Origin of the sequence: Azospirillum sp. B510 (assembly GCF_000010725.1) — a bacterium.
Classification (GTDB): Bacteria; Pseudomonadota; Alphaproteobacteria; order Azospirillales; family Azospirillaceae; genus Azospirillum; species Azospirillum lipoferum_B.
This window is the reverse complement of sequence record NC_013855.1, coordinates 1-57,671: the sequence shown is the minus strand read 5'-3', so window position 1 is coordinate 57,671 and position 57,671 is coordinate 1. Positions and strand designations below refer to the sequence as shown.

General features: G+C 67.3%; 44 protein-coding genes (1 of these 44 running past the window's edge). 8 read left to right on the top strand and 36 right to left on the bottom strand.

Translation table 11 applies throughout. The features are described from left to right. From malQ to treS, 6 genes are all read right to left on the bottom strand, one after another. Positions 1-164: the start of a 4-alpha-glucanotransferase gene (gene malQ, locus AZL_RS15660; protein WP_012975477.1), read on the bottom strand. The gene continues 2,047 nt to the left of window position 1, outside the view; 164 of the gene's 2,211 nt are visible here — the first part of the coding sequence; its start codon is at positions 162-164; the stop codon falls past the left edge of the window. Between the two features lie 102 nt (positions 165-266). Continuing rightward, positions 267-1,328 carry a response regulator gene (locus tag AZL_RS15655; RefSeq protein ID WP_012975476.1) on the bottom strand — a complete coding sequence of 354 codons (1,062 nt, stop codon included), beginning with the start codon at positions 1,326-1,328 and terminating at the stop codon, positions 267-269. A gap of 168 nt (positions 1,329-1,496) precedes the next feature. Then, positions 1,497-3,635, bottom strand: a complete 2,139-nt coding sequence (gene glgX / locus AZL_RS15650; protein WP_042444438.1) for a glycogen debranching protein GlgX — start codon at positions 3,633-3,635, stop codon at positions 1,497-1,499. Then, a complete protein-coding gene (locus AZL_RS35580; RefSeq protein WP_148219430.1) occupies positions 3,635-3,856 on the bottom strand; it encodes a hypothetical protein in 222 nt (73 codons plus the stop codon). The genes glgX and AZL_RS35580 overlap by 1 nt, the downstream gene beginning before the upstream one ends. Positions 3,857-3,994: 138 nt before the next feature. Then, positions 3,995-6,307 carry a 1,4-alpha-glucan branching protein GlgB gene (gene glgB / locus AZL_RS15645; protein WP_247894377.1) on the bottom strand — a complete coding sequence of 771 codons (2,313 nt, stop codon included), beginning with the start codon at positions 6,305-6,307 and terminating at the stop codon, positions 3,995-3,997. 122 nt (positions 6,308-6,429) lie between these two features. Further along, positions 6,430-9,777, bottom strand: coding sequence for a maltose alpha-D-glucosyltransferase (gene treS, locus AZL_RS15640; RefSeq protein WP_012975473.1), 3,348 nt, complete (start codon positions 9,775-9,777; stop codon positions 6,430-6,432). A gap of 240 nt (positions 9,778-10,017) precedes the next feature. Here treS and AZL_RS15635 point away from each other — a divergent pair, with 240 nt between their 5' ends. Continuing rightward, a complete protein-coding gene (locus AZL_RS15635; protein ID WP_042444027.1) occupies positions 10,018-10,947 on the top strand; it encodes a glycosyltransferase in 930 nt (309 codons plus the stop codon). A gap of 12 nt (positions 10,948-10,959) precedes the next feature. Here AZL_RS15635 and AZL_RS15630 read toward each other — a convergent pair whose 3' ends face one another. Then, a complete protein-coding gene (locus tag AZL_RS15630; RefSeq protein ID WP_148219428.1) occupies positions 10,960-12,438 on the bottom strand; it encodes a PLP-dependent aminotransferase family protein in 1,479 nt (492 codons plus the stop codon). Between the two features lie 136 nt (positions 12,439-12,574). Between AZL_RS15630 and AZL_RS15625 the strand changes: the two genes are divergently transcribed. Beyond that, the gene (locus tag AZL_RS15625) at positions 12,575-13,234 is read left to right on the top strand and encodes a pyridoxamine 5'-phosphate oxidase family protein (RefSeq protein WP_042444434.1); all 660 of its coding nucleotides are present in this window, start codon (positions 12,575-12,577) and stop codon (positions 13,232-13,234) included. 166 nt (positions 13,235-13,400) lie between these two features. Here the strand turns inward: AZL_RS15625 and AZL_RS15620 are convergent, their stop codons facing one another. From AZL_RS15620 to urtA, 14 genes are all read right to left on the bottom strand, one after another. Further along, the gene (locus tag AZL_RS15620; protein ID WP_012975469.1) at positions 13,401-14,012 is read right to left on the bottom strand and encodes an OmpA family protein; all 612 of its coding nucleotides are present in this window, start codon (positions 14,010-14,012) and stop codon (positions 13,401-13,403) included. Between the two features lie 170 nt (positions 14,013-14,182). Beyond that, the gene (locus AZL_RS15615; protein WP_012975468.1) at positions 14,183-14,719 is read right to left on the bottom strand and encodes a gamma carbonic anhydrase family protein; all 537 of its coding nucleotides are present in this window, start codon (positions 14,717-14,719) and stop codon (positions 14,183-14,185) included. A 176-nt stretch (positions 14,720-14,895) separates the two neighbouring features. Further along, the gene (gene argC / locus AZL_RS15610; RefSeq protein WP_012975467.1) at positions 14,896-15,960 is read right to left on the bottom strand and encodes an N-acetyl-gamma-glutamyl-phosphate reductase; all 1,065 of its coding nucleotides are present in this window, start codon (positions 15,958-15,960) and stop codon (positions 14,896-14,898) included. 163 nt (positions 15,961-16,123) lie between these two features. After that, positions 16,124-16,609 carry a 30S ribosomal protein S9 gene (rpsI, locus tag AZL_RS15605; protein ID WP_012975466.1) on the bottom strand — a complete coding sequence of 162 codons (486 nt, stop codon included), beginning with the start codon at positions 16,607-16,609 and terminating at the stop codon, positions 16,124-16,126. Between the two features lie 4 nt (positions 16,610-16,613). Next, entirely contained in the window at positions 16,614-17,078 is a 465-nt protein-coding gene (gene rplM / locus AZL_RS15600) for a 50S ribosomal protein L13 (RefSeq protein ID WP_042444023.1), read from the bottom strand. A 181-nt stretch (positions 17,079-17,259) separates the two neighbouring features. Next, a complete protein-coding gene (locus AZL_RS15595; RefSeq protein WP_042444021.1) occupies positions 17,260-17,760 on the bottom strand; it encodes a PaaI family thioesterase in 501 nt (166 codons plus the stop codon). Between the two features lie 71 nt (positions 17,761-17,831). Further along, positions 17,832-18,725: a membrane protein gene (locus AZL_RS15590; RefSeq protein WP_042444019.1), complete on the bottom strand. Its 894-nt coding sequence runs from the start codon at positions 18,723-18,725 to the stop codon at positions 17,832-17,834. Between the two features lie 267 nt (positions 18,726-18,992). Next, positions 18,993-19,769 (bottom strand): transporter substrate-binding domain-containing protein, encoded by a 777-nt coding sequence (locus tag AZL_RS15585; RefSeq protein ID WP_042444017.1) that lies wholly within the window; start codon positions 19,767-19,769, stop codon positions 18,993-18,995. Positions 19,770-19,879: 110 nt separating this feature from the next. Continuing rightward, a complete protein-coding gene (locus tag AZL_RS36600; RefSeq protein ID WP_012975461.1) occupies positions 19,880-20,032 on the bottom strand; it encodes a hypothetical protein in 153 nt (50 codons plus the stop codon). 172 nt (positions 20,033-20,204) lie between these two features. Next, complete coding sequence (gene urtE / locus AZL_RS15580; RefSeq protein ID WP_012975460.1) at positions 20,205-20,900, bottom strand: urea ABC transporter ATP-binding subunit UrtE; 696 nt, start codon at positions 20,898-20,900, stop codon at positions 20,205-20,207. A 14-nt stretch (positions 20,901-20,914) separates the two neighbouring features. After that, complete coding sequence (gene urtD, locus AZL_RS15575; RefSeq protein ID WP_012975459.1) at positions 20,915-21,661, bottom strand: urea ABC transporter ATP-binding protein UrtD; 747 nt, start codon at positions 21,659-21,661, stop codon at positions 20,915-20,917. Positions 21,662-21,664: 3 nt separating this feature from the next. Beyond that, positions 21,665-22,837, bottom strand: coding sequence for an urea ABC transporter permease subunit UrtC (gene urtC, locus AZL_RS15570; RefSeq protein WP_012975458.1), 1,173 nt, complete (start codon positions 22,835-22,837; stop codon positions 21,665-21,667). Between the two features lie 4 nt (positions 22,838-22,841). Then, complete coding sequence (gene urtB / locus AZL_RS15565; RefSeq protein WP_012975457.1) at positions 22,842-24,479, bottom strand: urea ABC transporter permease subunit UrtB; 1,638 nt, start codon at positions 24,477-24,479, stop codon at positions 22,842-22,844. Positions 24,480-24,638: 159 nt separating this feature from the next. Then, positions 24,639-25,892 (bottom strand): urea ABC transporter substrate-binding protein, encoded by a 1,254-nt coding sequence (gene urtA / locus AZL_RS15560; RefSeq protein WP_042444432.1) that lies wholly within the window; start codon positions 25,890-25,892, stop codon positions 24,639-24,641. A 425-nt stretch (positions 25,893-26,317) separates the two neighbouring features. On the opposite strand from urtA, the gene AZL_RS15555 reads away from it, so the two are divergent. Together AZL_RS15555 and AZL_RS15550 are read left to right on the top strand one after the other, a co-directional pair. Continuing rightward, complete coding sequence (locus AZL_RS15555) at positions 26,318-27,832, top strand: L,D-transpeptidase family protein (RefSeq protein ID WP_042444016.1); 1,515 nt, start codon at positions 26,318-26,320, stop codon at positions 27,830-27,832. Between the two features lie 39 nt (positions 27,833-27,871). Beyond that, positions 27,872-28,633: a class I SAM-dependent methyltransferase gene (locus AZL_RS15550; protein ID WP_012975454.1), complete on the top strand. Its 762-nt coding sequence runs from the start codon at positions 27,872-27,874 to the stop codon at positions 28,631-28,633. A 27-nt stretch (positions 28,634-28,660) separates the two neighbouring features. Here AZL_RS15550 and AZL_RS15545 read toward each other — a convergent pair whose 3' ends face one another. The 5 genes from AZL_RS15545 to AZL_RS15525 are packed head-to-tail and all read right to left on the bottom strand — an operon-like array spanning position 28,661 to position 34,782. Continuing rightward, entirely contained in the window at positions 28,661-28,888 is a 228-nt protein-coding gene (locus AZL_RS15545; protein ID WP_012975453.1) for a formate dehydrogenase subunit delta, read from the bottom strand. A gap of 31 nt (positions 28,889-28,919) precedes the next feature. Beyond that, complete coding sequence (fdhD, locus tag AZL_RS15540; protein ID WP_012975452.1) at positions 28,920-29,747, bottom strand: formate dehydrogenase accessory sulfurtransferase FdhD; 828 nt, start codon at positions 29,745-29,747, stop codon at positions 28,920-28,922. Positions 29,748-29,776: 29 nt separating this feature from the next. Next, on the bottom strand, positions 29,777-32,632 hold the full coding sequence (fdhF, locus tag AZL_RS15535; RefSeq protein WP_012975451.1) for a formate dehydrogenase subunit alpha: 2,856 nt from the start codon (positions 32,630-32,632) through the stop codon (positions 29,777-29,779). A gap of 24 nt (positions 32,633-32,656) precedes the next feature. Beyond that, on the bottom strand, positions 32,657-34,237 hold the full coding sequence (locus AZL_RS15530; protein ID WP_012975450.1) for a formate dehydrogenase beta subunit: 1,581 nt from the start codon (positions 34,235-34,237) through the stop codon (positions 32,657-32,659). Next, on the bottom strand, positions 34,234-34,782 hold the full coding sequence (locus AZL_RS15525) for a formate dehydrogenase subunit gamma (protein WP_012975449.1): 549 nt from the start codon (positions 34,780-34,782) through the stop codon (positions 34,234-34,236). Before AZL_RS15525 ends, AZL_RS15530 begins: the two co-directional genes overlap by 4 nt. A gap of 403 nt (positions 34,783-35,185) precedes the next feature. Here AZL_RS15525 and AZL_RS15520 point away from each other — a divergent pair, with 403 nt between their 5' ends. Continuing rightward, positions 35,186-36,877, top strand: a complete 1,692-nt coding sequence (locus tag AZL_RS15520; RefSeq protein ID WP_012975448.1) for a methyl-accepting chemotaxis protein — start codon at positions 35,186-35,188, stop codon at positions 36,875-36,877. 47 nt (positions 36,878-36,924) lie between these two features. Here AZL_RS15520 and AZL_RS15515 read toward each other — a convergent pair whose 3' ends face one another. The 5 genes from AZL_RS15515 to AZL_RS15495 all read right to left on the bottom strand — a co-directional run bounded on the left by AZL_RS15515 (position 36,925) and on the right by AZL_RS15495 (position 47,501). Next, positions 36,925-37,905, bottom strand: a complete 981-nt coding sequence (locus tag AZL_RS15515) for a dienelactone hydrolase family protein (RefSeq protein WP_012975447.1) — start codon at positions 37,903-37,905, stop codon at positions 36,925-36,927. A 224-nt stretch (positions 37,906-38,129) separates the two neighbouring features. Then, the gene (locus AZL_RS15510; protein WP_012975446.1) at positions 38,130-39,080 is read right to left on the bottom strand and encodes a LysR family transcriptional regulator; all 951 of its coding nucleotides are present in this window, start codon (positions 39,078-39,080) and stop codon (positions 38,130-38,132) included. 29 nt (positions 39,081-39,109) lie between these two features. Beyond that, positions 39,110-40,027, bottom strand: coding sequence for an SMP-30/gluconolactonase/LRE family protein (locus AZL_RS15505; protein ID WP_012975445.1), 918 nt, complete (start codon positions 40,025-40,027; stop codon positions 39,110-39,112). Positions 40,028-40,161: 134 nt separating this feature from the next. Further along, the gene (locus AZL_RS15500; protein WP_012975444.1) at positions 40,162-44,307 is read right to left on the bottom strand and encodes a hypothetical protein; all 4,146 of its coding nucleotides are present in this window, start codon (positions 44,305-44,307) and stop codon (positions 40,162-40,164) included. Between the two features lie 56 nt (positions 44,308-44,363). Further along, positions 44,364-47,501, bottom strand: a complete 3,138-nt coding sequence (locus tag AZL_RS15495) for a response regulator (RefSeq protein WP_042444011.1) — start codon at positions 47,499-47,501, stop codon at positions 44,364-44,366. A 245-nt stretch (positions 47,502-47,746) separates the two neighbouring features. Here AZL_RS15495 and AZL_RS15490 point away from each other — a divergent pair, with 245 nt between their 5' ends. After that, complete coding sequence (locus tag AZL_RS15490) at positions 47,747-49,681, top strand: hybrid sensor histidine kinase/response regulator (protein ID WP_042444427.1); 1,935 nt, start codon at positions 47,747-47,749, stop codon at positions 49,679-49,681. Positions 49,682-49,849: 168 nt separating this feature from the next. Then, positions 49,850-50,323 carry a hypothetical protein gene (locus tag AZL_RS15485; protein WP_193760106.1) on the top strand — a complete coding sequence of 158 codons (474 nt, stop codon included), beginning with the start codon at positions 49,850-49,852 and terminating at the stop codon, positions 50,321-50,323. A 59-nt stretch (positions 50,324-50,382) separates the two neighbouring features. Here the strand turns inward: AZL_RS15485 and AZL_RS15480 are convergent, their stop codons facing one another. The 5 genes from AZL_RS15480 to AZL_RS15460 all read right to left on the bottom strand — a co-directional run bounded on the left by AZL_RS15480 (position 50,383) and on the right by AZL_RS15460 (position 55,545). Then, the gene (locus tag AZL_RS15480; RefSeq protein WP_012975440.1) at positions 50,383-50,862 is read right to left on the bottom strand and encodes a hypothetical protein; all 480 of its coding nucleotides are present in this window, start codon (positions 50,860-50,862) and stop codon (positions 50,383-50,385) included. A gap of 48 nt (positions 50,863-50,910) precedes the next feature. Next, entirely contained in the window at positions 50,911-52,455 is a 1,545-nt protein-coding gene (locus tag AZL_RS15475; protein ID WP_012975439.1) for an ABC transporter substrate-binding protein, read from the bottom strand. A 171-nt stretch (positions 52,456-52,626) separates the two neighbouring features. Then, entirely contained in the window at positions 52,627-53,481 is an 855-nt protein-coding gene (locus AZL_RS15470; RefSeq protein ID WP_012975438.1) for a ParB/RepB/Spo0J family partition protein, read from the bottom strand. After that, positions 53,471-54,493 (bottom strand): AAA family ATPase, encoded by a 1,023-nt coding sequence (locus AZL_RS15465; protein WP_012975437.1) that lies wholly within the window; start codon positions 54,491-54,493, stop codon positions 53,471-53,473. Before AZL_RS15465 ends, AZL_RS15470 begins: the two co-directional genes overlap by 11 nt. A gap of 104 nt (positions 54,494-54,597) precedes the next feature. After that, positions 54,598-55,545 (bottom strand): replication initiator protein A, encoded by a 948-nt coding sequence (locus AZL_RS15460; protein WP_042444009.1) that lies wholly within the window; start codon positions 55,543-55,545, stop codon positions 54,598-54,600. A 1,062-nt stretch (positions 55,546-56,607) separates the two neighbouring features. Here AZL_RS15460 and AZL_RS15455 point away from each other — a divergent pair. After that, positions 56,608-57,432, top strand: coding sequence for a MarR family transcriptional regulator (locus tag AZL_RS15455; protein ID WP_012975435.1), 825 nt, complete (start codon positions 56,608-56,610; stop codon positions 57,430-57,432). Positions 57,433-57,671 lie beyond the last annotated feature (239 nt).

The window sequence follows — 57,671 nt, the reverse complement described above, 5'->3', positions numbered from 1 at the left end:
GCGCGCAGGCTGGCGGCGACCTCCTCGTCCGTAGCGGCCGGCAGCCCCATCGCCGCGATCAACGCCCGCTTGGTGGCGGAAGAGGTCTCCCGCCGGTTGCCCCAGATGTCGTGATAGTGGGGTTCAAGTCCAAGCAGATCGGCCAGCCGGTCGAGATCACTCATGCAGGGTCCCCGCGGGTTTTCGGAAGGAAGGATGGAGCCTAGGAAGTGGAGAGGTCGCGGCGTCAATGCCGCAGGCGGCCTATGCCATCGGCGCCGCTCCCCTCAGCCGGCTGGAAGGGTGGCAGGCGCCGGTCCCGCAGCGGCAGGCGGGGCGGACGGGGCTCCGGTGTTGTCCGTGCCGTTGCCAGCCGCGCCGGCCGCCTTGGCCTGGGCGATCTGCTCCAGCCGGCTGCGATAGCCGGCGACGGCGGACGACACCTCGCGCACCATAGCCTCCAGCGGACGGTCGGGATCGACCGCCCGCATGAGGGCGCGGGACAGCGATTGCAACTGATCACGGTCGTCGGCGGAGACCGGGCCGGACTCGGCGGCGGCGCGCACCGTGCCGGCCAGCGCCTTGAGGGCGTGGGCGACCGCCTCGATGGGAGCATGGTCGCCCTCCTGGTCCAGCCGGCGCAACAGGTCGTCGACGAAGCCGCCGATGCGGCCGACATGGTCGATCGACATGCGGTCGGGCGCCGGCCGTGCCAGCCCCGGCAGGGCGAATTCGACCAGAAAGGCGACCTGGATGCCGGCACGCAGACGCTTCTGGGTGGTGACGGCGGCGATCGCATCGTTCAGCAACAGGCGCGCGCCCGACTGGGTCCATTGGCCGGTCGCCTTCAGCCGCAACGTGTTGGGGGCGTCCAGCACCGGGACCAGAGCCCCCTCGCGCGGCGATTTGCGGCGGTCGGGACCGGTATAGTCGGCGGTGACGACGAAGCCCTTGCGCGATTCGATCAGGCTGACGACGCGGTCGCGCACCTGCTTGGGGGACGCCGGCTTCAGCAGCAGATCGTCGCCGCCGACATTGGTGACGCGGGTCAGCAGCGCCGGGGTCGGCGTCCAGGTGGTGACGATGATGCCGGCAAAGGGGTTGGGAACCGACGGCTCGTTGCGCAGGGCGCGGATGAACTGGAAGGCCTCCGCCGGTTCGCCATCGGCGTCGACCAGAACCAGATCGGGCATCGCGGCGGTCAGCAGGCCGGCGGCGGCCTTCACCTGATCGAACAGCTCGACCCGGCGAAAGCCCAGCCGGATCAGCACATCGCGGAACACGCGTCCGGCGTTGGCCTGGCCATCGATGATCGCGGCGTCGACCTGCGAGAAATCGTAGTCCGGCATGGTCCTACCCGAAGCTCCGCTGAGGCTGTGACGGGAACACGCGCGGCAGCGTAACACGCTTTGGCTCCGCCCGTCGCGGTAGCATCTCCGCCCGGTGCGGGAAGGGTGGCAAAGGATCGCAGGGGACCGCGTCCCACCCTGCCCGGCTGCCCATCGTCTCTCCGTCGGTCACATGCCCGGCTGCTCCACCAGGGTGAAGACCAGCACCGTCCGGCCATCGACCAGCACCGCCCGACCGGCCAGATGCATGCGCTCGTCCCCCGCCCCGTCGGCGACGCGGGTGTCGAGCACGCAGCGCCAGCCGCGGCCCCCCGGCACGTCGGGCAGGGTGACGGTCAGGGTGTCGGCATGGGCGTTCAGCACGATCAGCAGGACACCGTCGGACAGCGGCTGTCCGTCCGGTCCGACATGGCCGCCGGCGCGCCCGTTCAGCAGCAGGACGATGCAGCGCGCCTGGGTGTTGCGCCAATGCTCCGCCGTCTTCTCCACCCCCTGGGCATTATACCAGACGATGTCCTTCAGCCCGTTGGCCGCGGTTTCCCGCCCATGCAGGAAGATGGGACGGCGCAGCACCGGATGGACACGGCGCAGCGCGACCAGCCGGCGGACGAAGGACACCAGCGACCCGTCGCGCTTGCCCCAGTCCAGCCAGGTGATGTCGTTGTCCTGGCAATAGGCGTTGTTGTTGCCGCTCTGGCTGTGACCCAGCTCGTCGCCGGCCAGCATCATCGGCGTGCCCTGTGACAGCATCAGCGTCGCCAGCAGGTTGCGCTTCTGCCGCGCCCGCAGCTCGTTGATGCCGGCGTCGGCGGTCTCGCCCTCCGCCCCATGGTTCCAGGAGCAGTTGGAGGAATGGCCGTCGCGGTTCTCCTCGCCATTCGCCCAATTGTGCTTGTCGTTGTAGGAGACGAGATCATGCAGGGTGAAGCCGTCATGAGCGGTGATGAAGTTGACGCTGGCCCAGGGGCGGCGCCCGCGCTTCTCGAACAGGTCGGCGGAGCCGGCGATGCGGCCGGCGAGTTCCGGAAGCATGCCGTCGTCGCCGCGCCAGTAACGTCGGACGGTGTCGCGGTAGCGGTCGTTCCACTCGGCCCAGCCCGGCGGGAAGTTGCCGACCTGATAGCCGCCGGGACCGACATCCCACGGTTCGGCGATCAGCTTGACGTCAGCCAGCACCGGGTCCTGGCGCACGGCGTCGAGGAAGCCCGATCCCGGATCATAGCCGTAGGGCTCGCGCGCCAGCACGGTGGCGAGGTCGAAGCGGAAGCCGTCGACATGCATCTCCGTCACCCAGTAGCGCAGGCTGTCCATCACCAGCTGGACCACGCGCGGATGGCTGAAATCCAGCGTGTTGCCGGTGCCGGTGTCGTTGATGTAGTGGCGCGGGTCGTCCGGCATCAGCCGGTAATAGCTGAGATTGTCGATGCCCTTGAAGGACAGGGTCGGCCCCAGATGGTTGCCCTCGGCGGTGTGGTTGTAGACGACGTCGAGGATGACCTCGATCCCCGCCTCGTGCAGGCGGGCGACCATCGTCTTGAACTCCGACAGGACGCCGGTGTTCATGTAGCGCGGTTCCGGCGCGAAGAAGCCTATGGTGTTGTAGCCCCAGTAATTGGTCAGGCCGCGGGTGACGAGATGCTGTTCGTCGGCGACGGCCTGGACCGGCAGGAACTCCACCGAGGTGATGCCGAGCGCCCGCAGATACTCGACGACGGCCTGGGTCGACATGCCGGCGAAGGTGCCGCGCAGATGGGTCGGCACGTCGGGGTGGCGCATGGTGAAGCCGCGGACATGGGTCTCGTACAGCACCGTCTCGGTCCAGGGCACCCGGCGGTGGCGGTCGTGACCCCAGGTGAAGGCGCCGTCCACCACCCGGCATTTCGGCATGCCGCGGGCGTTGTCGCGCCGGTCGAAGGACAGATCCTCCTTGGTCGAGCCGACCCGGTAGCCGTAATGGGCGTCCGACCATTTGAAGCCGCCGAACAGCGCCCGGGCATAGGGGTCGAGCAGCAGCTTGTTCGGGTTGAAGCGGTGCCCCTCCTCCGGTTCGTACGGCCCATGGACACGATAGCCGTAGAGCAGGCCGGGCCGGGCGTCGGGGAGATAGCCGTGCCAGACCTCGTCGGTGTGTTCCGGCAGGGTGATGCGCTCCACTTCGCGCTGGCCGGTCTTGTCGAACAGGCAGAGCTCCACCCGTTCGGCATTGGCGGAGAAGATCGCGAAATTGACGCCGAACCCGTCCCAGGTGGCGCCGAGCGGATGGGGCTTGCCGGGCCAGACCGGGGTGCGGGCGGAAATGGGGGGCATCAGCGGGCGGCCTGTGTGGTGGAGGTCGTGGAGATGATCGTCAGGGCCAGCGATGCGGCGGGGCGGCGAATGGAACGTTTGAAACAGCATGAAACAGATTTCGCGGGGCGTTCCACTGTTCCACGCCCGTGGCGGCAGGGCGCCGCGCGGTCCGCCAGCCGGGTGCGCCGCGCCTCATCGATGGAGGGGAAAGTGATCCTGTCGACCATCAGCCAGCGCACGCCTCACCGGTTCCCCGAAAAGACACAAGGGATCCAATAAGAAAGCCTCCCCCCGGCGGCGTCAAGGGAGGTTGGCAACGGGAAGAGGAGGCTATTGCGCGCGTCTCCCTCTCCCCAGGCGGGAGAGGGTTGAATTTCCTACTCCGCCTTCCGCTCCAGAATCAGCGTCGACAGCGGCGGGATGGTCAGGTCCAGCGAGTGGGTGCGGCCATGCCAGGGCATCTCCTCGGCATAGACGCCGCCGCCCGGATTGCCGACGCCGCTGCCGCCGTATGTCGCGTCGTCGGTGTTCAGCCGCTCGACATAGCGGCCGGGCAGCGGCACGCCGACGCGGTAGCCCTGGCGCGGCACCGGGGTGAAGTTGCAGACGGCGATGACGATGTGCCCGGACTGGTCGGCCTTGCGCAGGAAGGTGAAGACCGAATTCTCGTTGTCGTTCGATTCGATCCACTCGAAGCCGGACGGGTCGCAGTCGGTCCTGTGCAGCGGCGCCAACTCGCGGTAGAGGTGGTTGAGGTCGCGCACCAGATCGCGCATGCCCCGGTGCGGCGGCTGCTCCAGCAGATGCCAGTCCAGGCTGCGCGCCTCGCTCCACTCGTTCCACTGGGCGAACTCGCCGCCCATGAACAACAGCTTCTTGCCGGGATGGGCGAACATGAAGCCGTAATAGGCGCGCAGATTGGCGAATTTCTGCCACTCGTCGCCCGGCATCTTGTTGATCAGCGAACCCTTGCCATGCACCACCTCGTCATGGCTGAGCGGCAGCACGAAATTTTCGGAGAACTGATAGATCAGCCCGAAGGTCATCTGGTGGTGATGGTAGCGGCGATGGATCGGGTCGTTCTGCATGTAATGCAGCGTGTCATGCATCCAGCCCATGTTCCATTTGTAGCCGAAACCGAGACCACCGAGATATGTGGGCTTCGACACCATCGGCCATGAGGTGGACTCCTCCGCCACCGTCATCGCCCCCGGCTGCTGGCCATAGACCAGCTCGTTCATGCGCTTGAGGAAGGCGATGGATTCGAGGTTCTCCCGGCCGCCGAACCGGTTGGGGACCCATTCGCCCTCCTTGCGGCTGTAGTCGAGATAGAGCATCGAGGCGACGGCATCGACGCGCAGCCCGTCCAGCCTGTACTGGTCGAGCCAGAACAGCGCGTTGCCCAGCAGGAAGTTCTGCACCTCCGTCCGGCCGAAATTGTAGATCAGGGTGTTCCAGTCCTGGTGGAAGCCCTGGCGCGGGTCGGCATGCTCGTACAGGTGCGTACCGTCGAAATCGCCCAGCCCGTGCGGGTCGGTCGGGAAATGGCCGGGCACCCAGTCGAGCAGCACGCCGAGACCGGCGCGGTGGCAGGCGTTGACGAAGTCCTTGAAATCCTCGGGCGAGCCGTGGCGGGCGGTCGGCGCATAGAGGCCGATGGGCTGGTAGCCCCAGGACCCGTCGAACGGATGCTCGGTGACCGGCAGAAGCTCGATATGGGTGAAGCCCATGTCCTTGGCGTAGGGGATCAGCCGCTCCGCCAGCTCCTGATAGGTCAGGAAGCGGTTGTCCTCCTCCGGCACACGCGCCCAGGAGCCGAGATGGACCTCGTAGATCGAGATGGGGGCGGTGCGGTCCGACGACGACGGCTTATGGCTCTGCCAGTCCTGGTCGCGCCATTCATAGGGCGGCAGGCCATGGACGACCGAGGCGGTGGCCGGGCGCATCTCCGCCTGGAAGGCGTAGGGATCGGCCTTGGCCGGCATCAGGGTGCCGTCGGGTCCCCGGATCTCGAATTTGTAGCGCTGGCCGGCATGGGCGCCGGGGACGAAGATCTCCCAGACGCCGACCTCGACGCGCCGGCGCATCGGCAGGCGGCGGCCGTCCCAATTGTTGAAGTCGCCGACGACGCTGACGCTGCGGGCGCTGGGCGCCCAGACGGCGAAGGAGACACCGGCGACGCCGTCGACCTCGCGCGGATGGGCGCCCAGCTTCTCGTAGGCGCGCAGATGGGTGCCCTCGGCCAGCAGATGGACGTCCAGCTCGCCCAGCATGTTGCCGAAGCGGTAGGCGTCCTCGAACTCCTGGGTCGCCAGCGGGTATTGGACGCGCAGGCGGTAGCGGAAACGCTCGGTCCGGCCGGACAGCACGGCACGGTGGAAGCCGTCGGGATGGATGCGCTCGGCCTCGCCCGCCGGCTCGCCGGTGGCGCTGTCGATCACCCACAGCTTTTCGGCGCCGGGCACGAAGGCGCGGACCTCGACCGGGCGGCCGGGGGCCTCCTGCTGCATGCCCAGCACGGCGAAGGGGTCGCCATGGCCGGCCCGCGCGATGGCGTCCGCCGCCGCGCGCAGGGCTTCCTCCCAAGGGTCGGCCCAATGGTCGGCAGGGGGAACGGGGGGCCGCTGATCGGGGGAACGGCTCCCGGAGACGCCGGTCTGCGCCTGGTCCTTGCGGGTGTCCGTCGTCATGTCGCTCGCCATTGGCCAAGTGCCCTTCTTCGTGGAGGCCCTATCGTCTTCATGGACCGTTGATCGTTCACCGTCCAGCCGGAACGCCGTCTCCCGACAAGAACATACCCGCGGCGGTTTCGTCACACCATGCCCGCCTCCTTGGCGTCATCGAGCAACCCCAGCACGCCCTTCACCGGGATGCCGATCCAGTTCGGCCGGTTCGCCGCCTCGTAGCCGATCTCGTAGAAGGCCTTCTCCAGCAGGAACAGGGTCAGCAGGCCGCGGGCGGCGTCTTCCCCCAAAGGCCAGGCCGGGCAGCCCTCGATCGCCTTGCGGTAGCCGTCGAGGAAGGAGTCGATGCTGCGGCGTTCCCAGTCGCGGGCGGCGGCCAGCGCCGGGCTGTCGCCGCTGTTGGCCCCCTCGCCGGCGCTGTCCAGCCGGAACAGCGCCGCCCAGGCGGCATAGTTGAAGGAGCGCAGCATGCCGGCCACGTCGCGCAACGGGCTGGATTTGGCGCGGCGTTCCTCCAGCGTCTTGGCCGGCTCACCCTCGAAATCGAGGATATACCAGTCATTCTGGGCGCGGACGACCTGACCCAGATGATAGTCGCCGTGGATGCGGGTCTTGACGCCGCCGGGCGGCATCGACGCCAGTGCCGAAATGCGGTCCATCGCCTCGGCCCGGCGGGCCAACACCTGTTCGGCGTCGGTCCGCACCTCGGCCGGCAGACGCTCCAGCGCCCCGGGCAGGGCGGCGAAGGCGGCCTCGGCCTGGATACGGACGGCGTCGCCCCAGCGCGCCAGATCCGCAGGCGTGATCGGCTCCGGATCGAAGGCCGCGTTGCCGGTGCTCCGCGCCAGCGCCCGGTGCAGTTCGGCGGTGCGTTGGCCCAGCGTGGTCATCATCACCAGATGCATGCCGAAGGGTTCCCCCGATTCGGCGGCGTCCTCGGTGGTGCCGGCGACGCCCAGGCGGATGTCCTCCAGCTGGCGCTCCAGCTCCTCCACCGTGCTGGCCCAGCCGTCGCCCTGGTTGCGGACGAAGGCCTGGGCCACCGCCAGCGCGGTCGGCGTGCCGTCGGCGGCGACCTGCTCCACCGTGCCCAGCAGGGCCGGGGTGTTGGCGAAGCCGACCCCGGTGAGGAAACGGCCCATCTCGACCTCGGGATGCTCGCCCTCGACCAGACGGCGCAGCACCTTCACCACGATCTGGCTGTCGACCAGGACGGAGGTGTTGCTCTGCTCGACCCCCAGGCGCCGAACCTCGGCCTCGGGCGGCAACTCGATGGCGGTCAGCGCCTCGGTCGGGGAGAAGCGGATGGCCCCCTCGCCGGCGGTTGGTTTCAGCGTGTCGCCGCGCCGCAGCGCCTCGATCAGCGCCAGGGCGAAGCCGTCGGCCTGCACCGCGTCATAGATGGCGCCGGTGCGCGGGCCACGCCGCACCTTGCCCAGCGTGTAGGGCAGCAGCGGCCAGCCGGGGCCGCCGGCCCCCTCCTCCCAGCTCATCGCCATCGGCAGGAAATAGCTCTGGTCGGCGGCATCGCCATCCAGCCAACTCCCACTCAGCCCCACCCGCGTCCGCACCAGCATGAAGCCCTCGCCCTGTCCCGGAAGCTGGGCGGCGAGCGTGACGTGCGAGCGGGTGATGCGGCGGTCCTTGGCGGAGAACCAGCGCTGCTTGGGCAGGAAGGCCTGGAGGATGTCACGGCCGAGATCGTCCGCCGCCCTGCCGGTGGTCAGGCTGTGCCAGCCGTCACGCACCACGATGGTCAGCAGATCCGGCACCGGCTCCGGCGGAGTCTCGTGCCAGGTCGGCAGTTCTGCCTCGGCGGTGAGCGCGAACCAGTAGAAGCCGTAGGCCGGCAGCGTCAGCAGATAGGGAAGGTCGCCGATCGGCGGGAAGACGGTGCGGCCGAGCAGCTCGACCGGGATACGGCCCTTCCAGGCCTTCAGGTCGAGCTCCACCGCCTGGGCCGAACGCGACAAATTGGCGACGCACAGCGCGATCTCCGACCCGCCTTCCGTTTCCAGGGAGCGGATGTAGGCCAGGACCTTGCGGTTGCCGGGATAGAGCAGTGAGAAGCCGCCACGGCCGAAGCTCTGCCGCTGCTTGCGCACCGCCACCAGCCGCTTCATCCAGTTCAGCAGCGAGGAGGGGTTGCGGGCCTGCGCCTCGACATTGAGCGCCATGAAGCCGTAGATCGGGTCGAGCACCGCCGGCAGATAGAGCCGGGCCGGGTCGGCGCGCGAGAAGCCGCCGTTGCGGTCGATCGACCATTGCATCGGCGTGCGCACGCCGTCGCGGTCGCCGAGATAGATGTTGTCGCCCATGCCGATCTCGTCGCCGTAATAGAGCACCGGCGTGCCGGGCATCGACAGCAGCAGGCTGTTCAGCAGCTCGATCTTGCGGCGGTCATTCTCCAGCAGCGGGGCGAGGCGGCGGCGGATGCCGAGGTTGATCCGCATGCGCCGGTCGGCGGCGTAGAAGTTCCAGAGATAGTCGCGCTCGCTGTCGGTGACCATCTCCAGCGTCAGCTCGTCATGGTTGCGCAGGAAGATCGCCCACTGGCAGTCGGCCGGGATGTCGGGGGTCTGGCGCATGATGTCGGCGATGGGATGCCGGTCCTCCATCGCCACCGCCATGTAGATGCGCGGCATCAGCGGGAAGTGGAAGGACATGTGGCATTCGTCGCCGCCCTTTTCCGGATCGCCGAAATAGGGCAGCACATCCTCCGGCCACTGGTTGGCCTCGGCCAGCAGCATGCGGTCGGGATATTCGGCGTCGAGCGCCGCGCGGATCGCCTTCAGGACGTCGTGGGTCTCCGGCAGATTCTCGTTGTTGGTGCCCTCGCGCTCCTTCAGGTAGGGGATGGCGTCGAGCCGCAGCCCGTCCACCCCCATGTCCAGCCAGAAGCGCATCACCTTCAGCACCTCCTCCAGCACTTCGGGATTGTCGAAGTTCAGGTCGGGCTGGTGCGAATAGAAGCGGTGCCAGTAATAGGCGTTGGCGACCGGATCCCAGGTCCAGTTGGATTTCTCGGTGTCGCAGAAGATGATCCGCGTGCCCTGGTATTTCTGGTCGCTGTCGGACCAGACATAATAGTCGCGGTGGTTGGAGCCGGCCGGCGCCTCCCGCGCGCGCTGGAACCAGGGATGCTGGTCGGAGGTGTGGTTGATGACCAGCTCGGTGATCACCCGGATGCCGCGGTTGTGGCATTCCTCCATGAAGCGCCGGAAATCCTCCAGGGTCCCGTAGGTCGGGTTGACCGAGGTGTAGTCGGCGATGTCATAGCCGTCGTCACGCAGCGGCGATGGGTAGAAGGGCAGCAGCCACACCGCCGTGACGCCGAGATCCTGGATATAGTCCAGCTTCTGGGTCAGGCCGGCGAAATCGCCGATGCCGTCATTGTCGGCGTCGAAGAACGCCTTGATGTGCAGCTGATAGATGACGGCGTCCTTGTACCAGAGCCGGTCCTGCCGATCGATCATGGGTCCAGCACTCTCGAAAAGCGATTGACGGAACAGGTGTCACGCGAACACCGGACGGAAACACGCCAACGGCCCGAAGGTTTCATCCGGACGGAACGCCAATGCGGGACATCGCCGGTCGGCATTGGGGGTTTGAACCCGCGGCTTGGCCCTGCGCTTGGACGTCGATTGACGCCAACGGATTAAGCGGGCAGGGTGGGCGAACCCACAACCTTACGCCTAAGGCTGACCGGATACATCATGCTGGGTTCCTTCATCGTCGTCACCGGCGGCGACTCCCGCTATTGTCCGCTGATCCGCGAGCTGATCGCCTCGCTGCGGGTGTTGAAGCCGGCGGCGGAATGCCCGATCGGCGTGATCGACGCCGGTCTGACCGCCGAGCAGATCGCGGAGCTGAAGGCGCTGGGGACCAACGTGGTGACGCCGCCCTGGCCGGTCAGCATCCCGGCGCACAGGCTGCGCAACCGCATCCATCTGAAGGCCAATCTGGCCAAGCTGCATCTGCCGACATATTTTCCCGGCTATGACACGGTGATCTGGATCGACGCCGACGCCTGGGTGCAGGATTGGGAGGCGGTGGAGATGCTGCGGCGGGGGGCCGCCCTGAACCGCTTCGCCATCGTCGCCCAGTTCGGCCGCTTCTCGGAGACGGAGCTGCGGCTGGACTGGCTGTTCGGCCGTTTCGCCCGGGTCCGCTCCATCCTGTTCAAGAACGCGTCGCGCGCCGGCCTGACCACGGCCGAATGCCGGGCGCTGGCGACCCGCCCGACGCTCAACGCCGGCGCCTATGCCCTGAAGGCCGACGCCCCCCATTGGGAGGCCTTCCAGCGCTGGCAGAAACGGGTTCTGCGCAAGGGCCGGCTGTTCACCTCCGACCAGCTGGCGATGGCCGGCGCCATCTATCTGGACGGTCTGCCGGTGGAACTGCTGCCGGAATGGTGCAACTACATCGGCCCCTGGCGTTTCGATCCGGAGCGGCGGGAGCTGGTCGAGTATTACCTGCCCAACCGCCGCCTGGGCATCGTCCACATGGCGGGCGAGGACGCCATGCGCGCCGACCCGTCCGTGCTGCGCCCGGTGCTCGACATGCAGGACCGTCCCCATCAGTTGAGCCTGCGCCATCCCGCCTGGAAAACGGCGGCGGCGGAGCGGAGGACGGAGGCGGTTTAACCTTCGACACCCTCACCCGCCGACCAGCCGCGCGAGATCGCGCACCGCGCGGTCGAGCGCGGCCGGGTCATGGGCGGCGAACCCCAGAAGCAGGCCATTCCCGGCGGCGGTGCCGGAGTCCCGATAATAGCCGGACAGGGCCGGCGTGGTCAGGCCGATGCCGGCCGCGCGCCGCGCCAGGACATGATCGGGGCGGCCCGGCGGCAGGCGGAGCAGGACGTGCAGACCGGCCTCCCCGGCCTCGGCGGTGGCGAGGCCGGCGAAGGCACCGGCGATGGACTCCAGGAAGGCGCCGCGCTTGACGGCATAGAGCGCGCGCATGGCGCGCAGATGCGAGGCGAAATGGCCGTCGGCCAGGAAGCGGTGCAGGGCCGCCTGCGGCACCACGCTGGTCCCGCCGTCGAAATGGCGCCGGGCCGCGCGCACCGGCTCCACCAGATCGGGCGGCACCACGACATAGCCGAGCCGCAGCGCCGGAAACATCACCTTGCTGAAGCTGCCGACATAGATCACCCGGCCGGCACCGTCCAACCCCTGGAGCGCGGCCAGCGGCGGGCCGGCATAGCGGAACTCGCTGTCGTAATCATCCTCGACGATCCAGGCGTCGCGCGCCGCCGCCCAATCCAGCAGGCGCAGCCGGCGCGCCAGGCTCATGGTCACCCCGAGCGGGAACTGGTGGGACGGGGTGACCAGCGCCAGCCGGGCCGCGGGCCCGCCGGCCATGCCGGCGGCGACGTCGATCCCCTCCCCATCCACCGGCACCGGCACCAGCCGCGCCCCGGCCCCCAGCAGGGCGGCGCGGTTGCCGGGCCAGCCCGGCTCCTCCACCCAGGCCTCGTCGCCGGGGTCGAGCAGCAGCTGGGCCATCAGCGCCAGCCCCTGCTGCGCGCCGGACACGATGACCACCTGCTCCGGCTCGCAGCGCACGGCCCGGACGGCGCGCAGATAGGCGGCGATCTCCACCCGCAGCGGGGCATAGCCCAGCGGGTCGGGTTCCGTCGCCAGCACCCGCCCGCCCTGGCGCCAGCAGCGGCCGAGCAACTGCGCCCACAAGGCGAAGGGGAAGACGCCGAGATCCGGCGTGCCGAGCGCGAAGGGCCGCCCCACCCGGTCGCGCGCCAGGGCCGGCGCCTCGGCCAGCGCCCGGCCGCGGACGGACAGGCCGATGCCGCGCCGGGCCTCATCCCGCACGATAGCGCCGGGCACGGCGTCGGGCAGGGAGACGGCGACGAAGGTGCCGGCGCCGATCCGGCCGGTGACATAGCCCTCCGCCAGCAGCGTGTCATAGGCGGTGACCACCGTGTTGCGCGACAACCCCCAATCCGCGGCAAGCGCCCGGCTGGGCGGCAGGCGTTCCCCCGGACGCAGCCGGCCGTCCAGCACCGCCTGCCGCAGCGCGCGGTAGAGCTGGCGGTGCAACGGCTCGGCCCCGGCGCGGTCGAGGGCCATGGGTCCGAGGCTGGACAGGACCGGGCGGGCGGAACGGGCCAAGACGAGCCTTCCTGAAAGGGGGGAGCGGGGAAATTGGTCCCTATGGAATCGTTATTCCGGACCTTTCGGAGGAGCCATTTTGCCGCCCATTCTGGGCCATCGCAACAGTTCCGGCCCCGAGCACGAGAGCGAGACCATGACCAGCCCTTCCGCCGACTCCCCCACCACGCTGTCCCAGACCCCGCGCACCCGGCCGGTGCGGCTGGGCGACCGCGTCACCCATGCGTTGGATCCGATCCGCTCCATCATCGACGAGGCGCCGATCTGCCATGTCGGCTTCGTCGACGACGCCATCAAAGGTCAGGGCGCCGCCTCCCCCATGGTGATCCCGACGGTCCCCTGGCGGGTGGGAGACGAGTTGATGATCCATGGCGCCTCCTCCAGCCGGATGATCCGCCGCTTGCAGGAAGGGGGCGAGGCCTGCATCACCCTGTCGCTGATCGATGGCTGGGTGCTGGCCCGCTCGGCCTTCCACCACTCGGTCAACTACCGCTCGGTCATGCTGTTCGGCCGGCCGCGGCTGGTGGCGGAGGAGACCGAGAAGCGCGCCGCCCTCGACGCGCTGATGGAGAAGATCGAGCCCGGCCGCAGCGCCAAGGTGCGGGCGCCCAACGCCCAGGAACTGAAGGCCACATCCGTGCTGGCCTTCCCCATCGCCGAGGCCTCGGCCAAGCGCCGCTCCGGCCCGCCCGGCGACGATCCGGAGGACATGGACCACCCGGTGTGGGCCGGTGTGGTGCCACTACGCCTGACCGCCGGCGAACCGGAACAGGACCCGGCCCAGATCGCCCGCTGACGGATCACGCGCCGACCGATCACACACGGACGGCATCGCCGGAAAAAGCCGGCTGAAACGGAAAAAGGCCGCGACCGGGAAGCCCGGCGCGGCCTTTTTCCTGCGATTCCCGCACAGGCGGGAAAGCCGTTCCGAAACCCCCGGAACGGCCCCCCGCCAACCGTCCTTAGGACGACGGAGCGTTCAGCAGGCGCGGCAGGATCTGCGCGCGACGGTTGGACGGCTCGCGGACGTTCGGACCGGTCTGGACCAGCAGCTGGCTCTCGCCCTTGCCTTCGGTCGTGATGTTGGCAGCCTGGATGCCCTTGGCGACCAGGGCCTTCTTGACCGCGTCGGCACGACGGACCGACAGCTTTTGGTTGTAGGCCGGCGAACCCGAGGTGTCGGTGTGGCCGACGACCTGGATCTTGGCGCCACCGTTCTTCAGGATGGCCGACACCGCGTCACCGATCACGCGATCGGCGGCCGGGGTGATGGTCGACTTATCCCAGTCGAAGAACACCAGATATTCGCTCTGCACCGCGGCGACGGCGGCCGGGGCCGGGGCGGCAGCGGCCGGCGGGCACGGATAGCTGCCCTGATGGATGACATAGCCGCCGTCAGCGGTGCGGGCGGCGACGCCTTCCGCAACCTGACCGGTCCAGCCGATCACCGGGTTGCACCACTGGGTGCCCTTGCCGACCAGGCTCGCGTCCTGGGCATTGGCAGCCGCCGACAGACCGAAAGCGACGACGGCGGCCGGGATGGCAGCCAGACCCGCGCGAACAATAGTCTTCATGTCTTCACTCCCTTCCAGAAACCCTTCCCCATCAGAGTGCCTGCGGGGGATGAACCTATCAATCGAAGCATCCGCCCAAGTGCAAGCGCGGCAGCGACCTTCCCAACATGTGGTGCGGGGTTGTGTTCCAGCACCTCAGCCGATCGGCCAAACCGTACCTGTTCTTGGGCCTATGCTCCACTTCCATAGCAGCTTTTCCGGTAGGTTTCCGCCAAATCCGCGTAGCGGTGGCCGATAACCGGAAAAACCGCGAGATCACGCTCCGTCAGCTCGCGAACCGGTCTAGCAGGGCTGCCGGCCCACAAGAATCCGGACGTCACCCGTTTTCCAGGGGTCACCAGCGCACCGGCGGCGACCATCGCCCGCGACTCGACATGGGCCCCATCGAGGATGCAGGCCTTCATGCCGATGAAGCAGCCGTCGTCCAGCGTGCAGGCGTGCAGCATCGCCATATGGCCGACGGTGATGTCGTCACCGATGTAGGTGCCCTGCCCTTCAGCGGCCACGTGGATCACGGTGCCGTCCTGAATGTTGGTGCGAGCGCCGATTCGGATCTCGTTGATGTCTCCACGCACGGAACAGCCGTACCAGATGCTGCTGTTCGCCCCGATCACGACATCGCCGATCACCGCCGCCGTTTCCGCGACGAAGGCGGTCGGGTCGATGGTGGGCAGGATGCCGTTGAAGGCGCGGACAAGGCCGGACATCAGGTCGTACCGAAATCATGCATGACGGGCCGGATTGAAGCACCGTAAGGCTTAAGGCACCACCTGATTTCGCATTGACAGGCCAAAGCAAATCCCGATTGGTGCCTCTATGCAACAGTGCGGACCGGGGGCCACAACGCTGTCACAGCCCCCGCCCGGCCCCGCCGCCCGCCCGATTACGGGAAAAGCGGCGCCTGATCGATGCCGGTGGTCTCGCCCAGCCCCATCATGACATTCATGTTCTGGATCGCCTGGCCCGATGCGCCCTTCACCAGATTGTCGATCACCGACACGATGATGGCGCTGCGCGGGGCGCGGTCGGCGACCACGCCGATCAGGTTGTGGTTGGAGGCGCGGACATGCCGCGTCGCCGGAACCACGCCGGCCGGCGTGACGCCGACGAAGGGTTCATCGGCATAGCGGGCGGCCAGCGTCGCGCGCAGGTCGTCGGCGGTGACGCCCTCGGCCAGCCGGACATAGGTGGTCGCCATCATGCCGCGGTTCATCGGCACCAGATGCGGGGTGAAGGAGACGGTGATCGGACGGCCGGCGGCCAGCCGCAGCTCCTGCTCGATCTCCGGCATGTGGCGGTGGTGGCCGACGCCATAGGCGTTGAAGCCCTCCGACACCTCGGTGAACAGGTTGGCCTGCTTGGCGTCGCGGCCGGCGCCGGACACGCCCGACTTGGCGTCGATGACGATGCCGCCCGGCTCGATCTGGCCTTCCATCAGCAGCGGCAGCAGCGGCAGCAGCGAGCAGGTCGGGTAGCAGCCCGGATTCGCCACCACGCGCGCCTTGCGCACGCGCTGGCGGTTGAACTCGGTCAGGCCGTAGGCGACCTCCTTCTGGAGATCGACGGCGCGATGCTCATGGCCGTACCAGGTGGCGTATTCGGCCGGATCGGTCAGGCGGAAATCGGCGGAAAGGTCGACCACCTTCAGCCCGCTCGGCAGGCCGGCGACCACCTCCTGCGTCGTGCCGTGCGGCAGGGCGCAGAAGATGAAGTCCAGGCCGTCCCACTTCAGCTCGTCGATCTTCACCAGATCGGGCAGGCCATAGCCGCCCAGATGCGGAAACACCTCGGCCATCGGCTTGCCCGCCTGTCGTTCGGCGGTCAGCGCGGCGATCTCGACGTTCGGGTGGCGCAGAAGCATGCGCACCAGTTCGGCGCCGGTGTAACCGGAAGCGCCCAGGATGCCGACGCGGATTTTCGAACCGCCGGGAGTGCTGATCGGGGCCATGGAGGCGTTGTCCTTCGTTGAAAAGACGATCTGACGACGGGGAAGCTGTATCCGGGATAAGCGAAACTGTGATGACAGGGCAAGTCGGCCGGGCAAAAAGAAAGGGGCGCCCCGTCCGGGACGCCCCTCGCTTGTACCGTAAAGCCGAAGGCCCGTGTAGGGATTAGCGCTTCGAGAACTGGAAGCTGCGGCGGGCCTTGGCGCGGCCATACTTCTTACGCTCGACCGTACGGGCGTCGCGGGTCAGGAAGCCGGCGGCCTTCAGCGGCGGGCGCAGGGCCGGCTCGAAGTAGGTCAGCGCCTTGGAGATGCCGTGGCGGACGGCACCGGCCTGGCCCGACAGGCCACCACCGGCGACGGTGGCGACGACGTCGAACTGTTCCAGACGCTCGGTCACGCCGAACGGCTGGGCGATCATCATGCGCAGGACCGGACGGGCGAAATAGACCGACTGGTCGCGGCCGTTCACGGTGACCTTGCCGGTGCCCGGCTTGATCCACACGCGGGCGACGGCGTCCTTGCGCTTGCCGGTGGCGTAGGCGCGGCCCTGGGCGTCCAGCTTCGGAGCGGCCAGCTCCTCGGAGACGGTCACGGCGGCGGCGCCCGTCAGATCCTTCAGGCCGGAGAGGGTGGTGGTAACCTGAGCCATGGGATTACGCGCTCCGCTTATTCTTCGGGTTCATGGCGCCCACGTCGAGAGCGACCGGCTGCTGGGCCTCGTGCGGGTGGGCGGCGCCCTTGTAGACCTTGAGGTGGGTCATCTGACGGCGGCCGAGCGGACCGCGCGGAACCATGCGCTCCACGGCCTTCTCGATGACGCGCTCCGGATACTTGCCGTCCAGGATCTGGCCCTTGGAACGGCCCTTGATCCCGCCCGGATAGCCGGTGTGCCAGTAGAAGATGTCGGCATCGCGCTTGTTGCCGGTCAGCTTGACCTTTTCCGCGTTGATCACGACGACATGGTCGCCGCAATCCATGTGCGGGGTGTAGGTCGGCTTGTTCTTGCCACGCAGGATGTTCGCCAGGATGCTGGCGAGCCGGCCGAGAACGAGGCCGTCGGCGTCGACGACGTACCACTTCTTCTCGATTTCGGTCGGCTTCAGATTGAAGGTCTTCATCGCCACACTCGTTTCTTCGAATACGGATCGGCAGGCCGCCGAATCCGGGGCGCCGAAGCGGACGGCTTTCTACGGTTCGGGAAGCCCTCTGTCAACCGAAAAATTATCATTTATTATCAATGCTCTACGGTCACGGTACATAGATACCGCGCAGGCAAACCCATTGATATGGAATGATTTTTTATGGCAGCTCCTCGTTGCGGTAATGGGATACCGCAACGGTCACGGGGGCGTGCGGCGGGATCGAATAGGTTCCGGTGACATGGGCGACCGGCTCCGGATCGCCGTCGGAGAACAGCAGAATCTCGCCATAGGCCAGCCGTTTGCCCAATTTGAGAACGCGCGCCTCGGCGACGATGGCGACGGGCGGCGGACGGCGCAGGAAGTTGATGGTCATGCTGGTGGTCACCGCCAGTTCGACACGGCCGATCAGGCTCAGCACCGCGCCGTAAAGCGCCACGTCGGCCAGCCCGAACATCGCCGGGCCGGTGACGGTGCCGCCGGGACGGACGAAATCATCCTTGTAGGGCATGCGCAGGCGGATCGTGCCGGCGCCCAGGCTTTCCACCAGGATGCCGAAGTTCCCGACCAGGGGAACCCCGTCGCGGATCAGATCCTCCAGTTCCTCCCTGGTCATGGCGGGAGCGGAAGGGGGGATGGCGGACGTCTCGACGGCGGACATGGACCCTCGGCCAGCGATCTTGTTCGATCCACGGACTGTGCGCCATCCCGTCCATTCGGACAAGTATGGCGCTAATCCGCCGGCTTCGACTCCGCCGGGGCCGGGGCCGTCGGGGCGGCGGGCGCGACAGGAGCCGCCGGGGCGGCGCTGACGGGCGCATTGTCGGTGGGCGCGGTCAGGCGGACCGGGCCACCGCCGCTGGGCTGGGCGGCACCGGCGGCGGACTGCTCCGCCGGAGCGGGCGAGGCAGCCGGGAGAGCCGCCGGAGGAGGAGCCGCGGGAGAAGCCGATGAAGCCGGCTCGCCGGGAGGAGCGAGCGGCACCGCCTTGATGTCCGATTTTGGACCATCGGATGGGGACGGTTCGGACTTCGCGGCGTCGGGCTTCCGGGCATCGGTCTGCGAGGCGGCGGCGGGGTCCTTGGCGGGCTCCGTCTTGTCCGATCCGGTTTTGGACGCTTCGGTTTTGGACGCTTCGGTTTTCGGCGCCTCCGGATCGGCCGGCGTCGAATAGTCGGGCACGATGCGGGCCTGGCTGCCGGTGATGACCAGAACCTTCTGGCCGATGGGCAGCGGCTGCGGCTCCTTCTGGGTCAGGGACAGCAGCTCGCCGTTCGATTTGCGGACGATGTATTCCCAACCATTGGTATCACCGGCGATATGCTCCATCGCCGTGCCCAGCAGGCCGCCGATGGCGGTGCCGCCGACGGTGCCGAGCGCGGAGTTCATGCCGCCCGTTCCGACCTGCGCGCCCAGGATGCCGCCGGCCGCGCCGCCGCTGACGGCGCCGACCGTGCCGTTGGCGCTGATCGCCACCTGCCGGAAGCCGACGACGATCCCCGGCTCCACCTTGTTGGCCTGCTGGACCGCGCTGGAGGCGTAGGTGTTGGGGGAATAGTCGGAGGTGCAGCCCGCAAGACCGCCGGCCACGGCGATGAACAGGCAAAGAGAGACCGATCGGAGCACGGGGGAACCATCCGTATTGAAACCCGTCCAGCTTCTTACGGCAAAGCCCCCCACCTCGTCACCGGGCAAAATCCGGACTCAACGGGAATGCTGCATTGCAGCACGGCGATGGCGGAGCGCGGGATGCGACCGGCGGCGCCGGCGGCGGATGCCTCCGTCGGATGTCAGCGGCCGGCGGTCTGCCACACCTACGGCCTCCGCGCCGCCCGCGACCCGTGGGCCGCGGGCGGACGGCGTTCAACCGGCCATCAACATTTCAGGGCGGCGTCACTGCATGGCGGCGTCGAGCTTGGCCTTCCACAGGCCGCCGGACAACGCGCCGGTCATCCAGGCATCCACCGCCTGCTTCAGCTCCGGATCCTTGCGCAGCAGATAGGCGTTCTCGAAATGGGTGAAGGGGCTGGCGACCGGAACGGCGCAGAGCACGCCGGGGTTCAGCTTGGCCTGCATGTCGGCCTCGATGCCGTCGGTGACCATGACGTCGGCCTTGTCGGCGGCGATCTGCGCGAAGATGGTCTTGTTGTCGGGCCAGACCTCGATCGGCGCCTTGGTGAAGGTGGCGCGGGCGAATTTCTCGTTGGTGCCGCCGGGATTGACGACGACGCGGGTGGTGGGCTGGTCGATCTTCTCGACGGTGGTGAACTTGTCCTTGTCGGCGCAGCGCGCGATCGGACGCTTGCCGTCGCTGACGTTGGCGACGGAGAAATCGCCGACGGCGGCGCGGTCGGGATTGACGGTGATGCCGCCCAGCGCGATGTCGAACTTGTCGGCCTTGAAGTCGTCGAGCAGCGTCTTCCAGCTGGTCTGCACGAACTCCGCCCGGACACCCAGCGCCCCGGCCAGTTCCTTGGCCATCTCGATGTCGGCGCCGACCAGCGCCCCGTCCGCGCCCTTGTAGCTGAAGGGCTTGTAATCGCCGGTGGTGCCGACACGGACGACCCCGGCCTGCCGGATCGCCTGCAAGGCACCGTCGGCGGCCCGCGCCGCCGGCATGGCGGCAACGCTCGCGGCGAACAGCGCCGCCACCGTCAAAACTGCCTTCATCCTGAAACCCCCTGTGCTGGACTGTTCTTGCGGCCATTGGGTGGCACCCGCCGCAGCGGGCCTGCCACAGTATGCCGCAGGCACCGACAAAGCCACGGTCGCAGGAGCATTTAGAAGACCAGGCGCACCGCCTCCACGATCAGCAGCCAGGGCGTGCCGATCATCACCGTCCAGACGGCCAGACGGGGCAGACCGCTCATCTTGCGGACCTTCGGCTCGGCGGCGGGGACGGCTTCGAACGAGGTCGCATTGTAGATCGACATGACCGGCGGCTCCGTGAGCAAGAAGGCGATGAGGCCATCATGCGGTTTCGATCCTTAACGACCGTTAAAGAGCGCCGGCTTCCCAGTCATCGCTTGCGATTTACCACGGCGGGGCACCCGATCCCCCACAGCCGGCCTACCACTTTCGCGCAGGCATTTCCGCTTCCATCCATCAGACGGTCAGATACTTGCGAACCTCCTGCTCGTCCAGGCCGCTGCGCGGGCCGGACAGCATGACCTCGCCGCGCTCCATCACCACCCAGTCGTCGGCAAGGTCGCGGGCGAAGTCGAAATACTGCTCGACCAGCAGGATCGCCATGGTGCCCTTGTCGCGCAGGTAGGAGATGGCGCGGCCGATGTCCTTGATGATCGACGGCTGGATGCCCTCGGTCGGCTCGTCCAGCACCAGCAGGCGCGGACGGGTCACCAGAGCGCGGCCGATGGCGAGCTGCTGCTGCTGACCGCCCGACAGGTCGCCGCCACGGCGCTCCAGCATGGATTTCAGCACCGGGAACAGCTCGAACACCTCGTCGGGGATTGAGCGCTGGGCGCGCGGCAGCGGCGCGTAACCGGTCAGCAGATTCTCGCGCACCGTCAGCAGCGGGAAGATCTCGCGCCCCTGCGGCACATAGGCGATGCCGCGCCGCGCCCGGTCAGCCGGCGCCATCTTCGTCACGTCGGCACCATCCCAGCCGATGGAGCCGCCCGACACCGGCTTCAGCCCGACGATGGCGCGCAGCAGGCTGGATTTGCCGACGCCGTTGCGGCCGACCAGACAGGTGACCTTGCCGATCTCCGCCTTCATGGACACGCCGCGCAGCGCCTGGGCGGCGCCGTAATGCAGATCGAGGGAACGAACGTCCAACATCCTGGGGTCTCCCGTCAGCGGCCGAGATAGGTGTCGATAACCTGCTGGTTGGCGCTGACCGCGTCGAGCGAGCCCTCGGCCAGGACCGAGCCCTCGGCCAGCACCGTCACCTTGACGCCGAGCGCGCGGACGAAGCTCATGTCATGCTCGACCACGATCACCGAATGACGGCCGGCGATGCCGCACAACAGTTCGGCCGTCTGTTCGGTCTCGGCGTCGGTCATGCCGGCGACCGGCTCGTCGACCAGCAGAAGCTTGGGATCCTGGGCCAGCAGCATGCCGATCTCCAGCCACTGCTTCTGCCCGTGCGACAGGCCGCCGGCCTGACGGCCGCGCAAGGCCGACAGGCGGGTGATGTCGAGGATCTCCTCGATGCGGCTGCGGTCGTCGCGGCTGATGGCGTAGGTCAGCGTCTTCAACGGCCGGCGCGGCGCCTTCAACGCCAGCTCCAGATTGTCCCACACCGTGTGCGGCTCGAAGACCGTCGGGCGCTGGAACTTGCGGCCGATGCCGAGATTGGCGATGGCCGCCTCGCGCAGGCGGGTCAGGTCGGTGCCGCCCTCGAACAGGATGGTGCCGGTGTCGGGTCGGGTCTTGCCGGTGATGACGTCCATCATCGTCGTCTTGCCCGCACCGTTGGGGCCGATGATCGCCCGCATCTCGCCGGGCATCATCACCAGCGACAGGCTGTTCAGCGCCTTGAAACCGTCGAAGCTGACCGACACGCCGTCGAGATAGAGAAGGGTCGATTCCGCGCTCATGGCTCAGGCTCCCTTCCGGCCGGTGGTCTGGCCGGTGGCTTGGTTCGCGGGATGGGCGTTCGGCGGGGCGGCGGCCTTGCGGCCGGGAAGCCGGGCGGTCAGCTGGCCCCACAGGCCGAGCAGCCCCTTGGGCAGGAACAGGGTCACCGCCACGAACAGGCCACCCAGGGCGAACAGCCACAGCTCCGGCAGGGCGCCGGTGAAATAGCTCTTGCCCATATTGACCAGGACCGCGCCCAGGATGGCGCCGGCCAGCGTGCCACGCCCGCCGACGGCGACCCAGATCACCGCCTCGATCGAGCTGGCCGGGGCGAATTCCGACGGGTTGATGATGCCGACCTGCGGGACATAGAGGGCGCCGGCGACGCCGGCCATGCAGGCCGACAGGGTCCAGGCGAACAGCTTGTAGCTTTCGGTGTCGTAGCCCATGAAGCGCACCCGGCTCTCGGCATCGCGCAGCGCCACCAGCACCTTGCCCAGCTTCGAGGCGATGACGCCCGACGCGATCATGTAGGACAGCGCCAAGGCCACCACCGTCGCCACGAACAGGGCGACGCGGGTGGTGTCGGCCTGGATGTCGTAGCCGAGGATGTCCTTGAAGTCGGTCAGGCCGTTGTTGCCGCCGAAGCCCATGTCGTTGCGGAAGAAGGCCAGCAGCAGGGCGAAGGTCAGCGCCTGGGTGATGATCGACAGATAGACGCCGGTGACGCGGCTGCGGAAGGCGAACCAGCCGAAGGCGAAGGCCAAGGCGCCGGGCACCACCAGCACCATGATGGCGGCGAACCAGAACTGGTCGAAGCCCAGCCAGTACCAGGGCAGCTCCTTCCAGTTCAGGAAGACCATGAAATCGGGCAGGACCGGATTGCCATAGACGCCGCGCGGACCGATCTGCCGCATCAGATACATGCCCATGGCATAGCCGCCGAGCGCGAAGAAGGCGGCATGGCCGAGCGACAGGATGCCGCAATAGCCCCACACCAGGTCGAGCGCCAGTGCCAGCAGCGCGAAGCAGAGATATTTTCCGAGCAGCGAGACGGTGAAGACCGACAGGTGGAAGGGCGAGTCCGCCGGCACCGCCAGCGTCATCACCGGGACCGCCACCGCCAGGAACGCCAGGATCGTCAGCACGATCCCGGCCTTGCGGTCCAGTCCCATCAGGAAAAAGCGCAGCAGCATCGGGTCAGGCCTCCACCGCGCGGCCCTTCAGCGCGAACAGGCCGCGCGGACGCCGTTGGATGAACAGGATGATGAAGATCAGCACCAGGATCTTGCCCAGCACCGCCCCGGCATAGGGTTCGAGGAACTTGTTCATGGAGCCCAGCGTCAGCGCGCCGACCAGCGTGCCCCACAGGTTGCCCACCCCGCCGAACACCACCACCATGAAGCTGTCGAGGATGTAGCCCTGGCCCAGATTCGGGCTGACATTGTCGATCTGGCTCAGCGCCACCCCGGCCAGACCGGCGATGCCGGAGCCGAGCCCGAAGGTCAGCGCGTCGACCCTTGCGGTGCGGATGCCCATGGCGTTCGCCATCGGCCGGTTCTGCGTCACCGCCCGGATCGACAGGCCGAACCAGGTGCGCTTCAGCGCCACCAGCAGCGCGGCGAAGACGGCGAAGGCGAAGACGACGATCCACAGCCGGCCATAGGTGATGGTCAGGCCGCCCAGCTCGAAGGCGCCGGACATCCAGCTCGGCGCGCCGACCTCGCGGTTGGTCGGGCCGAAGATCGAGCGCACCGCCTGCTGGAGCGCCAGCGACAGGCCCCAGGTGGCGAGCAGCGTTTCCAGCGGACGGCCATAGAGCCAGCGGATCACGCTGCGCTCGATGATGATGCCGACGCCGCCGGACACCAGGAAGGCGGCGGGCAGCGCCACCAGGATCGACAGGTCGAACAGGCCGGGCGCATGGGCGCGGAAGAACTCCTGCACCAGGAAGGTGGTGTAGGCGCCGATCATCACCATCTCGCCATGGGCCATGTTGATGACGCCCATCACACCGAAGGTGACGGCGAGGCCGATGGCGGCCAGCAGCAGCACCGAGCCGAGCGACAGCCCGTACCAGAGATTTTGCAGCGCGGCCCAGAAGGCCAGCTTCTGTTCCACCGTCGCGGCGGCGGAGGCCGCCAGCTTCTTCGTCACCTCGGCGGCACCGGTGCCGGCGACCAGGTTCAGCAGGACCAGCGCGTCGCGGTCGCCGCGGGCGGCCAGCGTGTCGACCGCCGCCTGCACGTCGGCGTCGGTCATCCTGGAGGCGGCATCGCCGGTCAGCAGGATGGCGGCGCGCGCCTGCTCCATGGCGGCGCGGATGCCCTTGTCCCGCTCCTTGGCGATGGCGGCGGTCAGCGTCTCCAGCGCCTGGGCGTCGCGGCTCTTGAACACCGCATCGGCGGCGGAGCGGCGGACGGCGTCGTCGGGGCTCATCAGGGTGAGAGCGCCCAGCGAGGCGCTGATGGCGCGGCGCAGCGCGTTGTTGATGCGGATCTTCTCGACCGCGGCGGAGGGCGCGTCCCCCAGGCCGGCGCGGGTCAGCGGGTCGGTCAGGGCGAAGGTGTCGCCGGCCTTGCGGGCGATGACGACGGCGCCGTCGGCCTTGCGGACGAAGAGGTCGCCGGCCTGGAGCGCCTCGATCACCGGCACGGCGGCCGGGTCGCCGGCCTCCGACAATTGCGCCAGGGCCTTTTCGGTTCCGGAATAGCCGCCGCTGCCCAGGGCCTGGACGAGCGGGCGCAAATCAATTGCTCGGGGGTCGGCGGCAAGGGCGGCGGTCGATGTGGCGACCACCACACAGAACGCCATCAGCCAGCGGAGAGCGCGTCGCATCGGGAGTCCTTCGGTGCGGGGGCGGTACAGGGGCGGTGCGGGGGACTGGAAATGCGAAACGCTTGCTCTCTCCCCTCCCCCGCCCGGCGGGAAAGGGGAAAGGGCAAGCGTCGCAACCGCTCAGGTCGGAGAGGACAAGTCAGAGAGGGAACGCGCCCCTCACGACCCCTTGCCGCCGCACTTGCCGGTCTTCACGTTGAAGTTGCCGCAGGACATCGGCTTGCGCCAATCGGCGATCAGGTCCTTGCTGTCCGGCAGATAGTCCGACCATTCGTCGCCCGGGACGAGGCCCGAGGTCTTGGAGACGACGTCGAACTGGCCGTTCTCCTGCACCTCGCCGATCAGCACCGGCTTGGTGATGTGGTGGTTCGGCAGCATCGCCGAATAGCCGCCGGTCAGGTTCGGCACGGCCACGCCGACCATGGCGTCGATGACCTTGTCCGGATCGGTGGTGCCGGCCGCCTCGACCGCCTTCACCCACATGTTGAAGCCGATGTAATGGGCTTCCATCGGGTCGTTGGTCACGCGCTTGTCGTTCTTGGTGAAGGCCTTCCATTCCTTGATGAACTCGGCGTTCGCCGGGGTCTCGACGGACTGGAAGTAGTTCCAGGCGGCCAGATGGCCGAGCAGCGGCTTGGTGTCGATGCCGGCCAGCTCCTCCTCGCCGACCGAGAAGGCGACGACCGGGATGTCCTGCGCCTTCACGCCCTGGTTGCCGAGCTCCTTGTAGAAGGGAACGTTGGCGTCGCCGTTGATGGTGGAGACCACCGCGGTCTTCTTGCCGGCCGACCCGAACTTCTTGATGTCCGCCACGATCGACTGCCAGTCGGAATGACCGAACGGCGTGTAGTTGATCATGATGTCCTCGGGCTTGACGCCCTTGCTCTTCAGGTAGGCTTCGAGGATCTTGTTGGTCGTGCGCGGATAGACGTAGTCGGTGCCGGCCAGCACCCAGCGCTGGACCTTCTCCTTCTGCATCAGGTAATCGACGGCCGGGATCGCCTGCTGGTTCGGAGCGGCGCCGGTGTAGAAGACATTGCGGGACGATTCCTCGCCCTCATACTGCACCGGGTAGAAGAGGATGTTGTTCAGCTCCTCGAACACCGGCAGCACCGACTTGCGGCTGACCGAGGTCCAGCAGCCGAACACCGCCGACACCTTGTCCTTGCTGATCAGCTCGCGCGCCTTCTCGGCGAACAGCGGCCAGTTGGAGGCGGGGTCGACCACCACCGGCTCCAGCTTCTTGCCGAGCAGTCCGCCCTTCTTGTTCTGGTCCTCGATCAGCATCAGCATGACGTCCTTCAGGGTCGTCTCGCTGATCGCCATCGTGCCGGACAGGGAATGCAGGATGCCAACCTTGATGGTGTCGTCCGCCGCCTGGGCCGGCAGGGCGAAGGACGCCATCGCACCCATGGCCAGACCGGCCAGCGCGCTGATCCCGAAGCTCGACGTCAGATGCTTGGTCCGCATGAAGTTGCCCCCTTCCTGTTGGCGCCCCGTTCGCTCCGGGGCTTGGCCACATCGTCGGAAGAAAGGCTACCGCGCCTGCGAAAGACGGTATCTACGTCAAATGACACATAAGGCCGCGCCGCCGCCTTTCACGCCTCCATATCGATGACCATATCGGTGACGGCACGGAATAAAACGGCCGACAGCGCGTCGATCCTGGTGGTCAGACCGTGTAACGGCCATCGCCGTGCGCGAGTGACACGGCGATGCAAGGGAGCAACAGTGTGAACAGCAGGCCTGTCGTCACCAAATGTCGCTTGCGAATCACGGACGGCTTGTCGAAGGTTGCAACGTTCGATCCTTTCCGTTCACGTTCCGGTCCCATCGCCATGCCTGACGCCCGCCAAAAGATTTCCCGACGCTCCGCCGCCCTGCTGTTGGCCGGCGGGTTGGCCGGCGTCGTCCTCGGCGGTCCGGCGCTGGCCGCGACGACCAAGGACGCCGCGCACGCCGCCCAGCCGCCGCTGATCGCCAGCTGGGCGGCGGCGCTGGAACAGCGGGCGCTGGAAATCCAGAACGCGCCCAAGGCGCCGGCCACCCGCATCGGCTATGGCGCCGTGGTCAAGAAGGGTGACGGCGGCATGGTGGAGAGCGTCGCCCCGGCGATGGACGTCCCTTCCGCCGAGGTCCAGGCCCAGGCCCCCACCCTGCCCGGCATCGCCCCGATCGAGCCGGCGCCGCCGGTGGTCATCACCGTGCGCTCGCCGCTGGCCGACCGCGTCGGCAAGCTGTCGCGCCGCCTGATCGAGCTGGGCCTCCTGCCCGCCGACAAATGGACCGACAGCTTCAACGACGACGTCGAGGCGGCGGTGCGCGCCTTCCAGACCACCGAAGGGTTGCAGCCCGACGGCAAGGTCGGCGAGGTCACCCGCCAGGCGCTGGACCGCACGCCCGCCCAGACCGTGGCGCTGCTGCGCCGCGCCGCCGCGGCGATGCGGGCGCAGCAGGCCTCCATCCCCGACACCAGCATCCTGGTCAACCTGCCCGGCCAGTCCGTCACCCTGATCGAACATGGCCGCCCGACCTTCACCATGCGGGCGGTGGTCGGGCGCCCGTCACGCAAGACGCCGCTGTTGCAGGACAAGGTCACCAGCGTCACCATCAACCCGACCTGGACCGTTCCGCCGACGGTGCTGAGCGAGGACAAGCTACCGGCCCTGCGCAAGAAGGGCACCACCGGCATCAAGAACGCCGTCGTCTATCTCGACGGGGCGGAGGTCGCCAGCACCCAGTCGGTCAACTGGTGGTCGGTCGATCCCGGCCGCGTCCGCATCGTCCAGAAGCCGGGCGACGACAACGCGCTCGGCCGATTCCGCTTCAACCTGACCAACGGCGACGGCATCTTCCTGCACGGCACCAACGATCCGAGGCTGTTCAGCCGCGACCTGCGCGCCGCCAGCTCCGGCTGCGTGCGGCTGGAGGATGCCCGGCTGATGGCGGAGACGCTGCTGGGCGCCGCCAAGGTGACGCCGGCCGGCATCGGCCAGCAGCTCGACACCGGGGACACCAAGACGATCCGGCTGCCGGTGGCCATCCCCGTGCGCTTCGTCTATTGGAACGCCTCGGTCGACACCGCCGGCGTGGTCCGTGTCCATCCCGACATCTACGAGGATCCGCCCACGCTGGCGACGCCGTCCGGCCAGTCGGGTTCGGCGGCGCCGGCAATGTCGGCCAATCCGGGCGCCAATCCAGCCGGCGCCAACCCGGTGACGCCGGTCTCGACGCCGCGGCCGCTGTCCAAGCCGGCGCCGCTGCCGGTCCCGACCGCCCATGCGCCGACGCCGCTGTCCTCCGCCTCCACCCCCGCTCCGGCCAAGCCGCTGCCAATGGCCACGGGGATGTGAGGATAACGTCATCAGCCCGTTGGAAGGATCGAGGTTGAAATGCCGGTTCACCATTCTTCCAGAGGCTATGAGACGGCGGCGGCGACTTATGTCAAAGGCCGCCCCGGCTACCCGGCCGAAGCCACCACATGGCTTCGCGAGGATCTTGGCGTCGGTCCCGGCCGGAAGGTTCTGGAGGTCGGCGCCGGCACCGGCAAGTTCACGGCGGTGCTTGAGCGATGCGGCGGCGAGATCGTCGCGGTGGAGCCGGTCGCGGGCATGCGCGACCAGCTGGTTCCCGCCTTTCCCGGCATCACCGTCCTGGCCGGCAACGCCGAGGCCATTCCGCTGCCCGACGGCTCGGTCGATGCGGTGGTCTGCGCCCAGTCCTTCCACTGGTTCGCCACCGCCGAGGCCCTGCGGGAGATGCGCAGGGTCCTGGCGCCGGGCGGCCGGTTGGGGCTGATCTGGAATGTGCGGGATGAAAGCGTGCCGTGGATGGCGGAACTCACCGCCATCACCGACCCGTGGGAGGGCGGCACCCCGCGCTATCGGACCGGCGACTGGCGCCGGGTGTTTCCGGCTCCCGGTTTCGAGGCGATCGGCGAACACCATGTCCGGCATGCCCATGTCGGCAGCCCGGACGACGTCATCGTCAGGCGGACGATGTCGGTCAGCTTCATCGCGGCCCTCCCCGCCGAACAGCAGGCCGAGGTCGAGCGGCAGGTCCGCGCCCTGATCGCCGGGACCCCGGACCTGGCGGGCCGCGCCGAAATCGCCTTCCCCTACGAAACGGTCATGGTCGCCTTCCGAAAGGTGTGACGACGCCCGGCCACGACCGCTGTTGCCTCAGCGGGCCTGGAGCACCCCGACCGCGCCGCGCGCCACCTCGTGCAGGTCGGCCTCGCCGCCGGCCTGGACATGGGCGAACAGGCCGGCGCGCATGCGCGGATCCCAGAATTTGCGGATGTGGGTCGCGGTTTCCGTCACCGCCTCCTCATGCGGGTAGGTGGCGAAATGGACGGCGATCTGGTTGGCCATCCGGACCAGATCCTTCGCATGGTTCGTGTGGCTCATCGGTTTCTCCATTGGCGAAGCGGTGTCGGGTTCAGCGGAACAGGATGACGGTGTCGCGGCGCGACAAGGCACCCAGGGTCAGGTTGGCGTTGCGGGCCAGTTCCAGCGCCAGCGCCGTCGGAGCCGAGATGGTCGCCAGCAGCGGGATGCCCACCGCGGCGGTCTTCTGCACCAGTTCGAAGCTGCAACGGCTGGTCATCACCACGAAGCCGGTGGCCGGATCGGCCCCCGAACGCGCGACGGCGCCGATCAGCTTGTCCAGCGCGCTGTGGCGGCCGACATCCTCGCGGGCGATGCGGATGCCGCCGTCCGGCGCGCACCAGGCGGCGGCATGGACCGAGCGGTTGGCCCGGTTCATCGGCTGGTGATCCGGCAGGCCGCGGAAGGCGGCGGCAACGGCGGCCGGTTCGACATCCAACGTGGTTTCGATCTTGCGGGGCTCCCGAACGGCGTGGACAAGACTGTCCACGCCGCACAGGCCACAGCCGCTCCGCCCCTCCATGGAGCGGCTGCGCAGACTTCCGCGCAGAAGACGCAACGGATCGACCGTCATATTGACGACGAAGCCCAGCGGCGTTTCCCGCACGGTCATATCCTCGATGTCGGCGGCGGCCCCGACGATCTCCTCGGCCAGGCTGAAGCCCAGCGCGAAATCCTCCAGATCGGCGGGGGTCGCCATCATCACGGCGTGGGATCGGCCGTTATATTCGAAGGCGACCGCGGTTTCCTCCGGCACCTGCCATTCGACATCGGCCCCCTCCTCCGCCCCGGCACCGGCGGAGAAGCCGGTGCCGGTGACGGCGATGGAGCACATGCCGTTGTCGTCCGGACGGATGGACCCAGAAGGCATCGCGGTCATGCTTCCTTCTCCTCAGACGCAGGCGGTCGTCATTCGGCGGCGATGACATTGGCGGCGGCGATGCGCTTGCGCTCGACGTCGTTCTTCGCGTAATCGACCTGCCAATCCGACGGCTGGTTGCTGCGGGCGACCTGCACCGCCGTCACCTTATATTCGGGGCAATTGGTCGCCCAGTCCGAATTTTCCGTGGTGATGACGTTGGCGCCGGTCACCGGGTGGTGGAAGGTGGTGTAGACCACACCGGCCGGCATGCGGTCGGAGATCACGGCGCGCAACGTCGTCGCCCCCATGCGGCTGGCGAGCGACACCATGTCGCCGTCCTTGACGCCCCGGATCTCGGCGTCCACCGGGTTGATCTCCAGCACATCCTCCGGATGCCACGCCACATTGGCGGTGCGGCGGGTCTGGGCACCGACATTGTAGTGGGCGAGGATGCGGCCGGTGGTCAGCACCAGCGGGTACATCCGCGTGGTCCGCTCGTCGGTCGGCACATATTCGGTGATCACGAAACGGCCGAGGCCGCGGGCGAAGCTCTCGCCATGCATGATCGCCATGCCGGTGTCGTCATCCTCGAAGCCGGTGCAGGGCCACTGCACGCTGCCGACGCGGTCGAGCTTCTCGAAGCTGACGCCCCGGAAGGTCGGGGTCAGCCGGGCGATCTCGTCCATGATCTGCGCCGTGGTCTCGTAATGCATCGGATAGCCCATCGCCGTCGCCAGCGCGCAGGCCACCCAATGCTCGTCCTTGCCGACCTTGGACGGCATCGCCTTGCGGACGCGGTTGATGCGGCGCTCGGCGTTGGTGAAGGTGCCGTCCTTCTCCAGGAAGGAGGTGCCGGGGAAGAAGACATGGGCGAAGGCCGCCGTCTCGTTCAGGAACAGGTCCTGGACGATGACGATGTCCAGCGCTTCCAGCGCCGAGGTGACGTGGTTGGTGTTGGGATCGGACTGGACGATGTCCTCGCCCTGGACGAACAGGCCGCGGAAGCTGCCGTCGAGCGCGCTGTCGAACATGTTGGGGATGCGCAGGCCCGGTTCCGGATCCAGCGTGACGCCCCAGGCGGACTCGAACTCCTGGCGGACGAGGTCGTCCGAGACATGGCGGTAGCCCGGCAGCTCGTGCGGGAAGGAGCCCATGTCGCAGGACCCCTGCACGTTGTTCTGGCCGCGCAGCGGGTTCACCCCGACGCCCTCGCGGCCGATGTTGCCGGTCGCCATCGCGAGGTTGGCGATCGCCATCACCGTGCTGGACCCCTGGCTGTGCTCGGTCACGCCCAGGCCGTAATAGATCGCGGCGTTCCCGCCGGTGGCGTAGAGGCGGGCGGCGGCGCGGACCTGATCGGCCGGGACGCCGGTGCGCGATTCCAGATATTCGGGCGAATTGCGGTGCTCGGCGATGAACGCCTCCCACTTCGCGAATTCCTTGGGATCGCAGCGCTCCTCGACGAAGGCGCGGTTGACCAGCCCCTCGGTGACGATGGTGTGGGCGATGGCGTTCACCACGGCGACGTTGGTGCCGGGCTGGAGCTGGAGATGGTACTCGGCCTGGACATGCGGGCTGCGCACCAGATCGATGCGGCGCGGGTCAACGACGATCAGCTTGGCCCCGGCGCGCAGCCGCTTCTTCATGCGCGACCCGAACACCGGATGGCCGTCGGTCGGGTTGGCGCCGATGACCAGGATGACGTCGGACTTGTCGACGCTCTTGAAATCCTGGGTGCCGGCCGAAGTGCCGAAGGTCTGCGACAGGCCATAGCCGGTCGGCGAATGGCAGACGCGGGCGCAAGTGTCGATGTTGTTGGTGCCGAAGGCGGCCCGGATCATCTTCTGGACGACATAGACCTCCTCGTTGGTGCAGCGCGACGAGGTGATGCCACCGATGGAGCCCCGGCCATGCTTGGCCTGGACCGCCTTCAGCCGCTCGGCGGCGTAGGCGATCGCCTCCTCCCACGACACCTCCCGCCACGGATCGGTGATCCTCTCACGCACCATGGGCTTCATGATGCGGTCCTTGTGGGTGGCGTAGCCCCAGGCGAAACGGCCCTTGACGCAGGAGTGGCCCTCGTTGGCACCGCCATTCTTCCACGGCGTCATGCGAACCACCGTGGTGCCCCGCATCTCCGCCTTGAAGGAGCAGCCGACACCGCAATAGGCGCAGGTGGTGATGACGCTGTGTTCGGGCTGGCCGTACTCGATGATCGACTTTTCGGTCAGGGTCGCGGTCGGGCAGGCCTGGACGCAGGCGCCGCAGGACACGCACTCGCTGTCCATGAAGCTTTCCTTGGCGCCGGGAGACACCGAGGAGGCGAAGCCGCGCCCGTCGATGGTCAGCGCGAAGGTGCCCTGGGTCTCCTGGCAGGCGCGCACACAGCGCGAGCAGACGATGCACTTGGAGGCGTCGAAGGTGAAGTACGGGTTGCTCTCGTCCTTCGCGGCGGCGCGATGGTTTTCGCCATCGAAACCGTACCTGAAGTTGCGGAGCCCAACGGCGCCGGCCATATCCTGCAACTCGCAGTCGCCATTGGCGGCACAGGTCAGGCAGTCGAGCGGATGGTCGGAGATGTAGAGCTCCATCACGCCGCGACGCAGCTTCGCCAGCTTGTCGGTCTGGGTGTGGACCTTCATGCCGGGGGCGACCGGCGTGGTGCAGGAGGCCGGCGTGCCGCGGCGGCCCTCGATCTCCACCGCGCAAAGGCGGCAGGAACCGAACGGCTCCAGGCTGTCGGTGGCGCAGAGCTTCGGCACGGTGATGCCGGCGTCCATCGCCGCGCGCATCACCGAGGTGCCTTCGGGAACGGTGATGCTGCGGCCGTCGATCTCCAGCGTCACCAGGGTCTCGGAGACGCGGGCCGGGGTGCCGTAGTCGGTCTCGTGGATGAGGGTCATCTCGGGTGCTCCTGGGGTCGCTCGTTATTCGGCGGCGATGTGGGTGACGCGGACGGCCGGGTTTTTCTTGCGGAAATCTTCGGGGAAATGCTTCACCGCGCTGCGCACCGGATAGGGCGTCATGCCGCCCATGGCGCAGAGCGAGCCGTCCACCATCACGTCGCAGAGGTCGGCGAGCAGTTCGAGATTCGCATCGACATTCCTGCCGGCGATGATCTTGTCCAGCGTCTCCATCCCACGGGTCGAGCCGATGCGGCAGGGGGTGCATTTGCCGCAGGATTCGGCGACGCAGAATTCCATGGCGAAGCGCGCCTGCCGGGCCATGTCGACGCTGTCGTCGAAGACGACGATGCCGCCATGGCCGACCATCGCCTCCTGCGCCGCGAAGGCCTCGTAATCCTTGGGCAGGTCGAACTGCGAGGGCGGCAGATAGGCGCCGAGCGGGCCGCCGACCTGAACCGCGCGGATCGGCCGGCCGGTGATGGTGCCGCCGCCGAAATCATAGAGCAGCTCGTGCAGGGTGATGCCGAACGCCTTCTCGACGATGCCGCCATGCTTGAGGTTGCCGGCGAGCTGGAAGGGCAGCGTGCCGCGCGACCGGCCGACGCCGAAGTCGCGGTAATACTCGGCCCCCCTGTCGAGGATGATCGGCACCGAGCAGAGCGACAGCACGTTGTTGACCACCGTCGGCTTGCCGAACAGACCCTCCAGCGCCGGCAGCGGCGGCTTGGCGCGGACCATGCCGCGCTTGCCCTCCAGGCTTTCCAGCATCGCGGTCTCCTCACCGCAGATGTAGGCGCCGGCGCCGACGCGGACGTCGAGATGGAAGGTGCGGCTGGTGCCGTGGATGTTGTCGCCGAGCCAGCCCTCGTCATAGGCCAGCTTGATGGCATGGCGCAGGGTCGCGGTGGCGTGCGGGTATTCGGAGCGCATGTAGACATAGCCCGACGTGGCGCCCACCGCGATGGCGGCGATGGTCATGCCCTCGATCAGGCAGAAGGGATCGCCCTCGATGATCATGCGGTCGGCGAAGGTGCCGCTGTCGCCCTCGTCGGCGTTGCAGCAGACGAACTTCTCGTCCGCCTTGGCCTGCATCACCGTGTTCCACTTGATGCCGGTGGGGAAGCCGGCGCCGCCGCGGCCGCGCAGGCCGCTGTCGGTCACCACCTTGACGATTTCCGCCTGGGACATCGCCAGCGCGTTCTCCAGGCCCCGGAAGCCGCCATGGGCGCGGTAATCCTCGACCGACAGCGGATCGATGATGCCGCAGCGGGCGAAGGTCAGCCGCTCCTGCTTCTTGAAATAGGGGATTTCCTCGGTCAGGCCATGGCCGAGCGCATGCTCGCCCCCTGTCAGGAAACCGGCGTCGAACAGACCGGGGACATCGGCGGGGGTGACCGGGCCGTAGGCGACACGGCCAGCCGGGGTCTCTACCTCGACCAGCGGTTCGAGGTAGAGCATGCCGCGCGAGCCGTTGCGGACGATGCGCAGCGGCAGGTCGCGCTTGGTGGCTTCGGCCCGGATGGCGGCGGCGACCGCATCGGCGCCGACCGACAGGGCGGCGGAATCGCGCGGGACGAAGACGGTGATCAGATGACCGCTCATTGCGCGTGCCCCTTATGGGAGTGGCTCGGGGCCCCCTGGACATGTCGGGGGATCTGCTGGTGGGCCGTCGGGTTGGCCCGCGTCTCGGCCGCCAGCGCGTCGAAGCGGTCCGGCGAGACCCGGCCATGCAGGTTCTCATCGATCATGACCGCGGGCGACAGGGCGCAATTGCCCAGGCAGAAGACCGGTTCCAGCGTGAAGGCGCCGTCGGCGGTGGTGCCGTGGAAATCGACCTGGAGCCGCGTCTTGATGTGATCGACCAGCGCGTTGGCGCCCATCGATTGGCAGGCCTCGGCCCGGCACACCTTGATGATGTGGCGGCCGGGCTTCTCGCGGCGGAATTCGTGATAGAAGGACACCACGCCATGCACGTCGGCGCGCGAGAGGTTCAGCTCCGTCGCCAGCAGGGGGATGGCCTCCTCGTCGATGTAGCCGAACTCTTCCTGCAGCGCGTGAAGGATCGGCAGCAGGGCGCCGCGCAGATGCCGATTGTCTTCGACAATCGTCATGGCGCGCTCAGCGCTCCACGGTTGGCAAGCGTTCACGGGGGGTCCCTCCTTGCGATCGTCCGCGCCGCACTTGGGGTCGGCGTCGTTCTGGCTTGGCTTCGTTGACTTTTTTCCGGTCGTCTCTCGTCGCCCGGCACCGTCAGAGTGGCGGAGGATATGGTATACCAGCAAATTGTATTTTCTGATGGGCTGATAGCTTTTCGCTATCAAGACGGTTGCGACCCATCAACACTGCGCCGCCGATGATCACAGGCGCCATGAGCGGGGACTGGCCAAGCACTCATAAACACTTCAGGCGGCTACAAGCGCTAACGCACAAAGCAATCAATGCCGTTAACAGTCGCGGTTGGAAACGGAGAAGCGCCTTACTTTAACCAGTTGTTGGTAAACAATCTATACCGTCCGGCCAAATCATCGCTGAACGGGGTTAGTGACTGTCATGAAAATGATAAACGACATAAATATCGGCAAAAAGATAACGGCATTTTCCGCATTCCTTGCGCTTCTGGTCGCCGGTCTTGGCTGGCTCTCACTGGATCGCCTGGCATCGCAGAACCGGGATGCCGCCGAAATCCGTGACATCTGGCTGCGGAACACCGAGCTGCTCGGCGATGTCGGGCGCATCGCCCAGACCTATCGGACCAATGAGGCAACGCACATCATCTTCACCGAAGCGCCCGAGCTGAAGATCACCGAAGAGCGGATGGCCGGACATGTCCAGAACATCGACAAGGCGCTGGCCAGCTATGAAAAGCTGATCCAGTCGGACGAGCAGCGCCGGCTCTACAACGACTTCGCCTCCAGCTGGCGCGCCTATATGGTGATCAGCACCGAGAAGCTGCTGTCCGCGTCGCGATCCGGCGACAAGGTCCGCGCCTCCAACGTCTATCGCGCCGAATCGCGCGACGCCACCGCCAAGTGGGTCAAGGCGTTGCAGGACCTCACCACCTATACCGTGACGCAGGGACGGCAGGCGGCCGACCGCGGGCGCGATGCCTACACGGTGAATTTCTACTGGATCCTGGGCATCGCCGGGACGACCCTGGCGCTCAGCGTCGCGGCCGGCATCATCGCCACCTCCAGCGTCGCCCGTCCGATCCAGCGCCTTACCGGCATCATGGAGCGGTTGTCCCGCCGCGACTATGCCGCCAGCGTGGAGGAAAGCGACCGCCAGGACGAGATCGGCGCCATGGCCCGCACGGTCCATGTCTTCAAGGAAGGGCTGATCGAGAGCGACCGCCTCAGCACCGAAATGGCGGCGGAGCACGAACAGCAGAAGCGCCGGGCGGAGACCGTCGACCGGCTGATCCGCGATTTCGAGGCGAAGGCGGCGGCGGCGCTGCGCACGGTGGCCTCCGCCGCCACGCAGCTGGACGGCACGGCGCAGGGCATGGCGCGCACCGCCGACCAGACCGGCAGGCAGGCGACCGACGCCACCGGGACGGCGTCGCAGACCAGCGTCAATGTCCAGACCGTCGCCAGCGCGGTGGAGGAGATGACGGCGGCGATCGGCGAGATCGGCTCGCTGGTGGCGCGCTCGACCGGCATCGCCGGTCAGGCGGTCGAGGAGGCGGACCGCACCAACCAGACGGTGCGCGGGCTGGCCGACGCCGCCCAACGCATCGGCGCCGTGGTCCAGATGATCACCAGCATCGCCGGCCAGACCAACCTGCTGGCGCTGAACGCGACGATCGAGGCGGCGCGGGCCGGCGAGGCCGGCAAGGGCTTCGCCGTGGTGGCGTCGGAGGTCAAGAGCCTGGCCAACCAGACCGCCAAGGCGACGGAGGAGATCGCCGTCCAGATCACCGGCATCCAGGAGGCGACCGGCAGCGTCGTCGCCGCCATCGAGGGAATCGGCACCACCATCGGCTCGATCAACAGCATCTCCACCTCGATCGCCGCCGCCATCGAGGAGCAGGGTGCCGCCACCGGCGAGATCGCCCGCAACGTGCAGGAGGCCGCCAACGGCACCCGCCGGGTTTCGGACAGCATCGGCGAGGTCCGCCTGACCGCCGAGGAGACCGGCGCGTCGGCCAACGAGGTGCTGGCCGCGTCGGGCGAACTGTCCCGCCAGGCCGAAACGCTGCGCCGCGAGGTCGAGCAGTTCCTCGCCGAAATCAAGGTCGCCTGAGGATCGCCTGGGAAGAGCGGCCCGGCCGGCGCCGGGCCGCCACGCCGTCACAGCTTGAACAGGGACTTCAGGAAATCGCGTACCCCGGCCTCGGCGGCGATGGCCGCAGGCTCGTTGTAGGCGGCGGTGGTGCCCTGCGCCACGCAGGCATCCTGATAGGAGAAGGGCTTGCCGGTATCGAGGTTGGTGATCACCCCCGCCTCGGTCTCGGCGATCCGGCAATTGCGGACCGACTGGGCCTTGGGGTTGACCAGCGGGGTCTTGAGGTCGGCCCAGTCGAAGACATGGTGGGAGTCGGGATAGGCGTTCAGCGCGACATCCTGCCCGGCCGCCTTCAGCCGCTCGACATAGGACTGGCAGGGGGCGAAGGCGTTGAAGTCGTCGGCCATGCCGTGGAAGACGCGGACCGGCCGCTTGACCAGCGTCTCGTCGCCGATGTAGCGGGTCGAGCAGTTCGGATAGAAGGAAATGAAGCCGGCGAACTGCGACGGTCCGTTGTGATGCGCCGCCTGGAACCGTTCGACCGAGGAATAGAGCGCGCCCTGCCCGCCGCGCGAGAAGCCCATCAGCACGATGCGCTCCGGATCGATGCGCGGATGCTTGCTGAGGGTTTCCAGCGCCCGGAAGGCGTCCAGGGTTCCGGCCAGACGGCCGAGCGACGCCTGATCGTCGCGCACGCTGGTCAGCCCGCGGCCGGAAAAGCTGTCGATCACGAAGGAGGCGATCCCCGCCTTGGTCATGCGGTCGACCCAGGCATCGATGTAGCTGAGATAGCCGCTCGACCCGTGCAGCATGATCACCAGCGGAACCTTCGCCGTGCCGGCCGACGGCAGGCGCAGCACCCCGGCGATGGTGGCCGGCGTCCCTTGGCCGCCTTTCAGGAAATCGACATCCGACATGGTTTCGGTGGCGAAGGGGATCGCCTCCGTCCGCTGCGGCGCTCCCTCGGCCGCCTGGACGGCGCTGGACAGTCCGAGCGGCAGAAGGACCGAAGCCGCAAGAGCAAGGACCGAAAGACGCCGCTTCACTCCAAATAATTTGTTGCCGTTACCGACATATCGAATAAGCGGGAAATCCTTTCCAAAGCGAAGCATCACGTCAGTCTTTCAAAGTTCAGCCGGTGGACACCGTTTTTCAGCGCATCAGGCGCAGAGCAACGGATCCGCCGGCATTTAAATACAGGCGGCAAGCTTGGTCCAGGCCGTTCCTTCGCACACATCACAATACCGCCGGACGCCTCCGGCACACTGTATCAGCGGATCGCCACCCGCCAGGGGATCATCGCGTCGGCGATGCCGATGGCGACGCGCTGGGCGATGTCGGCATCGGCCGCGGCGACGGCCAGCGCCTTGGCCAGCGGCGACGGCGGGTCGCGGTCGGCATAGGCCAGCCCGACGACATGGCTCAGATCGGGATCGACCAGCGGCAGGGCGACGATGTCGGGATGCGGCGGCACGAAGGTCAGCAGCTGGCCGGGGACGATGCTGGCGCAGGTGCCGGCGCGGACGATGGTGTAGAGGGTGACGATCGAGTTGGTCTCCATCACCGGCTGCACCGTCCGCCCGGTCATGCGGAAGGCGCTGTCGGCAATGCGGCGGTTCTGCATGTCCGGCGTCAGCAGGCAGAGCCTGAGGCCGGCCGCCCTCTCCCACGGAATCGCCCCTTGCGCGATCTGCCCGTCCGCCACATCGTCGCGCCGCGCCAGCAGGTGGTAACGCTCGGTGTAGAGCGGCAGGGTGCGGACATTGTTCAGCGGTTCGTTGTCGAGATAGGTGATGGCGGCGTCCAGTTCGAAAGCGTCGAGGCCGCGCTGGATCTCGCGCGAACTGAGCGACACGACGCTGGACCGGATATGCGGGAAGCGGTTGGAGAAGGGCGTCAGCACATAGGGCACCGCCGGCAGCGCCGTCGGGATGGCGCCCAGACGCAGATGGCCGGTCACCCCCTGGGCCAGCGCCAGCAGCTCGTGGCGCAGGTTGTCGCGCTCGCCGACGATGCGGCGGGCATAGTCCAGCACCTTCAACCCCTCGGGCGTGAAGCCCTCGAACTTCTGGCCGCGCTCGACGATGGGGACCTGAAGCTCCTCCTCCAGCTGGCGGATGGCGTTGGAGAGGGTCGGCTGCGAGACGTGGCAGCTTTCCGCCGCACGGCCGAAATGCTTCTCGCGCGCCAGGGCCAGCAGATAAACGAACTTGCGGAACATCGACGGCTCTCCCCTGCCCTGGCCGCCGCTCAGGCCGCCGGATCGAAGGGCGGCACCGGCAGGCCGGGCACCTCGACGGTCATGGCGAACAGGCCGCCGGATTGTGGGAAGCGCTCCAGCTCCTCGGCCGGGCGGCCGGCGCTGGCGGTGGTGACATAGAGGGTGCGCAGGTCGGGCCCACCGAAGGCCACCATGGTCGGGCAGCGCGCCGGCAACGGGTGTTCCGACAGAAGCGCGCCGGCGGGGGAGAAGCGCGCCACCCGGCCGCCTTCATAGAGTGCCGTCCAATAGCAGCCCTCGGCATCGACCGCGGCACCGTCCGGCCGCCCGCGGTCGCCCTCCTTCGGCTCCAGGCGGATGAACGGCTCGCCGTCGGAGATCGCGCCGGTGGCGGGGTCGTAGCGGTAGCGGCGCACGGTGAAGGTGGGGGTGTCGGCGTGATAGAGCGTCCGCCCGTCCGGGCTGAAGGCCAGCCCGTTGGAGGTCAGCAGCCCGCCGGCCAGCACCGCCAGCCCGCGCCGGTCATAGCGGTAGAGATGGGCCTTGCCGCCGGCCTTCGGCTCGTCCAGCGTGCCGGCGAGATAGCGGCCGACCGGATCGGTCCTGCCGTCGTTGAAGCGGCTGGCGCCCTGATCCTCCGGGTTGGCGGCGAGGCGGGCGACCAGGCCGCCCTCCCCGTCCAGCTGCCACAGGCCGGAGCGCAGGCCGGCGATGAAGCCGCCGCCCTTGCGCGGGGCGACGCAGCCGATCTCCTCCGGCAGCGCCATGGCGCGGTTGGCGCCGCTGGCGGGATCGAAGCGGTTCAGCGCCCTGCCCTTGATGTCGACCCAATAGAGCGCCTGCTCGTCGACCGACCAGACCGGCCCCTCCCCCAGCTTGGCACGGGCGTCGAGCACACAGGTGAGGGTTGGGGTGAGGGCTGGGGTGAAGGCGGGGCCGGCGGTCATCGGGCGATCCTCGGAGGTCCAAAAGGTCCCGCAGGGTCGGACAGATCCGGCGGCCGATCAAGGGCGCTGGTGGGAGGGGTGGAACGGCTTGGGACAGGTTTGCGGCGGATGTCGCATCGGGCCGTTGGCGAGGCTCAGGACGGATCGCCGGCGTCCATGCCGACCACGTCCAACCGCTCCACCCCCGGATGCCGCCGGACCAGATCGGCGGCGCGGCCCCGCAGATGTTCCACCAGTTGCCCGAAGGTCATCGGCGCCCGCCCGTTCGGCCGCCATTCCCTTTTCTTACCGGTACGGAAAAGAAGGAGGATTCCGTGGCGGGCTTCGTGGGCGTGCAAATACTGGCCGACAAGCTGATCTTCAAGCGCAACCTCCAGAGCGGGAACTGTCCATTTATCCGCCACCTTGATCTCAATGCAGACCGGACCTTTACACTTCACATTGTGAAGCCGGATGTCGGTCCGCTTCGCACGATTGACCTGCTCCTCCCGGTGCACCGTATAGCGCCGGTTGGCCCGGACCCACAGCGCCCCGGCCAGCCAAAGCTGAACATCGGTCTCTTCGGTGCGGTCGTCAAACAGCGTGCGAACACTGAACTCGCCCGTTTCCAGATCCTGCCGGATCCACTCCAGCCGCCCCATGACGATGCGGTGCAGGTCGGCGGACGAGGCGGGCGTACCCTCATGGTCGCGCTCGAACGCCACGACGGCCTCGGGCGTCCATGGCACGGGATCTCCGTCGGCCGCCGCCCGCCTCGCGGCGAGACGGCGGAACCAAAACGGGTCCGCCACCGTCGTCAGTTGGTCGGCGAGATCGAGCAGCGCGTCATGGGCCTCTTTGCCCGGAATGTCGGCAAGACGATGAAGAGCTGAATCGCGCACCCGCTCCGTGCGTTCCCTGGCACTTGAATCAAATTCTTTGTGATCGTGAATACAGATTTCGGATTTTCGGGTATGCATAAAAATAATGGCGATGAGCTCTCTTAAAGATGGTATGTCGCGCGGCAATCCAGCGATATCATTGAAATTTTCGTATCCCAGAGCTGGTAAATTATTGCATAACTCCGACACCAGATGACTAGCGGCCTCTTTAGAAAGGGTTTTCAACTTTTCTTCCATAATATTCACAGCTTTTTTGCCATCGAAACGAAGCAGAAATGTAAGCCAGATCACAAACCCGGCATCATCGGAGCTCACTTTTCCTATCCGTTCCATCGCAAGATTAACGAGACTTTTCTTTGGAACGACGTCAGATGACAGAACAATGCGCAAAGCCGCCTTCAGAAAATCCAGGCGAACAGGAATTTGAAGCCGCAAAAATTCAAAGATACCAGGAGCTACAAGCTCCTTAATGGCTGAAGGAGAATAGTCAAGACGGATTATAGCCATAGATTGATGATTTCCCTCGACCCTCCACTCATCGTGAATATGTGAAAGGAAAACGGTCCTGACGATATCGGGATACGTCTCAATCAGCCTTTTACCCCAGGAGGGAAAGAACATCATTCGCCTGAAAGCCAGTCCTGCCGCGGCCTTTACCTCAGCCTCGGAAAAGGGAGCGGAACTCTGTCCATCTCCAATATCCAGAGCGATGCCGGCCAGCATCAGATCCTCTATGCCTTCACCACCACTTCTCGCCTGGTCACGCCAATAGGAAATAAATCCATTATGAGCAGAATTCACGATTCTATTCTCAAAAAAATTACCAATGTTATTGATAGAAATCCCTCTATTCTTAGTCATATCCAAAATTGTAATCAGAGATTTCTCCGTCAGTATTCCTTTATTATTGTTAAAATCCTCTTCTATTTCAGCTTTCTGTTTCTCAAACTTTGTGGCAGAATTATCAAAATTCTTAATGGGATTCATGAATCCCAAATAAGAACCAGCAGATAACCTGGGCTCCTGCGTCAGAAGCAGCAGCTCGGCCATCAAGCCTTCAGAATCTCCTGCCGCCTCTTCAATGCGCGCACGAAGATCAGCAGAGCGGCCAAATTGTTTCCAGAGCATCACCACACATTCAAGAACAGAGCTCCGATCATCGGGCTTCGGACCCGGCCGCAAATCATCAAGCAGCCATGTCAGATCGTTCTCATCCAGGGAATCACGCCACCGCCAAGATTCGAGCCTCTGCAATCTCATAAATTCTCTTGATCCACCGAACCGGCGCTCGCTCTCAACCCATCTATTAAACAATTCTTTCTTGATAATTGGCCTTTTCGAGATAACATTCTCTATTATCTCCAGCTCATTGTCGATATAACGAAATCCATCACCGCTATTTCCGAGAAAGCAGATTGCTTCAACAATATTATTTTTGATGGAATCAACATGTTCATCATTATCCAGAATCCTCTCCAACAGACGGCTTAAAGCCGTACGCAGGCTGTCCCGCATCGCTCCAAAGGGTTTCCTTCTGCATAAATCCAGAAAGCCATCCAAAACTTCGGGCAGCCATTCATCGGGTATCAAAAAGGCGGAAATTTTTTCAAATATATCTGGCAGGATCTTCGAGGAACGGGGATCCGGAAAATCCAGTTTTCCTGTAACGTCGAGAAATTGCGCGGGCGTCATGGCGCCCTGAATGCAGAGCGACAGCGCCCAACCACGCGCTTCCGCATCCCATGCCACCTTGTCGGCCAGCAAACACTCCGCGAGGGCTATCCGCTCCGCCGGACCGCCCGCCTCCTCCAGCGCGAACAGGCCATAGCTCCGCAACTCGCGGCTCTCGCCCGTCAGCACCACCGCCAGCGCCAGATCGGCGCAATCCCTCATCCGGCCGTGATGGATCAGCCGCAACAACAGCGCGAGCACCCGCGCATCGCCGACAAAGCGGTCATGAAGCTCCCTGACAACCGGCGCAAGCTCCGGTGCCGCGAAACGCTCCAGCGCCTCGTAGGAAACACCCTCCTCGCCATGCGGGGCGTCATACAGCCGGTGCACCGCCCGGCGCAGGATGTCGGCGCGGATGTCCAGCGGCAAGGCGCGCGGGTCGCCATGTTCGATCAGAATCGCCGGAGCGACGGACAGGACTGACGACCGGATATGGTCGTTCCATCCCGCCAGCCAGCCGGCGACGGCGGCCAGCGACGGCGCGACGACGCGGCGGCCATAGATCGTCGGAAACAGGATCCCGTCGATCTCCGGCGGCGAACAGCCACGATCCAGACGGTCCGACACCCATCGGGCGGCCAGATACTCGGTGACGGAGCGATGATGGAACCGCACCCGGCCATAGGTCGCCTCGTCGAACAGCGCGCGTGACAGCAATTCCTGCCGTTCCGCCTCGGTCCAGTCCGGCAGGATCGCGGCGGGATCGAACGCGTCGGCCGCCACGCCCTGAATCGAGCCATGATCAGGAAGACGCAGGGCCGGCTTGCGCATGACGGTCACCGCCGCCGCCAAGGACCGCGCGCCCATCATCAACCGGTCGTCCGACACATCGGCATGCCGCGGGCGTTCCCGATGGCGCGGCTCCGACAGCTTCCTGCGGATGTTGGTTTCGATGATCTCGGTCAGCCTGCCGATCCCGCCCTTGTCCCGCCAATGCCCGATCATCCACTCCACATCGCGCGGGCGGTCGAGAAAATCCTCGGCCTGGGCGGCCAGCACAGCGTCGAGGAATTTCCGGGTGTCCTCGGTGGACAGGCCATGCCCCTCCCCGCACAGGTGTCGGACCTGCGGATCGTTCAACGGCGCGAAGGAGAACACGCGCACCGCCGGCTGTTTCGCGCTATCGCCGTCTGCGGCGGTCGCCTGTACCCATGGCAGGCAGTCCTCGACCGTTTTCCGATCGGCATGGGCCTGCCAGTCGCTGACACGGCAGGAGATCAGCACTGTCACCCGGTTCCGAGCCTCGCCGAGATCCTTTGCCAGCCGACGCAGCGCAAGCCGGAACTCCTGTCCTTTAAGGCGGGCCTCATCCACGGAATCGAGCAGGAACACCGCCCGCTTTTCCCCGAGATTCCATGTCTGGACCTCATCCCAATCGGAAACAGGTTCCAACGCCAGTTCCAGGCCGTGAACCGCCAAATTCTCGATGCGGGCGAAGAAAGCCGGCGTACCGCCCAGCCGGCAGCGCTTGCGCTGTTCTTCGAACTCCGTGGTCTTCCCGGTGCCCGCCTCGCCAAGCAGGACGACACGCGGGTGCGCCAGGACTTGCGCCCAGCCGGTTCCCCGCCCGGCCAGGCGCGAGCGAAAGGGAAGCGACCGGTCACCAAGCGTCTTATCGTCGCCAATCTCGATGAACTCACGGTCGAGATTCACTATCGCCACGGTCATTCCCCCAATTTCCCATGCCGCCTATTGAAATCATGGGACCGGTCATGACTCAACCCCTACGCTCCCTCCGGTACTCCCCCCAGCGCCGCCACCGCGCGGCGCGACGCGACGCAGCGGGCGATCTCGCCCAGCAGCAAGGCGCGGTCGATCGGCTTGGGCACATGGGCATCCATGCCGGCCTCGTGGCAGCGGGCGATGTCGCCGGGCGACGTGTTGGCGGTCAGCGCGATGATGGCGACGCGGCCCGCCACGCCGGGCATGGCGCGGATGGCGCGCGTCGCCTCCAGGCCATCCATCACCGGCATGTTGATGTCCATCAGGATGGCGTCGAAAGCCTCGCGCCCGCTCCCCTCCGTCGCCGCCTGGGCCACCGCCGCCACCGCCTGGGCGCCATCCTCCACCGCCGCGACGCCGTGCCCCGCCTGCTTCAGCAGCGTGACGGCCAGCAGGCGGTTCATCTCCACATCCTCCACCACCAGGATGCGCAACCGCTCCGTCGCGGAAACCGGAGGCGGAGCGGGGATGGCGATGGACGGCGGCGACGGCCGGGGCGGCGGCGGGGAAGGCGTTTCAACGGCCGGCGCCGGACGGGAGTCCAGGGAGGACGGCGGCGCCTCCGACGCCAGCGGGCGCAACCGGTCCAGACGCTCGCGCAGTTCCGCCGGGTCATAGGGCTTGGCGATCAGGTCGTAGCCCCCCATCGCCACGTCGTCGGCCACCACCGCATGGGTGGCGAAGCCCGAGGCCAGCAGTACCGGCAGGCCGGGGCGCAGCCGGCGGGCCTCGCGCGCCAGTTCGGCGCCATTCATCCCCGGCGGCATCACGATGTCGCTGAACAGCAGGTCGAGCGGCTCGGGCCCGCGCAGCACCACCAGCGCCTCGCCGGCGCCGGCGGCGCCGATCACCCGATGGCCCCAGCCACGCAGCAGGGCGCAGCCGTTTTCGCGGATGTTGTGGTCATCCTCCACCATCAGGATCGACAGGCTCGGACGATCGGCCGGCGGCCCGACCGGACGGCCGCCTTCGCCGGCCAGCCGGCCGGGCGGGAAATGGACGGTGACGGTGGTTCCCCGCCCCACCCGGCTGGCCAGGGTCAGCGTGCCGCCATGCAGCTCCACCAGCCGGCGGGTCAGCGGCAGGCCCAGCCCGCTTCCCTCGATCCGGCGGCTCTCGGCCCGGCGGCCGTCCGGACCGTCGACGCGGGTGTAGGCCGGCGGGACGCGCTCCAACTCCGGCTCGGGAATGCCGACGCCGGTGTCGCGCACCTCCAGCAGCAGCCCGCCATCCGGCGCCGGCCCGGTGGTCAGCGACACCGAGCCGCCGGCCGGGGTGTATTTCACCGCGTTGGACAGCAGGTTCAGCAGGATCTGGCGGATCCGCCGCTCGTCGCCCCGCATGTGGCGGGCGGCGGGCTCCACCTTCGCGGCGATGGCGATGCCGGCGCGGGCCGCCCGCGGGGTCAGCAGGCGGATGGCGAAGGTGGCGGCGGCGTCGAGATCGACCGGCTCGTCGTCGAGAACAAGCTGCCCGGCCTCGGCCCGGACCTGGTCGAGGATCTCGTTGATCAGCTCCAGCAGATGCTGGCCGCTGTCGCGGATGTTGATGGCGAAGTCGCGGTACTGGGCATTGCCCACCGGCCCCTCCGCCTCGCGCGCGATCAGGTCGGCGAAGCCGATCACGGCGTTCATCGGCGTGCGCAGCTCGTGGCTCAGGCTCGCCAGGAATTCGGTCTTGCCGCGGCTGGCCGCCTCCGCCGCCTGGCGGGCGTCCTGCAACTCGGCCTCCATGATCTTGCGGGAGGTGATGTCGCGCTCGACGCTGACATACTCCTGCGGCGCCCCCCAATCATCGGTGACCAGCCGCACCGCCGCCTCGAACCACAGCCAGCGGCCGTCGGCATGGCGCAGCCGGTAGGTCGTCTTCAGGGTCGGCCGCTCCGGCGTCAGCCGTGACAGACCGGCCGCCGCCGCGTCGCGGTCGTCGGGGTGCATCCGCTCCACCAGCGGCCGGCCGACCAGCTCCGCCGGCGGGCTGCCCAGCCGGTCCCGCGTCGACTCCGAACAGAAGCGCCGCACCCCGTCCAGCCCGATGCGGCCGATGATGTCGGTGACGCCGCGGGCGAGCTGGCGGTAGCGCGCCTCGCTGACGCGGATCGCCCGTTCCGCCTCGTGGCGCCGGGTGATGTCGCGGGCGCCGACCGACAGCATGACGATGGCCCCGCTCTCGTCGCGGATCGGCACCTGCGACACCTCCCACCAGCGGGTGACGCCGCCCTGGCTATGCTGCTCCTCGAAGCGGGTGGGAGCGCCGGCGGCGATGCAGGCGTGAAGATCGGCCGTCACCCTGGCGACGAGGTCCGGCGGCAGCAGCGCGTCCAACGGCTGGCCCTCCACCGGTTGCGGCCGCCCGCCCGCCGCCAGCGCGCCCAGCTCGTGAACAGCGGCGGTATTGGCGTATCGCAGGGTGAAGGCGCCGTCGGCACCGACGCGGACGACCAGCAGGCTGTCGACGGAGCTGTCGAACACGGCGCGGAACAGGGCGGCACTCTCCGCCAGGGCGGCCTCGTCGGCGAAGCGGCGATGCTCCCGCGCCAGCATGGTGCCGAGCAGGCCGATGCCCAGGCTGGTGAAGGCGATCAATGGCAGCGCCGCCTCCTCCAGCACCCGCAGCGCGAGGCGCGAATCGGGCAGCAGCAGGAAGGCGGCCAAGGTCAACGGGGTGAGCGCCAGCCCGAACACCGCCAGTCGCCCGAAGCCGAAGGCGGCCTTGCCCGCCCCCTTGCCCACCCCCGCCCCACCCTTGCGGCGGACGGCGCGCCGCTCCATCGCGCCGGCGAGCAGCGGCGCCGCCACCGCCGTCAGCGCAAGGCCGGCAAGGCCGGTGATCGCCCCCACGCCCCCCAGCCACAGCCGCACCGCACCGGCCACCGCCGCCGACAGCAGGACCGCCGGCCAGCCGCCGAACAGGCCGGCTAGTCCGATCATCACATTGCGCAGGTCGACCAGGACCCCGCCCGCGACCGGATGGGCATCCAGCATCGAAACGGCCGCCGCCACGCCGAACAGCAGGCCGGCAAGCGGCGAAAAGAGCTTCCGCCGAAGGCCAAACCGCCGCAGCACCGAACGGTAGGCGAGCAGGACCAGCGCCAGCAGGCCGATGCCGTGCGTCAGGGCGATGACGATGTCCGGTCCCATGGCGGCCCCCCACCCAAGCGGCGATCCGGGCCCCGATCCGGGCCCCGAAACCCGATGCGAACATTCGCACAGGCAATTAAACAAGAAGAAGAAACGATACGGAACAGACATATCCCCTTTTTCGTACAGCTTCGGCTGTTCGTCGCGGGGCCGCCGACATGATGCGGCTGTCGAGTTTACCGCGCGATTCGGCTAGGATGACGCCGCGAGTTGTTCGTATTCGCCGTATTTTCTTGGGCTTCGGCATGTTCTTCAAGATCTTCTCACGGAGCCTCGTCGCGCGGACGACGGCATCGGCGGCGGTGCTGGTGTCGGTGCTGGTGGCCGTGCCGATGGTCGTGCTGATCCAGGCCGATGTGCGCAACACGCGGGCGGAGCTGGCCATCCGGTCGGAGATGGCGACCCGCATCGTGCTGGACGATGTGACGAACGCGCTGTGGGATCTCGACCCGGAAGAGGCGGTGGCGGCGCTCAGTCCGTTGCGGTCGATCGATGGTTTTGCCGAGGCGGTGATCCTGGACACCCATGGCGAGCCTTTCGCCTCCTACCGCAAGCCGGGCGCCGCCAGCGACGAAGGCGGAAGCGCAGCCGATACGGCCACGGCCGCCGCCGTGCCGCTGTCCCACCAGGACCGCACCGGCGCCATCCGCCACATCGGCACCCTGCTGGTCAGGCTGGACACCGCGCCGACCGATGCCGCCATCCGCCGCCATGTGCTGACGCTGGGCGGGACCGGCGCCGCCACGCTTCTGCTGGTGGTGCTGGGCGTCATCTGGGCGACGCGCGGCATGACGCGCCCGATCGCCGCCATGACCCGCGCCATGGCCGACCTGGCCGCCGGTGACGTGACGGTGAGCGTGCCGGTGCGCCACCGCGAAGATGAGATCGGCCGCATGGCCAAGGCGCTCGACACCTTCCGCCAGAACGCCATCGACCTCGGCGCCGCCAAGGAGCGGGCGGAACAGGCGGTGGCGTCGAAGGCCAAGTTCATGGCCGCCGCCAGCCACGACCTGCGCCAGCCGGCCCAGTCGCTGCTGATGCTGACCGCCATGCTGCGCGCCACCGCCCCCACGCCCAAGGTGGCGGAGTCCGCCCGCAAGATCGAACAGGTGGTGATGACCCTGAAGCAGCTGTTGGACGAGCTGCTGGAGGTCTCGCGGCTGGATGCCGGCGGCGTCAGCGTCAACAAGGCGGTGCATGAGATCGCCGATCTGTTCGAGGCGCTGGACTCGCAATATGGCCCGGTCGCCCGCGACAAGGGGCTGACCTTCACCGTGCCGCCGCACCGCGCCCCGGTGCTGACCGACCGGGTTCTGCTGCTGCGGCTGTTGGGCAACCTGATCGACAACGCGATCCGCTACACGCCGTCCGGCATGGTGCAGGTCGCCTGCCTGGAGTCCGGCGACAGCCTGATCGTCGAGGTGCGCGATACCGGCATCGGCATTCCCGAGGACCGGCTCGACGCCATCTGGGAGGAGTTCCATCAGATCGGCAACCCGGAGCGCAACCGCGACAACGGCATCGGGCTCGGCCTGTCGATCGTCCAGCGGCTGGCCGGCGTGCTGGATCATCCGGTGAAGGTCCGCTCCACGCCGGGGAAGGGCTCGGTCTTCTCGGTCACCGTGCCGCTGGCGGCGATGGAGCCGGATGAACCGGACCGGGAAGAGGCGCCGATGGCAAAGACGGCACAGATGGCACCAATGGCGCCGGTCACGGTCTCTCCCACCGGCTCCGCCCTGGCGACGGTGGCGGATGCGCCGGCGAAGGGCGGCGAGATCACGATCCTGGTGATCGATGACGACCAGTTCGTCCTGTCCGCGATCTCGATGTTCCTGACCGCGGCCGGCCATCGCGTCGTCGGCGCCGCCACCCAGGCCCAGGGACTGCGTGCGGTGGAGGACGGTACCGTCCGGCCCGACGCGATGATCGCCGATTATCACCTGTCCGCCACTAAGAATGGCCTGGATTTCATCGACATGGTCTGGCGGCGGCTGGGGCTGCGCATCCCGGCGGTGCTGATCTCCGGACGGCTCGACGGCGCTGTGACCGCCCGCGCGGCGGAGATGGGCGTCATCGTGGCCGCCAAGCCGATCATGCCGGACCGCCTGTCGGTGCTGGTGGAGCAGATGACGGCGACCCGGCCGGCACCGATTCCAGACGCCCCTCACCCCTCCGCATAGGAGCCATATCGGCTAAGACCGATCCGTTGAGACCGCTGGCCCTGTCCCTTGGGCTTACGACCAAAAATGATCTCTCATATCGAGTTATGCTGTGCACAGACTGGGGGGATGCCCGATGGCGGTGCCGCATCGCCATCCTTGGGCGGAAAAGCAATTTCGGAGGATCCCATGCGCCGCGCCACCATGACCGAAGCCACCCATGCCCCCAGCCGAGTTCAGGAGATCGTCGCCGGTTTCGACTTCGGCTATGTCGTCGAGCGCGCGGTCGCCGCGGGAATGCCCCGCAGCAGCTCCGAACGGGCGCTGACCCAATTGAAAGCCTTCCTGCTGGCCTGCGCCGAACATCCAGAACGCGACATCGTTCCGCAATCCGCCGCCTGCGACGACCTGTGGCATGAATTCATCGTCGCCGACACCCGCGCCTATTTCCGCTTCTGCGAGGCGGTCTATGGCCGGTATCTCCATCACAGCGGCGTTTCCGTTCCGGCCGAACGGATGACGGCGGCCCGCGCCGACGGTGCCCGCCTGTTCGCCGGCGCCGATTGCCTGCGGGAAGCCGCGCAAGCCGATTGCCTGCGCGAGGCGAAGCCGGCGGACTGTCTGCGCGAAGCCCGGCCGCGGACCAATGGCTTTGCACAGTGACCGCAGGCCGCGACCGTCGCGGAGCCCGAAGGATCGGCGGTGCCCTTTCCAGCTCCACCTCAGCGGGATCGGCCGTTGAGCAGAGCTTCGGCTCGGGGTGAGAGAGGGCAGCCCTGTCGGGCAAGCCGGAGGATGCCGTCCCGGGCGAGATCCCTGCTGGCGGTGTTGCCGACAAAACTCGACAGGGAACCGGAGAATTCCAGAACAATGTTGTTCGTTCCGATGCTTTCCCGGTAATCGACCCTGGACACGGCCGTGTAAGGCTCCCTGCGGGTCCGGACGACACGGCATTCGATGTGATCCGGGTGCAGCACCAGGGTCGGCTTCAGGGTGCTCGACGACCAGCCGATCCAGGGAACCCCTTTCCATCCGGAGAAGGCGGCGACCAGGGGAACATGCGCGGCGTCGCCGTGCGGTTCGATCCGACTTTGCCTGGCTGCCGACACGCGGAGCTTGGTGTAGAGAAACAGGGCCAGACCGCCGGATGCGACGAGCAGCAGCAGCATCGCGGAAAAGATCAAACCGATGGTTTCGCTCATCCCTGTCTCCTTGCGATCCCTGGAAGTCGGCGCCCTGCCCGCTCCGGCTCAGCCGAAGTTGAGGCCGCCGAACGGCGTGATGAAACTGTCGCTCAGCACATTGCCGCGCAGGGCCACATAGTCGGGCACCACCAGGGGGATCACCGGCAGGTCACGCATCACCAGGGCTTCCGCCTCCTTGTAGACCACGGCCCGGCTCGCGGGATCGGCGATGGCCATCGCCTGTTCGATCAGGGTGTCGAACCGGGGATTGGACCAGCCGACGGGGTTGAACCGGCTGCGGCTGCTGAAAAGCTCGTCGAGGAAATTCATCGGATCGGGATAGGTGGCCGTCCAGCCGAACAGAAAGGCGTCATAGTCCCGCCGGCGGGAGCGGGCGATGAAGTCCTGGCGCGGGGCGACCACCAGCCTTGCCGGGATGCCGGCATTGTTCCACTGCGAGACGTAATAGACGAACTCACGCCGGTATTCCGGAACGACCGCGACCTGAAAGGGATCGATGCCACGTCCGTCGGGATAGCCGGCCTCCGCCAGCAGGCGCCTCGCCCGCATCGGATCATAGGCGAGCGGCTCCAGCCGTTCGTTCGCCAGCAGAGCCGGCGGAACGATGCCGTCGTGAATGGCCGCCACCCCGCGAAAGAAGCGTTCGGCCATCGCCGCACGGTCGATCAGCAGCGACATCGCCCGTCGCACCCGCAAATCGCCGAAAGCCTTAACCCGCCGGGGATCGAGGGCCACGACCCGCATCTGCATGCGCGGCACGCTCGACAGCGACCGTTTGAAGCCGGGATCGTCCATCACCCCGCGCAACGCGTCGGTATCGACGAAGGTGAAGTCGATCTGACTGTCATTGAACAGGGTGATGCCGTCGTTGCCGATGCCGGTGGCGAGGAAGGACACCTGATCGAACGGCACCGCCCCGCCACGCCAGCCGGGATTGGCCTCCACATCGAGACGCATGCCGTCACTCGACTGCGACAGCCGGTAGGGACCGGTGCCCGCCGACAGAACACGGAACCAGTCGGGACCGGCCTGCCCGACCGCCTCGACATCGACGATGTTCAGACGGGCGAAGGGAAAAACCGCACAGGGCTCGTCACAGACCACCTCCAGGGTTCGCCCGTCCAGCACGGTGATGCCGGACAGCCCATCGCTCGCCTTCGCCCGCAGCTCGCGGAAGCCCCGGACCTTGGACAGCGCCAGCACCGCGAAATTGGCGCCGTCGCCGGCCAGCGCCGCCTCGAAGCTGCGCTTCACATCCAGGGCGGTCAGCGGCCGGCCGGTGTGGAAGCTGACACCGTCGCGGATGCTCAGCCGCCAGCGCCGGGCGTCCTCCGACGCCTCCCAAGCCGTGGCGAGGCCGGGCAGGATCCGGCCCCTGGGATCGACGGTCGTCAGGCTTTCATACATCGAGCCGAGGATCTGACGGGCGACCAGATCATTGACGCTCAGCGGATCGAGCCTGCCGGGCAGTGATTTCAATCCGATCCGCAGGGTGCCGGAGGCCGCCATTCCCACCCCCGGCAACGCGCCGGCCAGACCGGCCGCCCCGCCGAGCAGGCCAAGGAAATGTCGTCTCCGCACCGCCGGCATCGCTGACCCGCAACTCGATGATCCCAGCGATGATCCTTACCATGGGGCAGGGCGGGCGGTCATCCTGGCCAACCGCCAGAGACTTTCGCGATCGAAAGCAACCAAAGGATGCTTGTGTTCAGAAAAGCAACCGACGCGGGCTTCCGTCTTCGAAAGCCGCATCCGGTCCGGTCAACCATTCAGCAGGGCGTCGATGCGGTCGCGCAACGCTTGCAGCCGTTCACGGTGTTCGCGCTGCAAGGCCTGGGCGACGGTGTCGATGGCGGCCAGATCCTTGTCCATGCGGTTGATCGCCTTGCCCAGCACCCGCAGCGGCTCCGCCGAGCTGGAGGCCGCCGGACGGGCGGCCCGGATGGCGCCGACGGTCAGCCCGCCGGTGCGCGCCGTCCGCCACAGGCGGCGCAGCTCCGCCTCGTCCTCGACGAAGGCCAGCTCGACCAGGGCGGAGCGGGATACCGCGTCGGGATTGGCGCGATAGTCGGCCAGGATGTCGTCGGGCAGGCGCAGCACCTTCAGGCGCTTCGACACCTCGGCCTCCGAACAGCCGACCGCCGCCGCCACCTCCGCCTGGGTGTAGCCATGCGCCTCGATCAGCTGGGACAGCCCGCGGGCGAGGTCGATGGCGTCGAGATCGACGCGCTGGACATTCTCGATCAGCGCGATCTCTTCGGGACGGCCCTTGGTGATGATCGCGGCGATGGTGCCGCGGCCGAGCAGCCGGTGGGCGCGCAGACGCCGCTCGCCGGCCACCAGCCGGTAACGCCCCTTCTCCGCCGCCTCCTGCACCAGAACGGGTTGCTGCAACCCATGACGGGCGATGGAGTCCGCCAGCGAGCGCAGGGAATCGTCGTCGAACACCGTGCGCGGCTGGCCGGGGTTGGTCTCGACGGCATCCAGATCGACCTCGATCAGCCGGGGCAGCACGCCGCTCAACCCGAACATGCGGTCGGTCTCGGCGGCGAAGCCGGCCTCCTTGGCCTGGAGCACGGTGGCGGCGGTCTGCCGGATCAGCTTCTTAGGCGGCATCAACGGTCTCCTGCAAGCGGCCCATGGCGGTCAGCAGCGCCGACGCGATGGCAGCATAGCTTTCCACCCCCGGCGCGCCGATGTCGGCATCCAGCGTGATGACGTTGGCGCCCGCCGCCTGGGCATAGATGGTGGCGCGCGGCACCGGCGGGAACACGCGGCGGCTGTCGCCCCACAGCCGCTGGATGTCGTCGAGCGATGAACGGTCCTGGGTCTGGCGCGGGTTGACCATGGTCGGCAGGATGCCCAGCACCTCCAGCCGCGGGTTCAGCCGCCGCTGGATCTTGGCCACGGTGTCGAGAAAGGCGCTGACCCCGAGGATGGCGTGCGGCTCGGCCTGGCAGGGCACCAGCACGTAATCGGCGGCGGTCAGCGCGTTGATCGTCACCGCGCCCAGATTGGGGGCGCAATCGATGACGATCACGTCATAGCGCTCCCGCACGCCATCCAGCATCTCGGCCAGCGCCGTCTGGGCGTTGGTGAGATTTCCCGGCAGCTCGGTGTCGGCGCTGGCCAGCGCGATGCTGGACGGAACGATGTCCAGCCCCTCGACGCTGGTGGGGCGGATCACCGCGTCGAGCGGGGTCTTGCCCATCAGCGCATGATAGAGAACCTTGCCGGCCTCGGTCAGGGCGACGATGTCGGTCTGCGGCACGCCGACATGGACGGTCGCGTTGCCCTGGGGATCGGCATCGACCAGCAGGACGCGGTTGCCGGCTCGCGCCAGGATGAAGGCGAGGTTGATCGAGGTCGCGGTCTTGGCGGTGCCGCCCTTTTGCAGACCGACAGCCACCGTGGTGCCGCGGCGGGGCAGGGGGCTTTCCGGCCGTTCCAGATCCAGCAGCAGCAGCCGGCCCAGCACGTCGCGGGGCAGGGCTTCCTTGCCGGTCTCCCACTTGCTGAGCCGCTGCTTGTCGTATTTGCGCCCGGTCAGTTCATTGACGAACGCCGCCATCTGCGTCTGGGTCAGGCCGCGCCGTTCCCGCAACGCCTTCAACTGTTCCCCTGTCACGCCCGTCCTCCTGCCCCGGCTACCGGTTGGCAGAGACCCTAGCAAGTCGTCGCGACTCAGGCAACGGGTGTCTACCGAACGGGGATGGCCGCATGGTCTGGAGGTCAGACGGTTTCGTCGTATTCCACCTTCGGAACATCGATCCAGTTTTCCGGCTGGCCCTGATCCTTCTTCCAGAACAGCACCGGCAGATCGGCGTTCAGCACGCGGCCGAGAACGGCGCCACGGGCCTTCATCGTCTCCTTGTACTCCGCCGTCTCGACGATACGCACGCCATAGCCGGGAATGCGGTCGGCGGTCAGGACGGGACCGAGGGCGTTCTTGAACTTGCGCAGGTCGTTGTCGGAGCCGACGCGCTTGCGCAGCGGCTCCAGCGCCATCCAGAAGGCATGGCCACGGGCGAGATGGGCGCGCGCGATCTCGTACAGGCGCTTTTCCACCGGCTTCAGCGCGAAATACTGGTCGTCATAGCTCAGCAGATTGTGGCCCAACGCCGCACGGGTGACCCAGCCCGACAGTGTCAGCTTCAGCCCGCGCACCGCGCGCTCGCCGTCCTTCTTGCGCTGGTAGAGCAGCTTGTAGTCGGAAATCCAGGAGAAGGCGCCGCTTTCGCCCTCCCCGCCGGTTTCCAGGTTGGTCTTGATCTGGGTGCCCTGCAACCGCTCCAGCGCCCCTTCGATCTTGTCATAGGCGCTGCCGCCGGCGGTTTTGCCGACGATGCGCTGGAGATCGCTGGTGGTGAAGTGCAGTTCGCCCAGCTTGGACGGGCCCTTGCCGGAGTCCATCTTCTCGCGCAGCAGCGAGATGGCGTAGAGCAGCACCGCCTTGTCCCAGATCGTCGCGACGCCGACATTCTTCGGCGCCCGCACCTCGATCCGTACCTTGCCGTCGTCATAGGTCGGCAGCGATTCCGCCTTGTCCTTCGACAGGCCGAACAGGCTGTAAACCATCATGTGCCGGTCGTTCTGCACATCGCCGGTCAGCGGGGAATCGAGCCGCAGAGCCAATTGCAGCGGCCGGTCGAGCAGCTCGGCGTTGGTGGCCTGGGTCATGCGATCTCTCCCGCGGGTCCCGTGCGGCTTCAAGTGATTTGATCCCATAATCCACAAGCCCGCCTTCCCGTTCCACAGCGCCGGTCCAAACGTCGCCGTTCTGCCGAAAGATTCCCATGGACGGTCCGAATTGACGGCGCGGATGTCGCCGTTCTGCCAGTTTTTCCGCACGGCGGCGGCGATGGGCGGCGGGAGAGCGGTTGGACGGTGGCGGGCAGACCAGCGCCGTCGCCGAAAGCGCCAACGTCTGCGTTCTGCCGCGCCAGCGGAGCGCCGCTCCGGAGAAGATCAATCCAACCCTTTGCTTTTATTGAATTATTACCGCAGAACCGGCACCAGATGGGGCGGAAAGCTCCCCCGGGCGGCCATCGACTGGCAGAACGGCGACGTTCGGGCGCCCCGCCAGCGGGCCGATTCCCACCCGATTCTCCACCGATTCCCTGCGGAGGAGGAGAGGGGGAGGACGGCTTTCCCTTCCTCATTCGGCAGAACGGCGACGTTCGACGGGGCGATCAGCCAGGCACATGCCACTGAAAGCCAAGAATCTTTCGGCACAACGACGACGTTCAGAGCCGAATCTTTCGGCACAACGGCGACATTCGTAGCCGGCCAACCATGGGGCTTCCACCTCAAGTGTTTGATTCCTCCCGGAGAATCCGACTGAGTGTCCGCGAAATGCCGATGCCGCCACATTTTTCCAAGACCGTGGACAGAGGCGCAACGACACGTACACATTTCAAAAAACGGGCGAAAACCGCCCTCACGCCATCATCGTGCGTCCATGCCAGAATCTGGCCGGCGCCACGGGTTTGTGCATCTTGAAGGAGAGCACCATGACGTAACGGAGGAGCGACCTCCGCAAACACAAAAGGCCCGGATTGCTCCGGGCCCTTCGTGTCGGACGGAGGAGACCGAGGGATCCCGGGCACCCCACATCTGGCGGTTTGGCGACTCCATGATGGCAGGGCAGGCCCGCAAAGCCAAGCGGATTCACGTCGAGTCCGTTGACGCTCTTTCCTTGTCTCCGCCCGTCCACGGATCGACCGACAGACGGGTATCGCAATGAAGCCATACATCGACATGTACAGGCGCTGGATTGCCGTGCCCGGCATCCAGGCAGCCGACATCGCGGTGTTGTCCGCGCTCTACGCCCATGCCGACCGCGACGGTGTCTGCACCGCGACGCAAGGCGAGCTGGCCGAAGAGCTGGGGCAAAGCCGCGCCTGGTTCAACGCCGTGCTGAAGGGACTGCAAGAAAAGGCCCCGCAGGAGTCGGCCGTCGCACTGGTCTGCGCCAAACCCCGGCGGGGCCTGCGCGGTTTCGCCTATCAGCTGGCTGGAATGGAGGGTGTCACGGCCGGCATCTCCTGTCAGCCGGCTGACAGCAACGGTTCCCCGGCCGGCTTTTCCTTGGATTCTGGGAATCCTGAATCCTCCTCCTCCTTTTCGGGTGGGGTAGGGGTTGGGCAGGGCGAGGCATTACCGGCCGACTGGCAGCCGGACGCCGAGGATCTGGCATGGGCAGCGGCGGAACGTCCCGAGGTCGATGCCGGACGGGTGACCGCGAAGTTCGTGTCCTGGTGCCGCAAGGCCCATCGCCGCAACGGCTATCGCCCGCCGGATCCGGGAGCCGCATGGCGGCGCTGGATCGTCCGGGAACTGGTCACCGCCAACGAGCCGCCCGTCATTTCCGCCCAGCAAACCGTCCCCTCCTCTGCCCAACCCCTTGCCCAACCCCCAGTTTCCCAGTTCCGCCGGGAGTTCCGCCATGACCGCCGCGCCAGCCCCTTGCCCAGCCCCTTGCGGGCCGGCTCCGCGTCCGATGCCGCCGGCCGCAACCGCGAAACCCTCGCTGCCCTGCGCCTTCGCCTCGCTGGCCAGGCTTGAGGTCGCCGACCTGCGGTTCGAGACGCAGGATCTGACGCTGGACGAGATCGGTGTGCTGGCCGACCGGGTGGAGCAGGCCATCGGCGCGCTGACCCCGCCGATCGGCATCGAGAATGTCCTGATCGGGCTGGAGAAGCTGGCGGACCGCTTCGCGCTCGAGCTGCCAGACGCCGACCTGCTGGAGGCCGACGTGCGGGCGATGGCCGATTGGCCGGCGGACCGCTGGATGGCGGCCTTCG

Excerpts from the sequence above, each read along its gene's own strand:
- AZL_RS15655 (WP_012975476.1), bottom strand. The coding sequence starts at position 1,328 with ATGCCGGACTACGATTTCTCGCAGGTCGACGCCGCGATCATCGATGGC.
- glgX (WP_042444438.1), bottom strand. The coding sequence starts at position 3,635 with ATGCCCCCCATTTCCGCCCGCACCCCGGTCTGGCCCGGCAAGCCCCAT.
- glgB (WP_247894377.1), bottom strand. The coding sequence starts at position 6,307 with ATGACGACGGACACCCGCAAGGACCAGGCGCAGACCGGCGTCTCCGGG.
- treS (WP_012975473.1), bottom strand. The coding sequence starts at position 9,777 with ATGATCGATCGGCAGGACCGGCTCTGGTACAAGGACGCCGTCATCTAT.
- AZL_RS15635 (WP_042444027.1), top strand. The coding sequence starts at position 10,018 with ATGCTGGGTTCCTTCATCGTCGTCACCGGCGGCGACTCCCGCTATTGT.
- AZL_RS15625 (WP_042444434.1), top strand. The coding sequence starts at position 12,575 with ATGACCAGCCCTTCCGCCGACTCCCCCACCACGCTGTCCCAGACCCCG.
- AZL_RS15620 (WP_012975469.1), bottom strand. The coding sequence starts at position 14,012 with ATGAAGACTATTGTTCGCGCGGGTCTGGCTGCCATCCCGGCCGCCGTC.
- AZL_RS15615 (WP_012975468.1), bottom strand. The coding sequence starts at position 14,719 with ATGTCCGGCCTTGTCCGCGCCTTCAACGGCATCCTGCCCACCATCGAC.
- argC (WP_012975467.1), bottom strand. The coding sequence starts at position 15,960 with ATGGCCCCGATCAGCACTCCCGGCGGTTCGAAAATCCGCGTCGGCATC.
- rpsI (WP_012975466.1), bottom strand. The coding sequence starts at position 16,609 with ATGGCTCAGGTTACCACCACCCTCTCCGGCCTGAAGGATCTGACGGGC.
- rplM (WP_042444023.1), bottom strand. The coding sequence starts at position 17,078 with ATGAAGACCTTCAATCTGAAGCCGACCGAAATCGAGAAGAAGTGGTAC.
- AZL_RS15595 (WP_042444021.1), bottom strand. The coding sequence starts at position 17,760 with ATGTCCGCCGTCGAGACGTCCGCCATCCCCCCTTCCGCTCCCGCCATG.
- AZL_RS15585 (WP_042444017.1), bottom strand. The coding sequence starts at position 19,769 with ATGAAGGCAGTTTTGACGGTGGCGGCGCTGTTCGCCGCGAGCGTTGCC.
- AZL_RS36600 (WP_012975461.1), bottom strand. The coding sequence starts at position 20,032 with ATGTCGATCTACAATGCGACCTCGTTCGAAGCCGTCCCCGCCGCCGAG.
- urtE (WP_012975460.1), bottom strand. The coding sequence starts at position 20,900 with ATGTTGGACGTTCGTTCCCTCGATCTGCATTACGGCGCCGCCCAGGCG.
- urtD (WP_012975459.1), bottom strand. The coding sequence starts at position 21,661 with ATGAGCGCGGAATCGACCCTTCTCTATCTCGACGGCGTGTCGGTCAGC.
- urtC (WP_012975458.1), bottom strand. The coding sequence starts at position 22,837 with ATGCTGCTGCGCTTTTTCCTGATGGGACTGGACCGCAAGGCCGGGATC.
- urtB (WP_012975457.1), bottom strand. The coding sequence starts at position 24,479 with ATGCGACGCGCTCTCCGCTGGCTGATGGCGTTCTGTGTGGTGGTCGCC.
- urtA (WP_042444432.1), bottom strand. The coding sequence starts at position 25,892 with ATGGGTGCGATGGCGTCCTTCGCCCTGCCGGCCCAGGCGGCGGACGAC.
- AZL_RS15555 (WP_042444016.1), top strand. The coding sequence starts at position 26,318 with ATGCCTGACGCCCGCCAAAAGATTTCCCGACGCTCCGCCGCCCTGCTG.
- AZL_RS15550 (WP_012975454.1), top strand. The coding sequence starts at position 27,872 with ATGCCGGTTCACCATTCTTCCAGAGGCTATGAGACGGCGGCGGCGACT.
- AZL_RS15545 (WP_012975453.1), bottom strand. The coding sequence starts at position 28,888 with ATGAGCCACACGAACCATGCGAAGGATCTGGTCCGGATGGCCAACCAG.
- fdhD (WP_012975452.1), bottom strand. The coding sequence starts at position 29,747 with ATGACCGCGATGCCTTCTGGGTCCATCCGTCCGGACGACAACGGCATG.
- fdhF (WP_012975451.1), bottom strand. The coding sequence starts at position 32,632 with ATGACCCTCATCCACGAGACCGACTACGGCACCCCGGCCCGCGTCTCC.
- AZL_RS15530 (WP_012975450.1), bottom strand. The coding sequence starts at position 34,237 with ATGAGCGGTCATCTGATCACCGTCTTCGTCCCGCGCGATTCCGCCGCC.
- AZL_RS15520 (WP_012975448.1), top strand. The coding sequence starts at position 35,186 with ATGAAAATGATAAACGACATAAATATCGGCAAAAAGATAACGGCATTT.
- AZL_RS15510 (WP_012975446.1), bottom strand. The coding sequence starts at position 39,080 with ATGTTCCGCAAGTTCGTTTATCTGCTGGCCCTGGCGCGCGAGAAGCAT.
- AZL_RS15505 (WP_012975445.1), bottom strand. The coding sequence starts at position 40,027 with ATGACCGCCGGCCCCGCCTTCACCCCAGCCCTCACCCCAACCCTCACC.
- AZL_RS15500 (WP_012975444.1), bottom strand. The coding sequence starts at position 44,307 with ATGACCGTGGCGATAGTGAATCTCGACCGTGAGTTCATCGAGATTGGC.
- AZL_RS15495 (WP_042444011.1), bottom strand. The coding sequence starts at position 47,501 with ATGGGACCGGACATCGTCATCGCCCTGACGCACGGCATCGGCCTGCTG.
- AZL_RS15490 (WP_042444427.1), top strand. The coding sequence starts at position 47,747 with ATGTTCTTCAAGATCTTCTCACGGAGCCTCGTCGCGCGGACGACGGCA.
- AZL_RS15485 (WP_193760106.1), top strand. The coding sequence starts at position 49,850 with ATGCGCCGCGCCACCATGACCGAAGCCACCCATGCCCCCAGCCGAGTT.
- AZL_RS15480 (WP_012975440.1), bottom strand. The coding sequence starts at position 50,862 with ATGAGCGAAACCATCGGTTTGATCTTTTCCGCGATGCTGCTGCTGCTC.
- AZL_RS15475 (WP_012975439.1), bottom strand. The coding sequence starts at position 52,455 with ATGCCGGCGGTGCGGAGACGACATTTCCTTGGCCTGCTCGGCGGGGCG.
- AZL_RS15470 (WP_012975438.1), bottom strand. The coding sequence starts at position 53,481 with ATGCCGCCTAAGAAGCTGATCCGGCAGACCGCCGCCACCGTGCTCCAG.
- AZL_RS15460 (WP_042444009.1), bottom strand. The coding sequence starts at position 55,545 with ATGACCCAGGCCACCAACGCCGAGCTGCTCGACCGGCCGCTGCAATTG.
- AZL_RS15455 (WP_012975435.1), top strand. The coding sequence starts at position 56,608 with ATGAAGCCATACATCGACATGTACAGGCGCTGGATTGCCGTGCCCGGC.